Source organism: Ruegeria sp. SAZD013, from assembly GCF_059612525.1.
In genome coordinates this window covers 1,012,998-1,067,819 of record NZ_JBXWQT010000020.1, presented here as the reverse complement: position 1 = coordinate 1,067,819, position 54,822 = coordinate 1,012,998, and the positions used below count along the sequence as shown (strand labels likewise).

Below are 54,822 nucleotides of genomic sequence, written 5' to 3'. Positions count from 1 at the left end.
ATCACATCCGCTGCCTGCCGCAACGGGTCATCTGCGAGGTGCGCGTAGCGTTGCGTGGTAGACGGGTTCGTGTGTCCAAGCAATCGACCGACTATAGGCAGACTCAGACCGCTGGAAACGAGATGCGACGCATGCGTATGCCGATTGTCGTGGATACGGTAGTCTTGAAGACCTGCTGATGTGGTGACCGAGCTCCAAAATTTCTTCAGATCTTTGTACGGTTGGTCCGGAGAGCGTCCCGGAAACAACCAACGACTTTCAGGAGATGCCCCTGCTTTCATTGCCGCAAGCAAATCACAGGTTGCTGTCGAAATCGGCAGGTGCTCTCGTCGCTTTTGCTTTGTGTGGTGCGACGGCTTTGTCCATACCGCGCGGTCCAAATCGAAGTCTTCCCATTTTGCCTTCAGCACTTCGCCGATCCGTGCGCCTGTTAGGAGCTGCAGGCGAATAGCGTTCGCTGCAACCTGATTTGGATGCTCTGACAGAGCTACCAAAAGTCTTTGCAGCTCATCGTCTGACAGCCAGCGGTCCCGCTTTTCCTCGGGGAATTTTTCTATGCCGCTTGCCGGATTGTCAGAACGCTGACCCCAGCGCACAGACAGTTCAAAAATTTTCGACATGAGCGCCAGAGTGCGATTGGCTTGATACGGCGTATCGCGCAGTTGGTTGTGAAGCTTCTGAACATGCTGATGCGTCACTTCGATGACTTTTAGCTCCCCAAGCTTGGGGAGAATGTGTCTGTCCAGCATCGACCGATCGTTCCGAACACTACCGGGGCGTTTCTTTGGCTCCGCGTGTTCGGTCATGTATTGCGCGGCAAGTGAGTTCACCGTTGGTGAGTGCCTGAGCGTTTGAGCGTCCGCGACAGGATCTCCGCCACGGACCACGTCAGCAAGAAGCGCGCGTGCCATTTCGCGGGCGGCGCCCAAAGACAAGGTCGGCCCATATCGCCCAAGTGTCTTGCGTTTCGACCGACCGGTTTGTTTGTTGCGATATTGAACTAAGAAGCTTTTGACGCCGGTCGTTTTCACGCGGAGTCCAAAACCCGGCAAACCGTCGTCCCAATAGATCGTGTCCCGGTTTGTTGCTAAAAGGCGATCGACACTTGATTTTGTTAATCTGACGTTGGGCATATTGGTCTCCGACGGAGTGGGTAAGCGAAAGGTAAGCAAAGTGCGGAGAGTTGGGAAGGGTCTTATAGAAACTTCAACACGCAAAAACTACTGCTATTTAAAGAAATATACTGCCCAATCGAATTGGCTATTATGCTATCGAAAATAGGATGATAAGATTTGTAATCAGTAGGTCCCCAGTTCGAGTCCGTGTGGGGGCACCACCAAATCATTGAAATTTATAACGTCCCGATCTGACACTGAGGCTTTACCTGCCTCCGTCCGAGTTGGGCGGAACCGTCCTTTACCGTTGTTCCCCGGAGTAGCCATGTATATGGGCATTTCAATCGGGAAATAGGGGAACTCAGGTCTAACTCGCTGGACAGTAACAAAAAACAAGTCCGAAACAGGGTTGGGACATGAAAGTGGCTCTGGTACAGAAATGAGAGACTCAGGTTTTGGGTAATCAGATTCATACAATATGGTAATGTCGGGAGCTATGTACGCTTGCGCCGCGACAAATTTTGTTCCCCGATAGAACGGGAAAAGGATTGGTATTGAAAACACGTTCCCCGGAAGGGGCACCGTCAGTCGATCCGATGCATCGGACCTGGGGATGTGTCGGACCACGCCAAAGCCTGAGGATGTGATCGGGGTGCCGTTGCGCGCAGGTGACTTCCTTCGGGGCTGCCCGCTAATTTTCCTGATCTGGCAGGTCAAAGCACATTGTTATCATCTCGTTGTGCTTGTAAGGACGTTGCACTGTCCGAAAGGGCCGCGCCATGCGGGCGTGATGGAATGGTAGACATATCAGACTTAAAATCTGAAGGGCGTATGCCCGTGTGGGTTCGAGTCCCACCGCCCGCACCAGGCACTTTCGAAAGGAACATTCCGCTGCCCGGGTTGCGCGCCTTCGGGACCGAAAATGCTGTGAAGCGCAGCCTACGTCGTCATGGCGTCATATTCATGACCAGGACTATACCGGATACCCCAATTCCCGGATCAGCCTCCAGATGTCCTTGTTCGCGGCTGACAACTGATTGACGACTGTCTCGATTTCGCGAAGCGCATCATCATCTACCGTGTCCGAGCGCCCCAGTCTGATATCGGTCTTACGGTCAGAAATCCGCATCAGAATTGTTTTCGGGTTTCCGCTTTCCTGATCGAATGAATAGATGCAGTGGTTATACTTGTTTCGAATGCCTGAAAGCTTGCTGAGCCGTTGCGTGCGTTCGAGGATCGGGTCACGAACCTGCGCGGGTCTTCCCTCCATCTTGGCAAGCCGTTCGACCAGATCAATACGCGCGCGGGTTGTGTTCAAGGTCAGGAAAATAATGACGGCCACGTCTTTCGACGTTCCGGAAAGGCCCGCGATCAGGTGGATCAGCAGGCTTTCGGTGTTGGTCCACATATAGTTCAGCCTGCCAACCAGAAGGATCAGGCGATCGAACCGGGCTTCGAACGTGTCAGTCAAGGGCGGATTGCTGCGCCTCGTGCGGCGCAACCTCGTAGTAGAAATGCGCGGCAGCGGTGCGGTTGCTGACGCCGATCTTACCAACCACGTTGTGCATATGCAGTTTGACTGTGTGTTCTGTAATTCCCAGCTTGGCCGCGATTAACTTGTTGCTTTTGCCCTGCGAGACAAGTTGCAGGACCTGCTTTTCGCGACGCGTCAGCTTCAGATACCGCGATTGCTGGTCGACACCATTTGGGACATTTGTCACTGGACGGGTTGGGATGTCCCGCGTGCGCTGGCTTGGGAATGTGGCGCAATCGGCAAGGAAGCTGGGTAGGTACAGTTCTTCATGCATCAGCAGCCTGAGTATGGCGCGCCAAGCATCGGGCGCCACATTCATGGGTAGAAACCCAATTTCGCCGAACTGCGCGCGATCCCAGGATTCAAACATATGCCGGGCCGATTCTTCTTTGCGATAGGCAAAGGCCAGACAGCCGGACCCGGTACTTTTGGTATAGGCCATTGGTCGCGCCAACAGGTCTTCAAGCATCATCTGGTCAACAACAATAATCTTGCTGCAGCCGGGTGTGTGGCCGTTCATCGCTTCGAGGGTTTCGAACCGCCGGGCACGAACCCCGAATTCAGTTTGAACGCTTCTTAGGGTCTGATTGGAGTAGAATAATTCTTTTCCAATAAAGACAACCGAAAAATCTTCTGAATAAAGATCCTGATTGGCAGTTTCATCTATCAATGACGCACTCATCACATTCCCTCGCAAACAGGGTCAACCAAAAATTGCTTATTTGAATTCTGGTGGTCTGAAATAGTTAACTAATCAAATAGGTAATTAAATATTATTATACTCGAAAGCATGGTTTTCCACAACCGGGAGGAGTGTTTCCATAGCCCGTACCATAGAACTTTCGGTTAGGTTTCCGCTTGGATTTTTGTGCAACCAGCGGAAACAATTGAATTATTTTGTTGCGACTTTTTATGGGTAGGTCATGCGGGGCAGGTGTACGCAGATTTAGGCGCGTTCTAAAAGAAAGTAATAAAAACAATGATGTAACTACCTCAAAACTTTCGACTAGCTAGGCGTGGGCGTGCGTCGCTGCGAACATGGCTGGGCTTCAATTGTCGAAGCGCCTGTCCCTGTCGCGCCGGTCATTGCGTATTTTAGCAAGCTTCATGAACCGCCGCGCTTTCGGCTTAGCCGGGAAAGGAGGTGGCCATTTAGAAACTTCCACTGACCGCATTCAGCGCGTTTTTGCGCTGCGCGGGTATTTTTTTGTTTCAACCTCGCCTGATGCCGCTTTTTAGATGAATGGCGGTCTGGCGTTCCAAGAATAGGAATTTGTCATGAGACGTAATGTGAATAATACAAACGTAACGACCGTCGACGAAATTAATGTCGAGAACCTGGAAGCTCCGGTTAATGTCGAAATCCCGATTGATGAGGCGTTTGTCGAAGCTGACCTGACTGCACAACAGCAGCAGCAGGACCAGACTGTCGAAAACTCCAACGATCAGGGTCAGGACCAAAATCAAGGCCAGGATCAGGGTCAGGAACAAGGCCAGGACCAAGGTCAAGATCAGGGCCAGGATCAGGATCAAGGTCAGGATCAGGACCAGACGCTCAATGCCGGAGATAACACCAACGACAATTCGAACAGCAATGCGATCAATATCGACTTTGGTGGCGGAGAGTGGATTCCGCGTGATGACGATCAGGTTGATCTGGACTTCGGAGATAACGCGTCGGTTGGCGACGTAATAACTGCAGGCCGTGATCTGAACTATGATCCTGGCGATGACATGAATGTCGATATCTCAATGGATGGTGCGGGAACCGCGATGGCGGCCGTCAACAGTCAGGTGGCCAGCCTGAGCGATGACGACACGCTGGAATCGGCGTCAGTTTCGAACAATTCCGGTTTCTATCAGAATGGTAGCGCCTATGGCGGTACCGCCAACGCTGAAGAAGGTATCGGCGTCAAGTCCAGCGGTGGAGATTCGGGCGACGGTGGTACCAGCTATGGTGGTTCCGCAGACTCGACCACGCTGGGCAGCCATGCGTTTGGTGCCGGTGGCGATACCGGCAGCGCCGACGCGGATTCGAGTGGCGGCGCAGGCGGTGATACCGGTGACGCAAATAACGCCAGCATTGGTGTCGGCCTGTCCGGCGCAGGGGCTGACGGTGACAGCACTGGCGGCGACGGCGGCGACGCTGACAGTTCGTCTTCTGCTGACAACGACGGCAGCTCAAGCGTTGACGGTGACGGAACCGGTGGTAACGGCGGAAGCGCAGATTCGTTTGGTCTGGGACTGGGCCTTGGTCTGTCTGGCTCGAATGCCTCGGGTAGCGCCGATGGCGGCGACAGCGATACCGACTCGAGCGGCACAGGCTTTGGTCTGGCCGGCAATGACGTAGACGCCGAAGGATCAGACGGCGGTGACGGCAGCGCTTCGACGGACGGTTCGTCGTCGAATTCCAGTGACAGCACTACCGAAGCCAATGATGCGACCGCGGGCAGCAACGCTGCAGAGGGCAGCGCTGACAGTGGCGCGGACAGCTCGGCCGACGGCACTGGCGGACCTGGTACCGGCGGTGAAGGCACGGGCGGCGAAGGAACCGGTGGTGAAGGATCCGGTGGCGACGGCACGGGCGGTGACGGAACCGGCGGTGACGGCGAAGGCGGATTTGCTGCGATGGTCGAAGCTGCAATCATGGCCCTGCAGGAAGAGCTTGGCATGATTGATGCCGAAGCGGGCGAAGGTGGTGACGGAACTGGCGGTGACGGAACCGGTGGCGACGGTTCGGGCGGCGATGGCTCTGGTGGCGATGGCTCAGGCGGTGACGGTTCGGGCGGCGATGGTTCCGGTGGAACCGCTGACGCGGATTCAGATGCGCAGGGTGTTGGCGACCAGTCCGCAAGCGGGCCTGACATCAACCAAAGCCCAGGTGACGTGAACGGTGCGTCCAGCAATTCGCAGAACACGGATGGCAGCGGTGGTAATGGCGGATCCAATTCGGCCAACGGCACAGCGGACGCAGCGGGCTCCGGTACGTCTGCAGCAGACGGTGACGGCGGAGCAGGCGGCACAACGACGCCCACATCCACGTCTTCGGGCAACGGTGCCGGATCTGCCGATGCAGCCAATACCGCCGGTGATGGCGGAGCGGCGGATGTATTCGGTGATGCCGATACAAACGGAGCCGCCGACAGCCTTGCTGAAGCAATCGCCGGATACGGTGGTTCGGGCATGTCCGATAACGATGCCACATCGACCGGGTCGGGCGATGCGACCGGTGCGGCCAGCTCGGGTGCCGGTGGTGCCGGCGGCGCGTCCGCCGCAAATGGCGGAGCCAGCGGATACTCGACCGGCACAGCCATGTCCGGTGACACCATGGGTGGAACCATCACGGGCGGCAGCGCGGCCGGTGCCTATTCAGGTGACGGTGGCGCAGGTGGCAACGGTGGCAGCTGGGGCTCGAACAACGGTGGTGATGGCATCGTGAGCGGTGAGTCCTATGCCTCGGCAGCGGCTGTTGTCGACACCTCGGCCTTTAACCAGTCGATCGTCATGGGGGCCAACGTGCTTGGCAACTCGGTCGATACGACCATGGTCGGTGGCTCGATGACCTCGTCCTACGCAAGCGACGACAACGACGCATAAGTCATAAGGCGAGGCCCGCATTATCGGGCCTCGCTATTTTCGAAATTGCCGGGGCCGCGTGCAGTGGCCCCGGCCCAACTGAACCCAAAGCGGAAATTCTGGCCGGTGTGGGTAAAAAAGGATGACCGACATGGCCCTTGACGCAATTACGGAAACGATAGCGCATTTTGTTGGAACATTTGAACTTACGATCGAACAGGCCCGGCTGCGGGACCAGTATGACGAATTCACCGCCCTGAGGCGAAAAGCCGAAATTGACGGGCTGGACGATCCTGCCGCAATCCACATCAGGGCCGATCTTGATATCCCTGTGGGCGAATACAAACTCCTCCCATACAATTTTGCCCCACCTCAACCTAACCTGCCGCTACCAGACGCGCCGAAGGGGCCTGTACATGAATCGGTGATTATCCTTGGGGGAGATGGGCCGGTTTCCGAGCGTTTTGTCCCGGACGACACGATTGGACCGTCATCCGTTCCTACACTTGTCATTCTGCAGCCGGAAAACGTGCCGTTGGGGTCGGCGGTAAGTTACACCATGCAAAAGGTTTTCCTGCGTGACAACGATACGGTGGGCGAGGGTGAATTTCGCGACACGGATGCTCTGATCGCGAAAGGTGAGCAGATGCTGGACATGGCGTTGTCACTTCATGCCGTAGCAAGCCCGTCATTTTCACTCGCGGATTACCAGTCAATCGAGATGGTCGAGGCACTGGCCGAACAGATGTTGAACCCGATGAACGGGGATGTGGATGGCGTCACCGTGTATCAGTTCCATGGCGATGATGCCTTGGGTGTGATCGTCAATGGCGAGCACATGGCCGAAGCACCTGAATGGACCGACCTGCTGCCCGCTTTCCATCAGCCGGATGAGGCGACTGGCGATGAAGCGGAAACGCCGTGGCCTGCCGAATGGGATCAGTCCAAGGATCCCGATTTTGACGACGGGCATCTGGTGGTGACCGGTGGCAATCTGGCGATCAATGCAGTGTCTGCGACAATTGGTTGGGTGGATGCTCCGTACATTGTTGTAGGCGGACAGGCCATCAATCTGACGGTCATCAGTCAGGTCGCGCTTGTTTCCGACTGGGACGTGGGTGCCATGAATGCCGGAAGCGGTACCAACCTGGTTCAGTCTTCGGTGATCGAAGTCGAAGGCAAAGAGGCCGCCTGGCTGGACGATGCCGACGGAGCAGGCGGCCAGCCCGCATATGTTGTTGTGGACTGGGTTCACGGCGATCTGGTGGTCGCGAATTTCATCAGCCAGAGTATTGATGCCACCGATATCGATCACATTCAGACCGAAATTTCAGCCACATCCACGCTTTACGTGCTGGGCGACAACGAAATGTACAATGTCGCCGACATTGTGCAGTTGGGCAGCTATTACGATCTCATCATGATCGGCGGAAACATGATTTCAGTCGATGTGCTGATTCAGTCCATGGCCCTTATGGATGACGATATCATCAGCGGTGGAGTGCCCGCGTCGATAATGGACGGTGATGAAAACCTGCTCATGAACGACGCGTCGGTCAAAACGATCGGCAAGGACATTCACCAGGATATGCAACAGAATATGGCGGACGCGCTGGCCATACAGGAAATGGACATGGAGGCGTTGGAAGACGCGCTTCTGAATGATCCGATGTTCGCCGGGATGGAACAGTTGCGCGTCCTCAAGATCGACGGCGATCTTATGCAGGTGAACATCGTCAACCAGGTCACGATGATGCTGGATCAGGATGACATTGACCTGTCGGGCCCGAATGCTGCCGGGGCCGAAGTTGTCGCGGGCAGCAATGCCATGCTGAACACTGCCCATCTGACCAAGATGGGTGTGGACTCGACAGTCATGGCAGCTGACGGGTCGTACTCCGATCTGTTGCTGCATCAGGCCAGCCTGATCGACATGCCGGACAACGACGAGATTACCGCGATGACCAATGAGGCAATTGCCGCCATCATGGGTGACATGACCGTCGCGCAACCGGATGCGGCCCTGGCACTGAATACCCCAGCTGTTGATGCAACTACACCTGACGACGGCGTGCAAACCATGCTGGCCTGATCCCCCAAGATTTTTACCGAGTGACCAAAAGGTTTCTACATGTCGTTTGTTTTTTCGTCGCACCGCCATCCTTTATCCAGCCCGCTGGACAGGCAAGGCGGGTTGGGTCTGAAGCGTCAGGATCCCGAACCAGGGGCAGATCCTGCAAAACGGGCAACAGGTGCCAAAACCCGACTGCATCTGACGCAGGAGTTCCGAGTGCCTGAACCAGATCAAAACCGGCCGGTTGAAAACGATGTGTTGAAACAGGCCAAAGACCAGAAACACTCATGTGAACTACCGCGCGCTGAACCTCCCCATCGGTGCGCGGCGCCGCAGCCCGTGCAAGACAAGGACATTGCGGGCGGTGGTGACGGGGTGGCTGATGCTGACGGCCCGGATCATGCAACCGCAGACGAAACGACAGCGCGCAAGACCCCCTCTGCGCGCGCGTCCGGCGCGGATCACATGGGCGCAACGATCGAGGCCAAGGCAAACCAGCCACTGTTGCGGACAAAAGCCGGCGGCGGTGACGGGAACGGGCCACCCCAAACCTTTCACAAGCGCACCCCGCCCGAGGATTTCCAGCGCACATTGCGGGATTCGATCCGGGCGATCCGGCGTAACCTGGCATTTGTTCTGGTGCTGACCTGCGCCACCAATATTCTGATCCTGTCGATCCCGATCTACCTGTTTCAGATCAGTGACAGGGTTCTGACCAGCCGATCCTTGGATACGCTGATCATGTTGACGGCGATCGTCGCCGGGGCCGTGATTTTTCAGTCTGCTTTTGATGCGGTGCGGCGGTTTACGCTGATGCGAACCGGCGTCGAGGTTGCCGTTCGTTTGGGTGCACCGGTGCTTAGTGCTGCTGCGCACGCGTCGTTGCATGGAAACGGGCGCGAATATCAGACGCTCGGCGATTTGCAGCAGCTGCGCGGTTTTCTGGTCTCGGGAACTTTGATTTCGTTTCTGGACGTGCCATTCGCGCCTCTGTTCATTCTGATGATCTTTCTCGTGCACCCGCAACTGGGCCTGATCGTCGTGGTGACGGCGCTGATCCTGATGACGATTGCGCTGGTCAACCAGAAAATGACAGCCAAACCCTTTGCCGAGGCAAACAGGGCGCAATCCATGGCAAACCTGCATCTGGATTCCATGTCGCGCAACAGCCAGATTATCAACGCCTTGGCCATGATCCCCGAAGCAGTGCGGATCTGGGGGCGGGACACCGCCCAATCCCTAACCTGGCAGGTACGCGCGCAGGATCGAAACGTGATCTTCGCGGCGATTTCACGCGCAGTTCGCCTGCTGACACAGATTGGCATTCTCGGATGGGGCGCATTTCTGGCACTGCAGGGAGAGATTACCGGCGGCATGGTGATTGCGGCCTCGATCATTGCCGGGCGCGCCTTTGCGCCCATCGAAGGTTCGATTGAAGGGTGGAACAGTTACCTTCTGACGCGCGCGGCCTATGGGCGGATCAAGGCGCTGCTGTCAACCTCGGCTCTGCAACACGAGAAATTGCGCCTGCCGCGACCCGAAGGCCGGTTGGATGTAGAGCGGTTGCTTTATGTCCCCGGCGGAACCAAACGTGTGGTTCTGAACGGGATTACTTTCTCACTCACCCCCGGCGAAACACTGGCGATTATCGGCAATTCCGGTGCGGGCAAAACCACCTTGGGCAAAACCCTTGTCGGGTCCGTTCTGCCCACGTCGGGAAGTGTGCGGCTGGACCTGATGGATATCCGCAACTGGGACCCACGCCAGTTTGGCGAAAGCATTGGTTATCTGCCACAGGATGTGCAGTTGTTCCCCGGAACCATCAAGGACAATATCGGCCGGATGCGGGCCGACGCCACGGACGAACAGATCCACGATGCCGCTGTTCTGGCTGATGTACACAACATGATCGCAACCCTGCCGCAGGGGTATGAGACCGTGGTGGCCGCTGATGGATCGCCTTTATCGGGCGGACAGAAACAACGCATTGCGCTGGCGCGGGCGTTTTTTGGAAACCCGCGAATGGTGGTATTGGACGAGCCGAACTCGAACCTTGACGTCGCCGGGGACAAAGCCTTGGGGCGCGCCATTGAACAGGCGCGTGAAAGCAAGATCACCGTGGTCGTCATTACGCAGAAACCGACGCTGCTGAACGTGGTCGACAAGATCATGTTGCTGACCGATGGGCGCGTCGCATTGTTTGGGCAGCGGGAGCAGGTTCTTAAGCAGATCAACGGGCCGCGCAAACGGACTGGAATTGAAGGGCAACAGGGGGGCTGACCATGAATGACCTCGTACCCGTAAGGCACTCTGCCGGTGAACCAGACGTCTGGTATGCGGAAGTTCCGCGCTCGATCAACCGTTTTATTGTCATCGGTACTATTATGCTGGTCGTCTGTTTCGGCGGTTTTGGCGTATGGTCTTTCAGCGCCCCGCTGGCGGCGGCGGTCATTGCGCAGGGCAGTTTTGTCGCCACTGGACGCAACAAGATCGTCCAGCACCTTGAGGGCGGGATCATCGAAGACATCAAGGTTGTTGAGGGGCAATCGGTTCAGGCAGGTCAGGTGCTGATGACGCTGGATCAGACCTCGGCCCAGGCCAATGAGCGCGAGCTGTTCATCCGCAAACTGCGCTTGCAGGCGATGACCGAGCGGTTGCTGGCGGAATATGGGGAACGGGATCGTCTGGTCTTTACACCAGATCTGGTCGAGGCCTCCAAAGACGTGGAAGTCATGGCCATTCTCGACGGTCAAATGCTCAGCTTTGATGTGTCGCGCAAGACCTTGCTGAATGATGTGGCGCTATTGGAACGCAACATGGAAGCGTTGAAGATCCGGGCAAGTGGCTTTGAGGCCCAATTGGACAGCATGGCCACACGTGCCGAAATCTTGCAGGAGGAATACGAGTCCAAGAACCAGCTTTTCCAGAAAGGGCTGGTTCGAAAGGGCGAATTGAACACGATCCGGCGTGTGCAGGCCGAAGCCGAGGGACAGCAGGCCCGGTTGCGGGCGGAGGCCGCTGAAATCAATCAGATGCTTTTAAAGTACCAGGAACAGATTACACGCACCCGATCCGCCTATCGCGAGGCAGCACTGGATGAATTGGGCGTGGTCGAGGCCGATCTGGAAAGCGTGCGCGAAAAATCCCGTCAGGCCCGTAATGTCCTGGACCGGGCCGTGGTACGGGCTCCTGTGACCGGGACAGTGGTTCGCCTGCATTATCATACTCCGGGTGGTGTGATCGAAACGGGCGAACCCATTGCCGAAATCCTGCCTGCCGATGCGCCGTTGATTATTGAGGCGCAAATCCCACGCACCGAGATTGATAGTGTGGTAACCGGGCAGACCGCCTCGGTGCGACTGATCGCGCTCAATCAGCGCACAACGCCGGTTTTGTACGGAGAAGTCTTTTATGTCTCTGCCGACGCGCTGCTTGAAGAGGCGGCAGGCGTTCCAAAAGAGGTATATCTGGCGCGTATCTCACTTACCCCAGACGAGCTGCACCGGGTCAGCGGCTTTGTTCCGACCCCCGGCATGCCTGCGGAAATTATGATCCAAACCGAGGAACGAACTTTTGCAGCTTATATCGCCAAACCTGTGTCGGACAGCATGTCGCGCGCGTTTCGCGAGCAATAACCTAGGTGCCTAAGGCCGTTGGTTCATCTACCTCGAGTCGCGTTCTGATCCTTTTGGGAAAAGCGTGAAAGTGAGGGTGTGTACCTTTGACGGTGCAAGACTTGGGTTTTCACACGCTCCACATCCTTGGCGGGTTGGCGGATCGGCTCAACGGTGGTTGCGAAATCACAGGTTCATGAAGCGCCAGATTTCCGCATCTGATGCAAATCAATGCAAAACACATTCGAATCGAGACATGTTTGGCCGGAAGTCATCATAAGGAACACCCGACCATGTTTCGCCTTGCCGCCATGCTGTATTCACTGATCGCCACTGCCATTTCTGGTTCTGCCGTAATCGCTGTGCTGTCTGCGGGATTGGTTTCCGTCAGCGCAATTGTCGGTGCCGCAGTTGCCGGGGCAGTGATCGCTGCTCCGGCGTCGTGGATGGTGGCCCGGCGCTTGTACCGGGGCGCCTGATCAGGCGTTCAGGAACGTCCGAATCGCCGCTTCGAATTCACGTGGTTTTTCGGCGTGCAGCCAATGCCCGGCTCCGGGTATTTTGGCAAAACGCGCGCCGGAAAACAGCGAGCGGATTTCAGGGCGGTGTTCCGGCAGGACATAATCCGATGCCGCGCCCGACAGGAACAGGGCGGGGCCATTCCATGTGGCGTCCAACTTGGGGAAGCCCATGATCTTTGGCATCTCGGCTGCAAGAACATCCAGATTAAGCAGCCACCGTTTTCCCTTGATATCCAGCGATTGGGTGAAAAAGCTTTGCAACGCTTTCTCAACGCCTTGATCGGCCAATTGCATCTCCGCATCCGACCGGCGGGTGATGCGCGAAAAATCAACAGCCCGCATGGCCTCGATGAACCGGATTTGGCTGTGCGCGTATTGAACCGGCGCGATGTCGGCGACCACCAGCTTGTTCACCAACCCATTGTGCCGCAGGGCCAGGGTCATGGCAGCCTTTCCGCCCATGGAATGTCCAAGAACATCCGCCACGCCGCCGATCTGTTCTATGACTTCGGCGATATCCTGTGCCAGATGGGGATAATCATGGCTCGGGTCCCACATGCTGTAAGCATGGTTGCGCATGTCCACCGCCACAACCTGCCGTTCGTCTGAAAGCCTTTTGGCAATGACGCCCCAATTCCGAGCAGATCCGTAAAGGCCGTGTGCTATTACCAGCGGTGGGCGGGCGGTCGGTTCGCCATGTACAATCGTGTTCAGCATAGCTTGCGTGATACAAGCGCCTACAGCGGATCACCAGCCCCATTGTAGGTCTTTGTGGTGCAGGCTAGATTGCGGCGGCAGGAGAGAGCCAATGCCTCAGGACCCAGACATTCAGACCCGGATCGCCGAGACGGTGGCCTTGCTGCGTGCAAAGCTTGGCGTGCGCGACAAGACGCTAGAGGCATCCATTCGCAAGGCAAAACGACGCCTGCCGCGCCGGGTGTACCGGCAGGCCATGGTGCTTGCCCGGTCCGAGGCGATGGCGTCGCACCCGAAGATGCGGTTGATTCTGGATACTCCCAAGCTCGTCAGGGCGTCGGACGTAGTGCAGGATCATCTGGGAAGCATCAATCTTGCGGATCGCAGGTGGGGCTGGTTCCTTGGTTTGCTGGGGGGGCTGGCTTTCAATCTGTTGGCTCTGACAGCGCTACTGCTTGTCTTTCTGTGGTGGCGCGATTTGATCTGACTTTCAGACGGCTGCCAAGCTGACGCTTAGCCTGATCTCCTTTTGTCGAGGTGGTCGCTCAAACAACAAAAAACGGCGCCTCAAGAGCGCCGTTTTCTTTTCTTTTTAAACGTTTACAGGTTCGGGTATATTGGGAAGCGGTTGCAGAGGTCTGCGACCTGGGCACGGACGCGGGCTTCGACTTCGGCGTTGCCGTCTTCGCCGTTGGCGGCCAGGCCGTCGACCACTTCGATGATCCAGTCGGCGATCTGGCGGAACTCGGCCTCGCCAAAGCCGCGGGTGGTGCCGGCGGGGCTGCCAAGGCGAATGCCCGACGTGATGGTCGGCTTTTCCGGGTCAAACGGCACGCCGTTCTTGTTGCAGGTGATATGCGCCCGGCCCAGGGCCTTTTCGGTGGCGTTGCCCTTGACGCCCTTGGGGCGCAGGTCGACCAGCACCACATGGGTGTCGGTGCCGTGGGTCACGGTGTCGAGCCCGCCCTTGATCAACTGATCGCTGAGCGCCTGCGCATTGGTCACGACCTGCTGGATATAGCTTTTGAACTCGGGGCGCAGCGCCTCGCCAAAGGCCACGGCCTTGGCCGCGATCACATGCATCAGCGGGCCGCCCTGAATGCCGGGGAAGATCGCCGAATTCACTTTCTTAGCGATATCTTCATCATTGGTCAGGATCATGCCCCCACGTGGGCCGCGCAGGGTCTTGTGTGTGGTGGTGGTCGCCACATGCGCGTAGGGGAACGGGCTGGGGTGCTCGCCCGCCGCAACCAGACCGGCGAAATGCGCCATGTCCACGTGCAGATAGGCGCCGACCATGTCGGCGATCTCGCGCATGCGGGCAAAGTCGATCCGACGCGGGATGGCCGAACCGCCCGCGATGATCAGCTTGGGGTTATGCTCTTTCGCCAGCGCCTCGACCTGATCATAGTCCAGCATGTTGTCCTGCTGGCGCACGCCGTATTGCACGGCGTTGAACCACTTGCCCGACTGGTTGGGCCGCGCGCCGTGGGTCAGGTGGCCACCGGCATCCAGGCTCATGCCCAGAATGGTGTCGCCGGGCTGGATCAGCGCCTGGAACACGCCCTGGTTGGCCTGGCTGCCCGAGTTCGGCTGCACATTGGCAAAGCCACAGCCAAACAGCTGCTTGGCGCGGTCGATGGCCAGATTCTCGGCGATATCAACAAACTCGCAGCCCCCGTAATAGCGCCGGCCCGGGTAACCTTCGGCATATTTGTTGGTCATAACCGAACCCTGCGCCTCCATCACGGCGGCAGAGACGATGTTCTCGGACGCAATCAGCTCGATCTCGTCGCGCTGACGACCCAGCTCAGACCGGATCGAGCCAAAAAGCTCAGGATCGCGGTCCGACAAGGACTGGGTGAAAAATCCGGTGTCACGAAGATTGGCGTTCATTGGCGCTCCACATGGCTGGGTAAAATCTTGCGGATTTCCTATCGGAAACGCCACTTTCGCAAAAGGCTTAAAGCGACGATTTGGCCTGCTGCGGCGTCAAGACTGGCCTATTGGGGAAAGGTATGTTTGTTTCGGAACCAAATGTGCAACACCGGAAACCACAAAACATGAAAAAGAGAATCGCCTTTCTCGCCAGTGAGGTCAAAGTGGCGCAAACGGCGCGCGACATCCTGGTGGCCAAACATGGTAACGTGGCACCTCGGGACGCAGATATTGTGGTTGCATTAGGTGGGGACGGCTTCATGTTGCACACCCTGCACAACATGCAGCATCTTGATACTCCGGTCTACGGGATGAATCGCGGCACGATCGGCTTTCTGATGAATGAGTATCACGAAGACGACCTGATGGCGCGGCTGGAGGATGCCGAGGAAGAGGTTATCAACCCGTTGGCCATGCAGGCGATGGATCAATCTGGAAAACTGCACGAGGCGCTGGCGATCAACGAAGTGTCATTGCTGCGTGCCGGTCCTCAGGCAGCAAGGCTCAAGATCAGCGTAGACGGCCGGGTGCGCATGGCCGAACTGGTCTGTGACGGGGCGTTGCTTGCCACGCCTGCGGGATCGACCGCCTACAACTATTCCGCGCATGGGCCGATTGTTCCGATTGGCGCTGACGTTCTGGCCCTGACACCCATCGCGGCGTTTCGCCCACGGCGGTGGCGCGGTGCCTTATTGCCGAAAATGGCGAAAGTCAGGTTCGATGTGGTCGAAGCTGACAAGCGCCCGGTCATCGCGGCCGCCGATTCCGTTTCTTTCCCGGATATAGACTGGGTCGAGATCAGGTCGGAACCAGCCATTGCGCACCGTATCCTTTTCGATCCCGGCCATGGGTTGGAAGAACGCCTAATATCCGAACAATTCACATAAAATTAGGATTCCCCAAATTTTTCTCACGCCTGTGTGAAGCAGTTCACAGGAATTCCCTTAACGATTGGCTAATGTGAACTTGCCCGGAGAACGCGCCAAGGTGGGAGTGAGTGGCCACCTGAACGGTGTTTTCGAATGGTTGCGCAGATTTTGCGCTGGCGAGGGTGGGTGGTGCTACGCTCGTCATCAGAAATCCGGGCTTATTTTAGCAGCTGGACCCCGGGCACAATGACCCGGGGTCTATTTTTGCTACATATGATCCCAAAGCGGCAAACACATCTGTCCCACGCGGGCTTCTATCGCGGCGGCGGCATCCACGGCCAGATCCTCGCGCCAGCGCTGTGCCGCGATCTGTACGTTGATAGGTTGAGGCCCTTTGGGAAGATTGGCCAGCCGCGATGGAACGCAAGCTGCTGGCAGTCCTAGAAAGTTCATCGCATAGGAATAGACAGCGCATCCCAAAACATCATGCACGCCTTCCGCGCCTTCGGTGTCCCGGTCAGGTTTGAAAAATGGCTGTGGCAGGAAAGGGGACAAAACCAGCGGGTAGTCCTGCATAAACAGGGACCATTCGCGTGCATAATGGCTGCGCTTGGCCAGCATCCGAACCAATTCTGTTTCAACGATGGGCGGGAACTCCTGAAAGTAGACGTCAAAGATGTCGCGGATGGTTCTGGAACCAGCGGCTTCAATGTCAGATTTCATCAGGGTCAGCACTTCGCCCATCAAGGTCCGATACCCGATCCGGCCACATTCAAAGACATCGGGCGGATCGACCTCTTCAACGATGTACCCTGCATCGACCAGCGCATCGCGCGCAGTGTCGAGGGCTTTTTCGACCTCGGGGTGCAGAGCATAGCCGAAGGTGTTCTTGGTGAATGCCACCTTGATCGGCTGGTCAAAACTCTCGCCGTGCCAGGGCATTGGAACGTGGAATGGGTCCCGCGCATCGGTGGCGATCAGGCTGGGCATGGACAGGTGCAGATCCGCAGCCGACCGGGTGATCAGGCCCTGAACCGACATTGACTGCGCCAGCAATCCGCGTTCGGCCTTCTGACTTGGGTTCCACGCGGGAACGCGTCCCAACCCCGGTTTGACCGTCACGGCACCGATGGCGGCAGCCGGAAAGCGTAGGCTACCGCCAATATCGTTGCCATGGGCCAGAGCACCGACACCCGCCATCACGGCGGCAGCAGCGCCACCGGATGATCCCCCGGGTGAAATGTGCCGTCCCCACGGGTTGAACGTGCGCCCATGCAGGGGGTTGTCGGTGTCGGCCCTGAAGGAAAACTCGGGCGTATTCGTTCGCCCGATCACAATGGCCCCCGCTTTTTGCAAGTTGCTGACCACCGGCGCGTCATCCGGTGCAATCACATCCTTCAGCGCAATGACACCGTTGGTGGTCGCGTGGCCTTTTTGATCGACATTCACCTTGATTGTTACCGGAACTCCATGCAGCGGGCCGGTCGGCTGACCACGCTCCCGTGCAGCATCTAGCGACTGCGCGCGTTCCAGGGCCTCGGTGCGCAAATCTTCGACGACTGCGTTCAGCGCGGGGTTCACCGCGTCCATGCGATCAATCGAGGCCTGAACCGCCTCGGTTGCACTCAGATCGCCGCGTCGGGTCAGGGTGGTCAGCTCTGTGGCGCTGAGACGCCAGATATTGGTATGTGTCATGGGCCCTCACTGTCTTACAGCGACAGTAGGGGCCCAGATTCAGGTTGCAAGGGCGGACATGGTATGGGCGGCCGATGCCGCCCGATGGTTACTTTGCGTAACCAATTGTCTGCAACGCCACCTTGATCTCATCAAGGATGGCAGGATCGTCAATTGTTGCAGGCATTTTGTAATCCTGACCGTCTGCAATCGACACCATCGTGCCGCGCAGGATCTTACCGGAACGGGTCTTGGGTAACCTGTCGACAACAACAGCCAGTTTGAAGGCGGCCACCGGCCCGATCTTTTCCCGAACCATTTTGACGACTTCCTGAACCACATCGCCATGATCCCGTGTGGCACCAGCATTCAGGCACAGGAAGCCGACCGGCATCTGCCCCTTCAGTTGGTCCGAAACACCGATTACCGCGCATTCTGCCACATCGGGGTGGGCGGCCAACACTTCTTCCATCCCACCCGTCGACAGGCGATGGCCCGCTACGTTGATGACGTCATCGGTGCGCGCCATGATGTAGAGGTACCCGTCTTCGTCAATCATCCCGGCATCGCCGGTTTCGTAATATCCGGGGAAGTGTTCAAGATAAGATTTCTTGAACCGTGCTTCGGCATTCCACAGTGTTGGCAAGGTGCCTGGGGGCAGGGGCAGTTTAACCGCGATGGCACCCAGTTCACCGGCCTTCATCGGGTGACCGCCTTCATCCAGAATTTGCACGTCATAACCCGGCATCGGTTTTGCGGGCGAGCCCAGCTTGACCGGAAGCTCTTCGATACCCAGCGGGTTTCCGGCAATGGCCCAGCCGGTTTCGGTTTGCCACCAATGGTCGATCACCGGAACCTTCAGCGCGTTTTGTGCCCAGATAATTGTGTCAGGGTCAGCCCGTTCGCCTGCCAGATAGAGGGCCTGTAGATGAGACAGATCGTATTTGGCGATCAATTCGCCTTTTGGGTCTTCTCGTTTGACGGCGCGGATGGCTGTAGGTGCGGTGAAGAAGCTTTTGACCTTATGTTCCGAGATCACGCGCCAGAAGGTGCCCGCGTCCGGGGTGCCGACTGGCTTGCCCTCGAACACAATTGTGGTGTTTCCATGGATCAGGGGCGCGTAGCAGATATAGGAGTGTCCCACGACCCAGCCCACGTCGGAGGCTGCCCAGAATACGTCACCCGGATCGACGTTATAGATATTCTTCATCGTCCAGTTCAGTGCCACAAGGTGTCCGGCAGTGGGGCGCACGACCCCTTTGGGTGCACCCGTAGTGCCAGAGGTGTACAGGATATAAGCCGGGTCATTGCCATCGACCGGTACGCATTCAGCCGGTTCGACACCGTATTGGAAGCCATGCCAGTTGAAGTCGCGCCCTTCAATCAACTGAGCGACTTCTTGTTCCCGCTGGAAGATCACACAAAAATCAGGCTTGTGGTTAGCCAGGTCGATCGCGCCGTCAAGCAGGGGCTTATAATGAACCACGCGGCCCGGCTCCATCCCGCAGGACGCGGCGATGATTGCTTTGGGTTTGGCGTCGTCGATGCGCACAGCCAGTTCGTTGCTGGCAAACCCGCCGAACACGACTGAATGCACGGCGCCGAGGCGGGCGCAGGCCAGCATTGCCTCAAGCGCTTCGGGGATCATAGGCATGTAGATAATGACACGGTCACCTTTCTCGACACCCTTTGCGCGAAGCGCGCCGGCCAGAGTGGCCACGCGGTTGCGAAGCTCAACATAGGATATCTCGCGCTTGGTGTGGGTGATGGGGCTGTCATAGATGATGGCGGTTTGTTCACCGCGCCCGTTTTCCACATGACGGTCTACGGCATTCCAACAGGTATTGACCCGCGCGTCGCTGAACCATTCGTACAAGGGCGCATTGTCGTCGAACAGTGCCTTGCTGGGGGCCTTGACCCAATCGATCCCTTTTGCGGCGTTCATCCAGAACGCTTCGGGGTCAGTCTTCCAGCTGTCATAAACGTCCTGATACGCCATCTCGTCCTCCTCACAACGGCCTGGACATTGTGTTAGGTTGCAGAAAACATCAGGGCAAGCGCGACGCATGACGACGCGTCAGTTTATCGCAAAAAATTTGCAGATCAGCGGAATATGACTTGCAAATTTTTGCAAAATCGCAGGTGTAGCAGAGTTTTCATCGCCGCAGTGCGAAGATTTGCAAAGTTGCAAACTTTTACATGCAAATCTTGGGCTCCTCCGGGAATCATCTCAACCAGCCGTTTTGGCGTAACGTGGCAGCTTGTCCTGAAGGTTCAGCCAGGGCAGGTGATCGGCGTGGAACACGTGAAACTGTGGTGGCAGGGTTTCCGGTTCGTCCAGCGTTGCGGTGTAAAGATGTATGTTCACCCTATCGCGCGCTGTGCGATAGGCCATCTGGGTTCCGCAATTGCCACAAAAAAGACGTTCGACCCCTTCAGATGAACGATAGATCTTTGGTGCCTGACCCAGCCATCTGACTGCTTCATGCGGCAGTCCGAAAAAAGCCGTGACCGGCGCGGCGCAGTTTCGCCTGCAATCTGAACAGTGGCAATAACAGCTCCATGCGGCTTGGGCATCGCTTTCCCAATGCACGGCGTTGCAGTGGCAATGTCCTTTCATGCGCTTCCCCCCTGTTGACAGGGGCGCCAGCCAGGCCGCCCCAGGTTAACCGTAATGCGCCACGGGTGTTCCTGCAATCGCCGCCATGTTCAGCAGACCGCGCGCGGTGATGGATGGAGTAACAATATGGGCCTTGTTGCCCATTCCCATCAGGATCGGGCCAACTTCAATCCCGTCCGCCTTCATCTTCAGAATATTGCGCACGCCGCTGGCCGCATCTGCGTGGGCGAATATCAGAACGTTGGCCGCTCCCTCCAATCGCGACGCCGGGAAGATGCGCGCCCGCAGGTCTGCATCCAAAGCCGCATCTACGTTCATTTCGCCTTCGTAGACAAAATCGCGCGGCTGCCGATCAAGGATTTCCAGCGCCGCCCGCAGCCGTTTGCCTGATCCTTCAGCCTGATTGCCAAATTGCGATTGCGAACAGAAGGCGATCTTGGGCTCGATCCCGAACCGGCGAACATGTCGCGCAGCACCAATGGTGGTTTCTGCCAGTTCTTCCGGCGACGGCAATTGCCGGACATGCGTGTCGGCGATGAACAGGGGGCCATCTTCCAGGATCATCAGGGACAAGGCACCATGCGGGCGCAGGTTGCCCTCATCAAGCACCTGCTCAACATAGTTCAGATGCCAGCGATATTCGCCGAACGTGCCGCAGATCATGCTGTCCGCTTCGCCACGATGCACCATGATCGCGCCAATGGCCGTTGTGTTGGTGCGCATGATCGCTTTGGCCAGATCCGGTGTAACACCGCGGCGCTGCATGATCTGGTGGTAGGAAGTCCAATAATCGTAATAGCGCGGGTCGTTTTCCGGGTTGACGATCTGACAGTCCTTGCCCGGACGAATGGTCAGCCCCAGCTTTTCACACCGGGTTTCGATCACATCGGGTCGCCCGATCAGAATTGGCGTTTCCGTCGTCTCTTCGAGAATGGCCTGCGCGGCTCTCAGAACCCTTTCATCTTCACCCTCTGCAAAAACGATGCGACGGGATGCGACGGCCGCAGCCTCGAACACAGGACGCATCAGAAGGGCAGACTTGAAGACAGTCTGGTTGAGCTTTTCCTTATAGGCGTCAAAGTCGTCGATAGGGCGTTTTGCAACACCGCTTTCCATGGCGGCTTTGGCGACCGCAGATGACACCACGCCCACAAGACGCGGGTCAAATGGTTTCGGGATCAGGTAATCCGGGCCAAAGGTCAGTTGCTCGCCCTTATAGGCAGCCGCGGCTTCGGCGCTTGTGGTTGCGCGCGCCATCTCAGCGATACCATCCACGCAGGCAATCTGCATCGCGTCGTTGATCTCTGTCGCTCCGACGTCCAATGCACCCCTGAAGATAAACGGAAAACACAACACGTTGTTGACTTGATTGGGAAAATCGCTGCGACCCGTGGCGATGATTGCGTCTGGTGCAACCGCGCGGGCATCCTCTGGCAGGATTTCCGGCGTCGGGTTGGCCAGGGCGAAGATGATCGGGCGGCTTGCCATTTTCCGGACCATGTCAGGCTTCAGAACATTTGGTCCGCTGAGACCTAAAAACAGGTCAGCCCCACCGATCACATCGTCCAGCGTCCGCAAGTCCGACTTCTGCTCGAACTGTGACTTGTGCGGGTTCATGTCCTCGGCCCGTCCTTCGTAGACAAGCCCGTGAATGTCGCACAGCCAAATGTTTTCACGTTTCACGCCCAGCTTGACCAGCATGGTCAGGCACGCGATCCCGGCGGCCCCGCCACCGGTTGACACGACCTTGATGTCCTCAAAAGACTTTCCGGCCACATGTAGCGCATTCTTGGCCGCAGCCCCGACCACAATGGCAGTTCCGTGCTGGTCATCATGGAAAACCGGGATGTTCATACGTTCACGGCAGAGCTTTTCGACGATAAAGCAATCGGGGGCCTTGATGTCTTCAAGGTTAATGGCGCCAAATGTCGGTTCAAGGGCACAGACGATATCCGCCAGCTTTTCGGGATCGGGCTGATCTACCTCGATATCAAAACAGTCGATGCCCGCGAACTTTTTGAACAGAACAGCCTTGCCTTCCATGACCGGCTTCGAGGCGAGTGCCCCGATATTCCCCAGGCCGAGCACGGCGGTGCCGTTTGACACCACAGCAACAAGGTTACCGCGCGCGGTGTACCGCTCGGCATTGGCTGCATCGGCCTTGATTTCAAGGCTGGCCTCCGCCACGCCGGGCGAATAGGCGCGGGCCAGATCGCGACCGTTGGCCATCGGTTTGGTGGCCTTGATCTCAAGCTTTCCGGGTTTGGGGAATTCATGATATTCGAGCGCAGCTTGTCGCAGGCTGGGGGTGTCAGACATCGGCGATTCAGCTCCCATTGAGAATTTGATTTAGCCTTAAACTATTTATTTGAACTTGGCTACGCTACGTAACTCTGCCGTGATGTCGCAACCAGAATCCGGATTGGTATTGTCTGAGTTCTTTTGCATCTTTTCACATTGCGACGTCCAAGATCACTCTGGCAAGGCCGTCGTGACATTCAGGACTGATGACGTGGCTGGTAACCAACGAGGGATCAGTAGGTTGGATGTTGGTTGCAGCGATGCTGGGCAGTTGTTGTCGCCCAGATTTTGGTCGAGTTCACCGCGCTGAACGGCGGCGCTTTATCCGTGATCATTGAAATGCGGTTCTTCGCTGTGGAAGAAATGCCAGGGATGTTCTTTTCGGTTGGCATTTTGGCGTCTGTTCTGATCGGATGGCCAAAGTTGCAATTCGAAGAGAATACTGATGACCAAGACATCCGATCTGGCGAAAACGCACGCTGAGATTCGCCTGCCCACGCGGGAAATTCGCGACGACATCCCCTTTTACACGAAAAAACTGGGGATGAAGATGGACATGATCTATCCCGCTGACGATCCGCGCGTCGCGGTGTTTTCGGGGCATGGCGTGCGGTTGCGCATTGAAAAAGACGCACCGGAAAGCCCTGGTACCTTGCGTATTCTGACGGATAATCCGTCTGATTTCGCGGGTGGTGAACGCGTTCTGGTGGCCCCAAATGGCACCCGGATCGAAATTGAAGAACGAAATCCGCCACTGGTGATGCCAGAGACCGTGCATTCCTTTGTCGTGCGCAGGCTCAAGGATCAGGCCCCTTGGATCATCGGTCGGGCCGGGATGCACTATCGCGATCTGGTGCCGGATCGGCTGGGCGGGTCGATCATCGCCAGTCATATCCGCATTCCCGATGGCGGACCGGTCCCGGACATGGTGCATTTTCACAAGGTCGGGTTTCAGCTGATCTTTTGCATCCATGGCTGGGTGGATGTGGTCTATGAGGATCAGGGCGAGAAAATGCGCCTGACAGCGGGGGACTGCTTTATTCAACCACCGGAAATCCGGCACCGTGTTCTCGAAGCCTCTGATAATGTTCAGGTCATCGAGATTGGAGTGCCGGCTGAGCATGTCACGGAAATCGACCATGACATGATACTTCCCACTCCGCACATCCGCCCGGACCGCGAATGGCAGGGGCAACGTTTTGTCTATAATCAGGCCAAGGGTGCCGAGTGGATGCCCTTCCGTCTTCCGGGTTACATCTGCCGCGACACCACGATTGCCGAGAACACCAAGGGCGTCGCTGGGGTGCAGGTTGTGCGCAAAGGATCGGGTGATCCGGAATGGGCCACCCATGACACCGACATTCACTTTATCTTTGTAATGGACGGAGAGGTCACCCTGGAAGGAGAGGGGCGCGATCCCTACCGGCTGGAGCAAGGGGATGCGTTCGTCATCCCACCTGGGATGCGCACACGGCTGTCCGACCCAACAGACAATATCGAATTGTTGGAAGTCACCTTACCCGGTACCTTCAACACAACGCTGGGCTAAGCGAAAAACACGGGTCGGGGGCTTCAATTTCCCCGCCTTAATACGTTAGCGTGCAAATTTCTGACCAGATGATCAAAAATAGGGAATCGCCATGTCGCTGAAAGACGCTGCCTTGTCTGTCCGGGAAAACGCCTACGCGCCATATTCGAACTTCAAAGTTGGCGCAGCGCTCCGGTCTTCTTCGGGCCAAGTCTTTTCCGGGTGCAACGTCGAAAATGTGGCCTATCCCGAGGGCACCTGCGCGGAAGCAGGTGCAATTGCCGCAATGGTGGCCTCGGGTGAGCAGGAACTGACCGAAGTCTACGTGGTTGCCTCCAGCCCTCAGCCTGTGCCGCCTTGCGGTGGATGCCGTCAGAAGCTGGCCGAGTTTGGCAAGCGCGATGTAAAAGTTACTCTGGCAACCGTCGATGGTGCGGAGTTTGAGACAACCATCGGAGATTTGCTGCCGGGTGCGTTTGACGCGTCGCACATGGAGGATGTCTGAACGCATGGACGCCCGTTCAATCATAGCCAAACTGCGCAGGCATGACGTACCGGGCCGCGACGAGCTGATCTGGTTCGCGCAGGGATTGGCGGACGGCAGCGTCAGCGATGCGCAGGCCGGGGCGTTTGCCATGGCCGTCTGTATGGGCGGGCTGGGCCCTCAGGGGCGTGCGGACTTGACGATTGCGATGCGCGATAGCGGCGATGTTGTCAGTTGGGATGTGGACGGGCCGGTGATCGACAAGCACTCGACCGGTGGGGTCGGGGACTGTGTCAGCCTTGTGCTTGCTCCGGCGCTGGCGGAATGCGGTGCGTTTGTTCCGATGATCTCGGGCCGGGGTTTGGGGCACACGGGTGGAACGCTTGACAAGCTCGAGGCGATTCCGGGTGTCAGCACTCAGATCAGTCAGGACCGACTTGCGCAGATATTGCGCGAAACGGGCGCTGCTATCGTCGGCGCGACGGGCCAGATTGCACCGGCGGACAAGCGGCTTTATGCGGTTCGGGACGTGACGGCGACGGTTGAAAGTCTGGATCTGATCACAGCATCGATCCTGTCCAAAAAGCTGGCGGCCAGCCCGGATGCGTTGGTTCTTGACGTCAAGGTCGGCAGCGGTGCCTTTATGAAAACAATTGAGGATGCCCGTAAGCTGGCCACAGCATTGACCGAGACCGCAAACGCGGCCGGGTGCCGGACTTCGGCGGTGATCACCGACATGAACCAGCCTTTGGCATCGGCGCTGGGCAATGCACTGGAGGTCGCGGAAGTGATGAAGGTTCTGACCGGTCCGGATGCTTCGCCTCTGGTGGATATTTCTGCCGAGTTGGGCGGCGTCCTGTTGGCCGATGCAGGCATGTGCAAATCGGTCGAGGAGGGGCGCGAGCAGATCGCCGAGATTATCCGTGACGGTCGCGCCGCCGAACGGTTTGGTCGCATGTTGGCTGCGGTTGGTGGTCCTGTGAAATTTGTCGATACCTGGACCCGTTTCCTGCCTGAGGCGAGCGTTATTCAGGAGGTTCCTGCCTCCGAAGACGGTTACATCTCCTCCATCAACGGAGAGGCTCTGGGCCTTGCGGTCGTCGCGCTGGGTGGCGGCCGTCAGGTCGAAAGCGATGAGATCGATCCGGCAGTAGGAATATCCAACATCCTCAGGCTGGGGGATCGTGTGTCCAAAGGTTCAGCGATTGCCGTGGTCCACGCTGCGCGGGAAGACGCCGCACGGCGCGCGGCGGAAACTGTGCTAAGCGCGATGACGATCAGCGATACAGCTCCCAAGCGTCCCGATCTGATCCACGAAAGGATCAGCGTATGAGCCGTGCATTCCTTGTGGTTATGGATTCCGTCGGAATAGGCGGGGCACCCGACGCAGATCAGTTTTTCAACGGTGAAGTCCCGGATACCGGGGCAAACACGCTGGCCCATATCGCCCAAGCCTGCGCGGAAGGCCGTGCAGAAGAGGGGCGCACCGGCCCTTTGCACCTGCCCAATCTGGACGCGCTGGGTTTGGGCGCGGCTGTGCGGCTGGCGTCTGGAGAGGCCACTCCGGGCCTCGATGCCGAACCCGCTGGACTATGGGGCTGCGCGCGTGAGCATTCGCCCGGTAAGGACACGCCCTCAGGCCACTGGGAACTGGCGGGCCTGCCGGTGCCCTGGGATTGGCATTACTTTCCGAACACGGTTCCGGCTTTTCCAACGGAACTGAGCCGCGCGGCAGCCGAAGCCGTCGGGACCGAAGGCATTCTTGGCGACTGCCACGCGTCCGGAACAGCGATCATTGCCGAGCTGGGCGCCGAGCATATGCGCACCGGCTGGCCGATCTGCTACACATCCGCTGACAGTGTATTTCAGATCGCGGCTCATGAGGAAAGCTTTGGGCTGGAACGGTTGCTGGACATGTGCCGCGCGCTTGCTCCGCGTTTGCATCAGATGAAAGTCGGGCGTGTCATTGCGCGCCCCTTTGTCGGAACGCCTGAGACGGGGTTTGATCGGACGACCAATCGCAAGGATTTCGCCATTCTGCCCCCGGCACCGGTGCTGACCAATTGGGTGCAGGATGCAGGGCGGCGGGTTCATGCTGTAGGTAAGATCGGCGACATCTTTTCGATGCAGGGGATCAACACGCTGCGCAAAGGGTCGGATGCCCAGCTAATGCAGCACCTGTCTGACCTTGTAGACGAGGCGGAAGAGGGCAGTCTGACCTTCGCCAACTTTGTCGAGTTCGACAGCCTGTACGGACATCGCCGGGACATCAGCGGATATGCGCGTGCGTTGGAATGGTTCGACCGCGAGATCGGAGAAGTCCTTAAGAAGCTTCACCCGGGCGACCTGTTGCTGTTGACTGCCGATCATGGCAATGACCCAAGCTGGACCGGAACAGATCACACCCGTGAACAGGTTCCGGTTCTGATTGCGGGGAAGGGTGCTGGACAGATCGGGCAAGTGGATTTTGCCGATATCGCGGCCAGCATTGCCCATCATCTGAACATTCCGGCGCAAGGGCCGGGAAGGAACTTTTTATGAGCGTCGCAGACCTGCCCAAAATCGAACTGCATCTTCACCACGAAGGCGCGGCACCTCCGGCCTTCATCCGTCAGCTTGCGCATGAAAAACGTGTGGATCTGAGCGGTATCTTCAAACCGGACGGATCTTATGATTTTCGTGATTTCGCGCATTTCCTGAGCGTGTACGAAGCCGCTTGCGAAGTTCTGAAAACGCCCGAAGACTTCCGGCGGCTGACATTGGCCATTCTTGAGGAAAGCGCTGAAAATGGCGTGGTTTATTCCGAGACCTTCCTCAGCCCTGATTTTTGCGGCGGTGGCGACCTGCATGCGTGGCGGGATTATCTGAACGCCATTCAGGATGCGGCAGACGAGGCCGAGCGTAAATTTGGTATCACCTTGCGCGGTGTCGTTACCTGTGTCCGCCATTTTGGCGCCGAACAAGCCAGGCGAAGTGCCCATTGTGCGGCCGAGACCGCCGGATACTGGATCACCGGTTTCGGCATGGGCGGCAACGAATCCATTGGCACGCAGGGCGATTTCAAATGGTCTTTCGATTGTGCCCGCGAAGCCGGGCTGCGCCTGACCACGCATGCGGGTGAGTTTGGCGGTCCTGACAGTGTGCGCGACGCTGTGCGCGATCTGGGGGTTGAGCGTATCGGGCACGGCGTCCGCGCCATCGAAGACCTTGATCTTGTACGTGAACTGGTTGACCGGGATATCACGCTTGAAGTGTGTCCGGGTTCGAATGTGGTTCTGGGCCTTTTCCCAGATTTTGCTGCCCACCCCATCGCGAAACTGCGCGATGCGGGCGTAAAGGTTACGGTTTCCACCGACGATCCTCCGTTTTTTCACACGACCATGCGGCGGGAATATGAGATGTTGAACGCGGCTTTCGGTTGGGAGGCCGGGGATTTTGCGGCATTGAATGAGATGGCCCTGAATGCGGCCTTCTGCGATGAAGACACCCGCGCGCGGGTCAAGAAAAGACTGGAGAACACATGAGCGAACATCTGACCGTCGTCGATCACCCGCTGGTGCAACACAAGCTGACGCTCATGCGGGACAAGGGCACCTCGACCGCCGGGTTCCGGCAGTTGTTGCGCGAAATCACATTGCTGCTGGCCTACGAGGTCACGCGCGACATTCCCTTGACCACGCGCAATATCGAAACGCCGATGGAAGAGATGGACGCCCCCATTCTGGCAGGTAAGAAAATGGCGCTGGTGTCAATCCTGCGCGCCGGAAACGGGATGCTGGATGGGGTGCTTGAACTTGTGCCTTCAGCACGCGTCGGTTTCGTGGGGCTGTATCGCGACGAAGAAACGCTGAAACCCGTACAGTATTATTTCAAGGCCCCCGAAAGCCTGAAGGACCGTTTGGTCATTGCGGTGGATCCAATGCTGGCCACCGGCAACAGCTCGGCCGCGGCCATTGACCTACTGAAAGAGGCCGGGGCGACGGATATTCGCTTTCTGTGCCTGTTGGCGGCACCCGAAGGTGTCGCGCGGATGAAAGAAGCGCACCCTGACGTGCGTATCGTCACAGCAGCGCTGGACCGCGAGTTGAACTCGAAAGGCTACATCATGCCCGGTCTGGGGGATGCCGGTGACCGGATGTTCGGAACCAAGTAACCCGGTTTATTCGCCGCAAATATTCTGTAGCCGGACCCAGTCGCGGTCCGGCAGCACCTGTTCCAGCGCCCTTCCCGCCATTGGATCCGCTTCGATCAGGCCAAGAACGGTTTCGCCGGTCACATCACGGGCATAGGCGTAGGGGGTTGAGGGAAGCGCGCTTTGCGAGAACATCGCCAGCAAATCGTCATCAGAAATGGCCGGGCGGGGCTGTGACAGGACCTGCTCGGTATATTTGTCGATAATCTCGGACGTCAGTCCGCCGGTTGTCAGCAGTCTAAAGGCAGAGGTTGCGCCGGTTCTGTCCAGCAAGTCATCCAGCGGGTCTTTGTGCGCGGTCCGCGCCCGTTCAGCAATCACATAGCCCGCTGCGACCGCAGGGTCTTCGTTATCCTCTACCAAAGCACGGCTTAGCAGGACTGTGCCGCCAGGCAGGCTGAGGCTGTCCTGAACGCCTGCGGGCAGAATGATGATCTGCCGTACGCCGGTGCGCCGGGCCAATTGTTCCAGTGAATCCCGAGCATCCCGCGACGTACAGGCCCGGCCCGAGACGCGCTCGATCCGATGCAAGATCATATCGCCGATTTCTTGCCGTTTAACTTGGGGCACGACCGAGACAACATGGTTTTGCAGCGCACCGGGCAGCCAGAACAGCAACAGCGCCAGCACAGCGGCCACGACGCCTCCGACACTCAGCCAGCGCAAACGCCCCGGGTGGGGGCGGGACCGATCTATAGCGCGCTGCAATCGGTCGATCGCTTCAAGCATCGTGGTTTCGGATTCGGCCAGCTCAAGCGTTTCATCCGGATCACCGTCCGGGTTGAATATGGCCGGAAAGGAACCGGGGTTCTGGCGTTCAAGTGCTGCCAGCGACCAGTGGGTCAGTGCCCTGTCATTGAAATCGGAAATGGTCAGGGTGGCTTCGCCGATAGACACCACAACCTCGCGCCGCTGTTCATCGGGCGAGGGGCGCCACAGACCGGTGGCTTCGATCCGCTGGTACTGTTTCAGGGCCGTCATCTGGGTGGGTCTGCTCGAATTTGTTTTGCCGCAGCTTAGCATGGTGAAATCGCAGGGCGCAAACCTGTTGCGCAGTCATTGCGAATTGTGCTGGATACCCGAAAGGATCGAGACTGTCGGCCCACGATCACAATCAGGACACGACTTCATGCAGGCGCATTCCTCATCTTCTGCTGTGCTGGCTTCGGCCCTGATGGTCAGTGCCATGGCAATTATCGGCGTCATCGACAATGTTGTGATCCTTTTGGCCGAAACCGTCGGGCTGTGGCAGTTCCATCTGACCCGTGCACTGTTGATGCTGCCGCTGATAGTTGGCCTGTCGTTTCTGGGGCTGGGCGGGTTGAGGCCCGTGCGGTGGGGTCCCGTCATTTTGCGCAGCGTTCTGATTACCACGGCAATGCTGTTCTATTTTGCATCCCTTGCCATGATGCCTATTGCACAGGCGCTGGCAGGGTTGTTCACCTCACCGATTTTTGTGCTGTTGATCTCCGCTCTGGTGCTCAGGCAACCAATAGGGCCGTGGCGCATACTGGCAGTACTGATTGGATTTACTGGCATCCTTCTGGTGCTTCAGCCAAACCCCGGCGATTTTGACCTGCGCACGTTGGTGCCCGTGGCGGCCGGGTTTTTCTATGCCCTCAGTTCGATCCTCACACGTACACATTGTTCTCAGGAAAGCACTGTGGCCATGCTGGCCGTCATGGTCATTACGCTGGGTTTGGCCGGTGCGATGGGGCTCACGTTTCTGACAATCTCGCCGGTCGTTACGGCAGACGGTGCCGAGGGGTTTGTTACGCGTGGATGGGTCTGGGATATGGGGCCTGCCATACCGTGGCTGGTTACTCAGGCTATCGGTTCTACAATCGCGGTTTTCATGCTGATCAAGGCGTATCAGGTGGGCGAGCCGTCTTATGTGGCGGTGTTCGAGTATTCTGTCATGATTTTCGGCCCGCTTTTCGCTTTTGTGGCCTTTGGACAAACCATTGGCGTCTTTCAGATTTCGGGCATCCTTATGATTGCGTCAGCGGGTCTGTTGCTGGGGTGGCGCGCCAGCCGATCATCTGACCAGCAAAAAGTTGCCTGACGCGATTGGGTCGTATGTACGTCTAAGCCAGACCGTTTTGTTATTTCCGTATCCAGTGAAACGCCGTGGATTCGGAGGATCGACAAATGGCATTCGTTTCAGAAATGGCAAAAATGCTCGGTGAGCTTTCTGGAGTGTTCACGAAAACCCTCGGTAATTACGCGGAATTGGTCAAAAATGGGCGCAAATATGTCTGAAATGTGACGGGCAGAATTTTTGGTGTTAGCTCATTGGCATAACCGTTTTGTGCCAAAAGGGGGTAAGGCACGTGTCCGAAGTAACAAGTATTTCTGTTTATCTGGATCAGCTGCCAGAAGTTGATCGAACCAACAAAAAACAGGCGGTAAATGCGCGCCGTGGCGGGTTTTTGCACGGCACCAAGATCGCCACGACTGCAGGGTGGAAGCCGGTCGAACGGATCGCGGTAGGTGATCTGGTTCGAACCCTCGATCATGGGTTTAAAGAGGTTCGGCGCATCTCAATAAGCGTTGTGGTCATTCCGGCCGATGAGCGCCGGGTCGAGTACCTGCCGATCCTCGTGCCTGCCCACGCCGCATATAACGGGCGAGCTGTCTGGTTGATGCCCGAACAGGGCATGGCGCTGAACCTGTCCCGGATCAACGCCAAGGCCGATGGACCTTCGGTGTTGCCCGCGCGTTTGCTGAACGGAGCCGGTCGCCTGACGTCACAGGCACCGGGGTCGTCTTTTGAAGTGTTTTCCTTGTTCTTTGATGATGATCAGGTGATCTTTGTCGAAGGCGGATTGCAGGCCTATTGCCCGTCCGGTCGCTTCAACATGCGCGGCGCAACTACGGGAACACGGTATGAAGTCGCGACCGAAGAGGTTGCCTCCGACCTGATCCATTCGCTTATAAGCAGAGGCGATATGTCGGCTCTTGCTAACCCATTGGGTGCGCTGCCTGCACCCATTCCCCAGGAACCGATATTTCCGATCCGCCCGCCATTTGGGGTCAGGCGACCGGGTCGACCGGGACGCCCAAGCGCGCCGGTTCTGTTCCTGCGGCCCGAATGGCAGATCTAACCAAACACTGACAAGAACGATGCGGGCGCATGATGACATGCGCCCGCGTCATTGGATTAAGCGGCTTTTGCTTCGGGGTTGAAGCGACCGTAGAAGCTCTGACCTTTTTCTGCCATCTCGCGCAGCAGCGGCGGGCAGGCAAAGCGTTCGCCGTATGTCTCGGCCAATTGATCACAACGCTCGGCCGCATAGGGCGTGCCGATGATGTCCAGCCAGCTGAACGGACCACCCGACCACGGGGCAAACCCCCAGCCCAGAATTGCACCGACATCGCCCTCGCGGATGTCTTCCAGAACACCTTCTTCCAGTGCGCGGACCGCTTCCAGAACCTGAGCAAACATCAGACGTTCCTGCACTTCGATCAGGTCAGGCTGGTCATCGGCAAGCGGATACTTCTCTTGCAGGCCCTTCCAGTATTCGACGCGCTTGCCCTTTTCGTCATAGTCGAAGAAACCCGCGTTCGCCTTGCGACCCAGACGGCCCTGTTCCTCCATCCAGAAGATCAAATCGTCCGAGGGGCTTTCCGGATAGGCATCGCCCATCGCCGCCTTTGTCGCGCGGGCGATCTTGGCACCCAGATCAATCGAGGTTTCGTCGGTCAACTGGATCGGACCGACCGGGAAACCCAACTGCCGCGCGGCGTTGTCGATCAAAATGGGGCTGACGCCTTCAGTGACCATGCGCGCGCCTTCGTTGATATATGGAATGATGCAGCGGTTTGCGTAGAAGAAACGCGCATCGTTGACCACGATCGGGGTCTTGCGGATCTGGCGCACATAGTCCAGCGCCTTGGCCACCGCACGATCCCCGGTTTCCTTGCCCTTGATAATCTCGACCAGGAACATCTTCTCGACCGGTGAGAAGAAGTGGATGCCGATGAACTGGTCTGCCCGCACCGAGGCTTTGGCCAGATCGCTGATCGGCAGGGTCGAGGTGTTCGATGCAAAGATGCAGTCCTCGGGGATAATCGCCTCGACCTTCTTGGTCATCTCAGCCTTGACGCCCATGTCTTCAAAGACGGCTTCGATAATCAGGTCACACCCTTTCAGGTTGTCCAGATCCGGCGTCGCGGTGATGCGACCCAGCATGGCCTCTTTTTTCTCAGCCGTGACCTTGCCGCGCTTCATGCCTTTGTCGAGATAGGTATCGGTATAGGCTTTGCCTTTGTCCGCAGCCTCCTGGTCGCGGTCGATCAGAACCACTTCCATACCGGCCTGCGCCGAAACCAGGGCGATACCAGCCCCCATCATGCCCGCGCCCAGAACACCGATCTTCTTGACCGACTGATCCGGGACACCGGCGGGGCGCACGGCGCCTTTTTCCAGCGCTTCCTTGTTCAGGAACAGCGACCGGATCATCGCACCTGACGAAGGGTTCATCAGCACGGACGTGAACCAGCGCGCTTCGATTTTCAGCGCGGTGTCGAAATCCACCAGAGCGCCTTCGTAAACCGCGCTCAGCAGAGCCTTGGCTGCCGGGAAAGCCCCTTGGGTCTTGCCGTTCACCATCGCCGACGCGCCAACGAAGTTCATGAAGCCTGCAGGATGATAGGGGGCGCCACCGGGCATCTTATAACCCTTCGCGTCCCATGGCTTGACCAGATCGGCGTCCTTGGCGTTCAGCACCCATTCCTTGGCTGCTGCCATTGGATCGGCTGCAATCTCGTCGATATAGCCTGCGCCCTTGGCTTTCTTGACGTCCAGCATCTTGCCTTCCAGCAACAGCGGAGCCGCGGCAATGGCGCCAACTTTGCGGACCATGCGGGTGGTGCCGCCCGCACCGGGGAAGATGCCGACCATGATCTCGGGCAGGCCGTACTTCGCCTTTGGGTTTTCAGCCGCAAAGATACGATGGGTGGACAGCGGCAGTTCCATACCGATGCCCGCAGCGGTCCCCGGCAGAACTGTAGCAATCGGCTTGCCACCTTTCTTGTTCTTGGGGTCCATGCCAGCCAGTTCGATCTTGCGCAACAGGGCGTGCATTTTCATCGTTCCCTCGAACAGACCCTTGGCCGGATTGTCGCCCGCCTGTTCTTTCATCACCGCCAGCAGGTTCAGATCCATGCCGCCCGCAAATGACCCTTCCTTGCCCGAAGTAACGATGATGCCTTTCACCTCATCGTCGGCCAGCGCCTGATCGATGCAATCGCTCAATTCTGCTAGCCCATCAAAGGACATCACGTTCATGGTCTTCCCGGGCACGTCCCAGGTGATCGTGGCGACGCCGTCTGCGTCTTTGCTCAGAGTGAAATCAGTCATTGTCATCTCCAATCTGGTCAGCCGTCAGCGGGCTGCCATCCTTGCGGGTGAAGGAGAATCCGTTCTCATCAACCTTCACCATCATGTCCATGTCGCTGTAATAGCCGGTCTCGGTCGGGGTCCGTGTGCCCACCACCAGAAAGGTCATGGGCGCATCGGTTTTGTTGACAAGGTGATGGCCATTGGCCTCACCAGCGGGCCAGGCGGCGCAATCGCCGGGCAGCATCTCGTGCTCGCCATCATCATCGACCAGCGTGCACGAGCCGGTGAGGATGATGGCAAACTCGTCCTGCTTCATGTGGTAATGGCGCAGCGAGGACAGGCCCTGCGGTTCCAGCCGCACGATGTTGACCCCGTATTGGGTCAGCCCGCCTGCATCGCCCACCCGCTGCGCGAAGCGACCTGCGGTCGCTTCGGCCAGCTTGCCGGGATAGGCCGAGCCGCCCTGAAACGGGATCTGAGAAAGATCCAGCTTGGGCATCAGACGCGCTCGATAATGGTTGCCGCACCCATGCCGGATGCAATGCAAAGCGTGGCAAGACCGGTTTCCTTGTCCTGACGCTCAAGCTCATCCAGCAGCGTACCGATGATCATCGCACCCGTGGCACCCAGCGGGTGACCCATCGCGATCGAACCGCCGTTGACGTTGACCAGTGCAGGGTCGACATCAAATGCCTGCTGGAAACGCAGCACGACCGAGGCAAAGGCCTCGTTCACTTCAAACAGGTCCAGATCGCTGATCTTCATGCCATTGTCGGCCAAAATCTTCTCGGTCACCGGAACCGGACCAGTCAGCATGATGGTCGGATCTGTGCCGATCTTGGCGGTCGCTTTGATGCGGGCACGCGGCTTGAGGCCGTATTTCTCGCCAAATTCCTTGTTGCCGATCAGAACAGCAGCGGCTCCGTCGACGATGCCCGAGCTGTTGCCGGCATGGTGGATGTGGTTCACGCGCTCAAGATGCGGGTATTTCAACATGGCCACCTTGTCGAAGCCCGGCATCTGTTCGCCCATCATCTGGAAGGACGGGTTCAGTGCGCCGAGGCTCTGCATATCGGTACTGGGGCGCATGTATTCGTCGCGGTCCAGAATGGTCAGCCCGTTCTGATCCTTGACGGTGATCACGGATTTTTCAAACCGGTTGTCGGCCCATGCTTCCGCAGCACGCCTTTGCGATTCAACCGCCAGCGCATCCGCGTCATCACGGGTAAACCCATATTCGGTCGCGATGATGTCGGCCGAGATGCCCTGAGGTACGAAATAGGTCTCCATCGCCAGCGAGGGGTCAACAGCGATTGCTGCACCGTCGCTGCCCATGGCCACGCGACCCATCATCTCGACACCGCCTGCAATATAGGCATCGCCCGCGCCACCTTTCACCTGGTTAGCGGCCAAGTTCACGGCTTCCATGCCCGAGGCGCAGAAACGGTTGATCGCCAGACCTGGGATCGACTGGTCGAGGTCGGACGCCAGAACGGCCGAGCGCGCCAGACAGCCGCCTTGCTCCATCACTTGCGTGACGTTTCCCCAGATCACGTCTTCGACGGCGTGGCCTTCCAGGTTGTTGCGCTCTTTCATCGCGTTCAGGGTCAGGGCGGACAGGCGCACCGAGGTTACCTCGTGCAGGCTGCCATCCTTGCGGCCCTTGCCGCGCGGCGTGCGCAGGGCGTCATAGATATAGGCTTCGGTCATGGGTCTTCTCCTCAAGCTCGATCCGACGGGTTGCCGGGCATCAGGTCATAGGGGTGTTTCCAGCCGGGCTGTTCGGACAAGCGGGTCAGCCAGGCGTCGATATGGGGCCAGTCGGCACGGTCAAAACCGAATGGTTCAGGGTAATACAGATAGCCGCAGCAGCTAAGGTCGGCGTTGGTCACGCCGTCGCCGACGATCCAGTCGCGGCCTTCCAGATGCGCGTTCAGGATCTCATAAGCTGCTTTCAAACGTCCTTTATTGAATGCAATGACGTCAGGGTTGCGGTGCTGCTCGGGTAGGAAATTGATCAGGAACCGCGTCAAACCAGCCATTGAGCTGAGTTTGTGATTGTCCCACAAAACCCAACGCAGAATATCGTAGTTTTCTTCCCGGTCCTTGCCACCGAACTTGCCGGATTTCTCTGTGACATAGGCCTGAATCGCGCCGGATTGGCTGGTGCGAAAATCTCCATCGACAAGAACAGGTGCCTCACCCAACTCGTTTACATCAGCACGATATTCCGGCGTGCGGGTTACACCTTTGAAGAAATCGACAAAGACCGGTTCCCACTCCAATCCGGACATTTCCAGAGCCAAAGCAGCTTTGTAGCTGTTTCCACTTTCTCCGAAGCAATGAAGTTTGATGGTCATGTGCTCGCCCCTCCCAAGGCGCATTTGGCTAGGCCGGATTTGAGTATTTTTGAAAAGCTGAAGGGCAGTAGGTAACCTTTCATCAACCATCTTCGTATTCAGTGGTCGTGCAGTACAGGCTGGAGAGCCGATGACCGCAAAAGGTGAAGTCGTTCCTGTCCTGATGGCGAGTGCGCCCGGTGGCAGGGACGCATCGCCGCTTCATCTTTTCACAAATACTCCCGCCGGAGGCGTCCGGCATTCAAATTAAAGGCGCCGTTGAGTTTTCTCCGCAGCAGTTCACCTCTTCCGTGCCTCAAGTTCGGAATTGAAGATGCGTAGGCGGTGGGTCAGGTTCTCCTCATCAATCACGCTGTTGAAATTCTCGAACAAGAAAGACAGCGCCTCGCCTTCGTCCAGACCAGCATCCCGCGCGAACGCTTTGAGTTTGCGATACCCATCTTCAGTCATCGCAACCGGAAAGCGGCGGGTCAGGCGAAAACGTTTTGGCATTTGGTCTCCTCCGGTAAGCTGGGTCCGGGCGGTGTTGCCCGGACCCAGACTGAGTTCAGAAGTTCGCCGCGTCTAGTGCCATTACCGTGTCCGCACCGGTCTGAATGCGCGCAAGATGCATCGCTGTCGCTGGCAGGCGGCGCGCCATGTAGAAGCGACCGGTGTTGATCTTGGTCTCGTAGAACTCTTTGTCCGACGCATTACTGTCCAGAGCGTTCTGCGCGGCCTTGGCCATCTGCGCCCACATCAGACCCAGGCAAACATGGCCGAACATGTGCATGAAGTCATAGGACCCGGACAGTGCGTTATTCGGGTTCTTCATGCCTTCCTGCATGAAATACATGCCTGCGGCCTGAAGATCCTTGGACGCGGCCTTCAGCGGTTCGATGAAGGCTTTATCGTAAGCTTCGTCCTTGCCGCCGTTTTCTTTGCAGAAGCTTTTGACCATCTCGAAGAAGGCCATGACGTGTTTGCCGCCATCCTGCGCCAGTTTGCGACCCACAAGGTCAAGCGCCTGAACGCCATTTGCGCCTTCGTAGATCATCGCGATGCGGGCGTCGCGGGTGTATTGTGACATACCCCATTCTTCGATGTAGCCATGGCCACCATAGACCTGCTGCGCCTGAACGGTCATGTCGTAACCTTCGTCGGTCAGGAAGCCTTTGATGACCGGAGTCAGCAACGAGATCAGCCCGTCTGCATCCTTGTCTCCCGCGCGGTGCGCCTTGTCGATCATTGTCGCGCCCCAAAGGATGAACGCGCGTGCGCCTTCGGTAAAGCTTTTCTGATCCATCAGGTTGCGACGGATGTCAGGATGCACGATCAGAGGATCGGCCGGACCATCCGGATTTTTGACACCGGTCACATCGCGACCCTGCAAACGGTCTTTGGCGTATTCCAGAGCGTTCTGATAGGCCGCTTCGGCTTGCGACAGGCCCTGCATGCCCACACCCAGACGCGCTTCGTTCATCATGGTGAACATGGCGCGCATGCCCTTGTGCTCTTCGCCCAGCAGCCAGCCGGTGGCTTCGTCATAGTTCATGACGCAGGTCGAGTTGCCGTGGATGCCCATTTTCTCTTCGATCTTTCCGACCGATACGCCGTTGCGTTCGCCCAGGCTGCCGTCTTCGTTCACAATGAATTTGGGCACAATAAACAGCGACACGCCTTTGATGCCCTCGGGGCCACCTGGGATCTTGGCCAGCACCAGGTGGATGATGTTGTTTGCCATGTCGTGGTCGCCGGCCGAGATAAAGATCTTCTGGCCGGAAATCTTATAGCTGCCATCACCCTGCGGTTCTGCCTTGGTACGCATCAGGCCCAGATCGGTGCCACAATGCGGTTCGGTCAGGTTCATGGTGCCGGTCCATTCACAGCTGACCATGTTGGGCAGGTATTTGTTCTTCTGCTCGTCTGTCCCGTGCGCCAGAATGGCCGAGGCTGCGCCATGGGTCAGGCCCTGATACATGGTGAAAGCCTGGTTGGAGCCCGAGAACATCTCTCCTACGGCTGTGCCGATCACGTAGGGCATGTTCTGGCCACCATACTCTTCCGGCATGTCGAGGCCAGTCCAGCCACCTTCCTTCATCTGCTCGAACGCGTCTTTGAACCCGGTAGGTGTGTACACAATGCCGTTTTCCAACCGGCACCCTTCGGTGTCACCAACAACGTTCAAAGGATGCAGGACGTTGGCGGCAACCTTGCCTGCTTCTTCCAGAACTGCGCCGGTGAATTCGGCCTCCAGTTCATCATAGCCGGGGATGTCCGACTGCGAGACTTTCAGAACATCGTGCAGAATGAACTGCATGTCTTTGGTTGGCGCGTTGTAAACGGGCATGTGAAGCTCCCTTAATTCATATGTCCGGAAAGCAGGGCGAGGTTACTCGGCCGCCTTCTTTTCCTGTTTCATTGAGGCGATGACTTTCTCGCCCCAGCGCAACTGCTCTTTCAGATCGTCGATGGCCTGCGTCAGCTCTTCGCGGCGCGATTCCATGTCAGCCAGACGTTCGCACGCGATTTCATAAGTGCGATTCATCTGGGTGACCTGTTGATCGCCCACATGGTAGAGATCCAGCAACTGTCGAATTTCCTCGAGGCTGAACCCAAATCTTTTTCCGCGCAGGATCAGCTTCAGCCGCGCCCGGTCACGTTTGGTGAACAGACGTTTTTGGCCTTCGCGGATCGGGAACAGTAGTTCCTTTGCCTCATAGAACCGCAAGGTGCGTGGTGTGACATCATAGGTCTCGCACATCTCGCGAATGGTCATCACATCTTCGGTCATTCGTCATACTCTCGTCACTGGCGTCATGAGACATGAGTTGCGCAGTTGGTGGGTGCTTTACAACATGTGAGTGACGTTTACGTAATCCAGACGCTGCGTCACTTTTTAGTTGACGTAACATCCGTGCACGTAAGCGGTTTCCGACGTAATTTTGTTACCGTCGCGTCAACTGATTTCCGGCATGAACAAACGGGTGCGGGGAAGGGGATGCGCACCGGCTTTGACAGGTTCTGCCACCTGCAATGCTTGGCTATGAAATATCGGAAAAGGTTATTCCAGCGACTTGGCCGTTTGGTCGCGCAGGCTTTTGAGTTCGTCCATTGCTTCATCCAGCTGCTGTCGCTGCTGCTGAAGCTCACTCATCTGGCGGTCCGCCATTTCGACAAAGGTGGCCATCTGGGCCTCGTTTCCCTGATCTTCATAGATCAGTAGCCATTGGCGAATCTCTTCTAGAGGAAAACCAAACTTTCGGCCGCGCATGATAAGTTTCATCCGCGCGCATTCCCGGGCCCCATAAAAGCGCGAACGCCCTTCGCGGTCCGGTTGCAAAAGCTCGATATATTCGTAGTAGCGCAGGGTGCGCGGTGTCACGTCGAACTTGGCGCACATTTCTTTGAATGACAAACGGTTGTTGGACATTCCCGGTCTCCTCGTCAGCAACCTAGGCGGTCCCGATCCCAAGCGCAACAGGCAGGCTTGCTCTTTTCCGGAACACCGGCTCATAAAGGCGGTGCAGAGAACAGGACGCATACCCATGGTCGATAAGACAGTTTTAGCCCGCCAGTTTATCGAGGCGATCCCCCATGCGCGGGCATTGAACCTTACGCTCACGCAGATCGGCGAAGGTGAGGCTGAGATAACCTTGCCCTACAACGAAGACCTGATCGGGGATCCGCGTACAGGGGTGATTCATGGGGGGGCGATATCCACGATCCTGGACACCTGTTGTGGTGCTGCGGTGATGAGCCACCCGTCGGCCCCCGGAGGAACCGCAACAATCGATCTGCGGATAGACTATATGCGCGCGGCGACGCCAGGTCAGACGATTACTGCGCATGCCGTCTGTCATCATATCACGCGAAACGTTGCCTTCGTGCGGGCCACCGCAATGGACAACGACACGGATCTGCCTGTGGCGACTGCCTCGGGCTCTTTTACGGTTGAAGGGAAGTAATATGCCAAGACCTCGTCCCGAGCCGATGCAGGTGGTCAAGCAGCGCCGCGATGCAGCCCTACGCGCGCTTGTTGACGGCGTACCGTATATCCGTTTTCTGAACATCAGTTTCGACAGGCGCGGGGATGAGCTGACCGGCGTTTTGAATTTCGATGACAAGCTGATCGGCAATCCGTTTCTGCCTGCAATTCATGGCGGCGTAACCGCTGCCTTTTTGGAGGTGACAGCCGTTATCACTCTGAGCTGGGAACACATATTCCCAAGTATAGAAAACGGTGAGATCGATGCAGATGCCATCGTGTCAGACGAAAGCATCCGGTTTCCGAAGACGATCGACTTTACCGTTGACTATCTGCGTTCCGGCTTGCCGCGAGACGCCTATGCGAGGGCGTTTATCAGCCGGTCCGGGCGGCGTTACGCCTCGGTACGGGTTGAAGCCTGGCAGGACAATCATGCGAAACTGTTTGCGCAGGCCTCCGGGCATTTCTTGATGCCGCAACCTGCCAGAGACAAGAGCTGACCATGCAGGACGCCTCGGCGCCCATCACGCATGGACGGGTGCTGAAGATCGCGGTGCCGATTGTCCTGTCGAACGCCACGGTCCCGATTCTGGGGGCAGTGGATACCGGCGTTGTCGGTCAGTTAGGGCAGGCTGCGCCTATCGGGGCGGTCGGGATCGGCGCAGTTATCCTGTCAACGATCTACTGGATCTTCGGCTTCTTGCGGATGGGAACCACCGGGATGGCGGCGCAGGCACGCGGGGCAGGCGACGCTGTTGAAACCCGCGCTTTGCTGATGCGTGGTCTGATGCTTGGCGGCGCGGCCGGGTTGTTCTTTATCCTCACCCAAGTGGCTGTGTTCGCGGGTGCGTTCGCTTTATCTCCGGCAAGTCCCGAGGTCGAAACGCTGGCCCACGCCTATCTTGAGATTCGAATTTGGGGCGCGCCTGCCACTATCGCGCTTTATGCGGTTACCGGATGGTTGATTGCGGTTGAACGCACGCGCGGGGTTTTTGTTCTTCAGGTCTGGATGAACGGATTGAACATCGTTCTGGATCTATGGTTCGTGCTTGGTCTCGGCTGGGGTGTCGAAGGGGTTGCCATTGCCACTTTGATTGCGGAATGGACAGGTCTGGCGCTGGGCCTTTGGCTGTGTCGGGATGGGTTCGAAGACGGAACCTGGCGTGACTGGGCCCGCATATTTGATGCCGTTCGGCTGCAACGGATGTTGCAGGTCAACGGCGATATCATGATCCGGTCGGTTTTGCTAACCGGATCCTTCACGACCTTTCTTTTCGTCGGTTCCGATCTGGGTGATGTCAATCTGGCGGCCAATCAGGTCTTGCTTCAGTTTCTAGAAATCACAGCTTTTGCGCTGGACGGGTTTGCCTTTTCCGCCGAGGCGCTAGTCGGAAGCGCGGTGGGTGCCAGAGACAGGTATCAGGTGCGCCGCGCGTCTGTCATGACATCGCAATGGGGTGTTGGCGGTGCCCTGTTACTGGGTGTGGTTTTCTTTGTCGCCGGACCGGCGTTGATCGACCTCATGTCAACATCGCCGCAGGTGCGCGAGGCCGGGCGCGAGTTTCTTATCTGGGCCGCGTTGGCACCCGTTATAGGCGTGGCAAGCTGGATGTTTGACGGCATCTACATAGGTGCTACATGGACCCGCGCCATGCGTAGCGCGATGTTCCAATCGGTCGCTATCTATCTGGTTGCGCTGTTCATTCTGGTGCCAAGTTTCGAAAACCACGGCCTGTGGGCCGCGTTGATGGTGCTTAATATAGCACGTGGCGTGACTTTGGGATGGCGCTATCCCAAGCTCGAGGCGCAGGTGGCCTAGAGCAGCGCAAGAAGGTTTTCCGGCGGACGCCCTATGGCGGCCTTATCCCCCGCAATTGCAAGCGGACGCTCAATCAGGATCGGGTTTTCAGCCATGGCCCGGATCAGGGCGTCGTCTGGCGAAGCCTTTGTCAGCCCCAGTTCCTTGAACCGAGATTCTCCGGTACGAATCATCTCAACGGGCGAAAGCCCCAAGGCGGATTGTGCCGCTCGCAGCTCATCGATTGATGGTGCATCCTCAAGATATTTGCGCACCGTGACCCGTGCGCCATTCTCTTCCAGTAATGCAAGACCCGCGCGGGATTTTGAACAGCGCGGGTTGTGCCAATATTCGATCATAGCCAGTCCTCTCGTTTGCTGCCGACGGCTTGGGCTACATTCTCAAAGCCGTCGCGGGCCAGTAGTTCATCCAGCCCGTTCGCAATGTCCGCCGCCAGAGAAATGCCGCCATACACCATCGCCGTATAGAACTGCACAGCAGATGCCCCGGCGCAGATCTTGGCATAGGCCTGTTCTGCATTGCTGATGCCACCGACGCCGATCAGGGGAATGTCACCCCCGGTCAACTGGCTGAGCCGCGCCAGAACACGTGTTGATTTCTCGAACAGCGGTGCGCCGGACAGCCCGCCGGTTTCACCTTTGTGCGAACTGCGCAGCCCGTCGCGTGACAGGGTGGTGTTGGTGGCGATCACGGCATCCACACGGGTCTCTCGCGCAACCTCGGCAATGTTCTGCAACTCGGCATCGGTCAGGTCCGGCGCGATTTTCAGGAAGATGGGCAGCGGGCGAGGCAGCGCATCCCGGGTTTCAATCACACCGTTCAAAAGTGCGCTCAGCGCTGCTTTGCCCTGCAAATCCCGCAGCTTTTCCGTATTCGGGGATGACACGTTGACCGTGGCAAAATCCAGATGCGCGGCACAATGCGCCAGCACCTTGACGAAATCACCTGCGCGATCCTCGCTGTCCTTGTTGGCGCCCAGATTCAGGCCGATCACCCCATTCTTGGGGCGATCAGCAAGCCGTTTTGCCATCACCTCCATGCCTTCGTTGTTGAAGCCAAAACGGTTGATCGCCGCTTTGTCCTCGGTCAGGCGAAACAGGCGGGGTTTGGGGTTTCCCGGTTGGGGGCGCGGTGTGACGGCACCGACTTCGATGAAGCCGAATCCTGCGCGTGACAGCGGCGTCAGAACCTCACCGTTCTTGTCGAAGCCCGCGGCCAATCCTACCGGGTTAGGCAGGTCCAAACCTGCAAGGCTGGTTTTCAGGCGCGGCGTTGCCACCGGCCCCGGCGCAGGCGCAAGCCCCGCCTTCAAAGCCCTGATCGACATTCCGTGGGCGGTCTCGGGGTCCATGCAATGCAGGGCCGCAAGCCCGAACTTCTCGGTCAGTTTCATCCAAACGCTTTCCCGCTTTTGCTTGATCCGCACCGGATCAGGCGCGAGGTTTCTACCGCAGCCTGCCGATGGACCACCGCTGCCCGGTACACCGGGTCAGTCACCATTTCCAGAAACGCATATGCAGTCGGATAGCGTGCGATAAAGACGGCATCCCATACCTCATCAGCCGGTCCGATCAGAGTCGTTTCAAATACACCCCGCCACAGGATGCTTGCCCCGATACGGCCAATGATTGCGGCGGTTTCAGTCCCGTATTTCTGATAGGCCTGCGCCCCGGTCAGCCCTGCGCCGGCCAATTCATGCGAACTGGGATACTGCGCCTCGGCGCGGAACTTCACTAGATTGAGCATCTCGATCGGCTGGTCGCGGTCCAGGGCCTTGAACGCCTCGAACTGGGCGCGATCCGGATCGACATAGGATGTCATGCCATGTCCTCGGGAAACCGATGTGCCGTACCGACAAAAGGCAGCGGACGCGCCCAGACAACATCGCTTAACCTGATCTGACGATACAGATGCGGAAACAGGGCGTTTCCTCGCGACACTTCCCATTTCAGGTCATCGCCCATGGCGTCGGCATCACATGCCAACAGTGTAAGCCCTTCAACGCCGGCAAAATGCTTGGCGGCGGTTTCAGCCGCTTGTTCAGCGGTGGAAAAGTGAACAAACCCGTCTGACACGTCAATGGGTGCTCCGTCTGTGGCGCCCAGACTTTGCAGTTCAGCCCATTCGTCGGTTCGGAAAATCTTGTAGATCAGCATGATGACCTGATGCCCCGCACGGCGCTTGGAATCAAGCTGGATTTCTCCTTTGACTCTCAGTCGACATAAGCGCACGATCCCCGGCAATAATAATAGGGAGTTCCAAGATGTTGACCCGATTTTTAACTTCGGTTGCGGTGGTGGGCCTGACTGCGGGCGTCGCAGCAGCCGACTACAAGCTGACAATTCTGCACACCAACGATTTCCATTCGCGCTTTGAGCCGATCAACAAATACGACAGCGGATGCGGTGCGGAAGACAATGCGGAAGGTAAGTGCTTTGGCGGCTCGGCGCGCCTTGTTACGGCAGTTGCCGATGCGCGCGAGCGCGCAGAAAACTCGATTCTGGTGGATGGAGGTGACCAGTTCCAGGGGTCCCTTTTCTATACCTACTACAAGGGCAAGGTCGCGGCCGAGTTCATGAACAAGCTGGGCTATAACGCCATGACCGTTGGCAACCACGAGTTTGATGACGGCCCCGAAGTGTTGCGGGGGTTCATCGACTCGGTCGACTTCCCGGTCCTGATGTCCAACGCTGATATTCGCGACGAAGAGCTTTTGACGGACAGGATCAAGAAATCGACTGTTATCGAGGTGGGCGGCGAAAAGATCGGCCTGATCGGTCTGACCCCAATCGACACGGATGAGCTTGCCTCGCCCGGCCCCAACGTCACGTTCTCGGACCCGGTGCCAGCCGTGCAGGCCGAAGTCGATAAACTGACGGGTGAGGGCGTTAACAAGATCATCGTTCTCAGCCACTCCGGCTATGGCGTCGATCAGCGCGTCGCGCAAGAAACGACCGGCGTTGATGTGATCGTCGGCGGACATTCAAATACGTATCTTTCGAATGTGTCGGATAAGGCGGCAGGTCCGTACCCAACGGTGGTAAACGGCGTACAGATCGTTCAGGCCTATGCCTATGGCAAGTTTCTGGGCGAGTTGAACGTCACTTTCGATGACGACGGCAAAGTGGTCGAGGCAGTTGGCGAGCCTTTGATCATGGACAACGCAGTAACCGAGGATCAGGCCGCGCTGGACAGGATTGCGGAACTGGCGGTGCCTTTGGATGAAATCCGTAACAAGGTCGTTGCAAGCGCTGCGGAAGCTGTTGAAGGGGATCGCTCTATTTGCCGTGTGCAGGAATGCCAGATGGGCAACCTGGTCGCCGATGCGATGCTGGCGCGCGTGGCGGATCAGGGCGTTCAGATCGCCATTGCCAACTCGGGTGGGTTGCGGGCGTCCATCGACCCTGGCGATGTAACCATGGGCGAAGTTCTGGCTGTACTACCTTTCCAGAACACATTGTCGACCTTCGAAATCAGCGGACAGGGTGTCATTGACGCGCTGGAGAATGGCGTTAGTCAGGTGGAAGAAGTGAAAGGTCGTTTCCCGCAGGTCGCTGGTCTTAGCTTTACCTGGGACCCAAGCGTTGCACCGAACGAAGGACGCGTCAGCGAGGTGATGGTTGCCGACGGTGACGGTTTTATACCGATCGACCCGAACAAGACTTACCTTGTCGTCACCAACAACTTTGTTCGCAACGGCGGTGACGGGTACAAGATGTTCGAAGGCGACGACAAGAACGCCTATGACTTCGGCCCGGACCTTGCGGATGTAACCGCAGAATACCTGGCGGAAAATGCGCCCTATCAGCCCTATGTCGACGGGCGTATCAAGCAGAAATAACTGGGTTTACGACAAAGAAAAAAGCCGCATCCTCGTGATGCGGCTTTTTGGGGAACCGATCAGCTGAAAGCGTATTCCGGCCAGAGTTCGGGGTCGATCCCGTCGAGCATCGGCTTGATATGCTCGACAACCCCGCGCCAACCTCCGATAGACTTGGTCGAGATCTTGCTGCGCACCTGATCAATGCTGGCCGTGCGCACCTGTTTCGTGTTCTTTTCAGGGTGCATCATCGTTTCGTTCCACTCCAAATCGCAGAACGCGGCGACCTGCTGGCTGTAAGTTTTCGGGTCTGCCACCAGTTCTTCGTAAGGCACCGTCAGAATACGATTGCCGAACACGGCATCCCAATGTGCCATGTAGCGACGATACATATTTGCCGAATGGGCGATGGCCTGCATATTCGAGGCATAGCGCATTCCACCGGCAGGAAAACACCTGATCCATTTGGACAATCCAACATCACGCGGATCGCGCAGCATATTAATAATCTTTGCCTTTGGGAAGGCAGACAGCAGGAAGCCGATACGTTGATAATTGTGCGGCATCTTGTCGACAAAGGCGACAGAGTCGCCTGGAATTGGCGGCATCAATTCGAGGAATTCCCGCGCGAGTTCAGACGCTTTGGCAACGTCGTACTTCATGCTTTTTTTCTCATATTCACGCGACAGGTCGGCCCCCAAAGTCAGTTCACCGCAACCGGATATTCCGGGGGCTGAACTCAACATCATTTCCATCAATGTCGTGCCCGAGCGGGGCTGACCCAGTACAAAGATTGGTGTTGGCCCCTCGGCAAAGCCGGACTCTGGTGCATCTGAATCGACGGGGAACAAGCTGGTGATCCGGAACAGTTTTTCCTCTTCATCGGCCGAGACATAAGGGTTGCCTTGGTGCTGAATATCATTGGCCCGCGCGTAATACGGCATGGCGGCATTCAAACCGTCTAACTTTGAAATCAAATGCGCCTTGGCGAACTGGAGTTCCAGCTTATCATCTCCCTTTTCGGAGATGGCTTTATTTACGGCTTCCAGCAGCTCCGGAGCTTCCTCTGTAGTTGCCATTGCCGATAATTGCAGCAAAGCCGACATATGCTCGGGTTCGTTTTGAAGAATGCGCCTCAGTATTGCTTTGGACTCGTTCTTTTCGCCGGTTTGGTGAAGGTCTACAGATTTTATAAGGGCAATTTTTGTGTTCTCGGGGTCCAGCTCGTAGGCGCGGGCGACATCCCGCGAGTTTTCATCGTCAAAGCCGATATTGGCGTAAGCTCTGGCACGTTTAGCAAGAAGGTCCACATTGTCTGGATCGCTCTCCAGCTTCCTGCTCGCATGTTCGATCATCATGCGCCAGTTGGTGCCTTTGAGGTGAATTTCATCCAGCACGCGGTTCAATTCCTGGTTGTTGGGGAATTGCTCCAGCTTTTGTTCGGTATATTCCAGAGCCTTGGGAATTTGCCCGGTCTGCATCAATGCATTCGCCAGGTTTTCGACAAACTGCAGGTCGTCCGGTTTCATCCGCGAGGCTTCAACAAAATGCGGAATTGATTTCTTGTATTGCTTCATCTCGGTCAAGACAAAGCCGGCGATGGCATGATAATCCGAGTCTTTTGGGAATTTCTTGACACCCAACTGGGCCTTTTTCAAAGCTTGCGGCAGCTTGCCTGCTTCCAGAAGGGCCAGTGCTTTGCTCTTAAGGGATTGCGTTGTCTGGTTTTCCATGTGACCCCGTGAAATCCTGTGCCTGTATCAAGAATGTATCGGTGGTTCATTACCCATGTGCGGACGGTTTGCAATAACTCTTCCCAACGACGCAATGGCGCAGCTGTTTTCGGCTCGCCCGGCAAACGCTCTGCCTGCGGTGCCGAATTTCAATGTTTGTCCGACAAATCAGGTACATGTCGTGCGTAGTGGCGAAACAGGGCGCCATCTGGACGCGCTGCGGTGGGGATTCCTGCCGCATTGGTACAAGACCGAAACAGCGGGGCCGTTGCTGATCAACGCCCGGGCCGAGACCCTGGCGGACAAGCCCGCCTTTCGCGATGCTTGCCGGACACGCCGCTGTCTGATCATAGCGACCGGGTTCTATGAATGGACAAAAACGAAACAGGGAACGCGCCTGCCCTGGTATATCCACCGTCAGGACAAAGCTCCGATTGCTTTTGCCGGGGTCTGGCAGGACTGGGGTCCTGAAGGTGAACGGCAGGGCACCTGTGCAATCGTGACGACGGCTGCCAACAAAAGGCTTGAGGTCATTCATCAGCGAATGCCCTTGATCGTAGAACCCGAAGACTGGCCATTGTGGTTGGGTGAAGCCGGAAAAGGGGCCGCGCGGCTGATGCAGCCGGGGCACGAGGATGTGCTGACCTTCCACCGGGTCAGTCCTGTGGTGAACTCGAACCGGGCCAGCGGGCCAGAGCTGATCGAACCTTATGACGCGTGACCTTTTCTTTAGAAACGCAGCAAGCTAAACCTTCGGCATGGCTCTGAAATTTCCTGACCTGACCCAACTTTACGCGCACGGGTATGATACCGTGATCGACGTTCGCAGCCCTGCCGAGTTTGCCGAAGATCATCTACCGGGTGCAATAAACCTGCCTGTGCTGAACAACGAGGAACGCGCCCGGGTCGGAACCATTTATGTACAGGACAGCCCCTTTCCGGCGCGCAAGCTGGGCGCTGCTTTGGTGTTCCGCAATGCAGCCAATCACATCGAACACCACCTCAGCCATCATGACGGAGCGTGGCGCCCCTTGGTCTATTGCTGGCGCGGTGGACAGCGTTCCGGATCATTCACATGGATGTTGCAGCAAATCGGTTGGCGCGCGGAAGTTGTTGAGGGCGGCTATCGTACCTACCGTCGATTGGTGAACGCTTATTTGTACGATGATCCCTTGCCACATCGGCTGATCGCGCTGGACGGCTACACCGGCACCGCAAAAACCGATCTTTTGGCTCTGTTGCACGCACGAGGTGTACAGGTTCTGGACCTTGAAGCGCTGGCCAACCATCGCGGGTCCTTGCTGGGCGAAAGGCCTGGGGGGCAGCCCAGTCAGAAGGGGTTTGAATCTGCTCTATCCGCTGCGCTGTGCGCAATGGACCCGGCGCGTCCAGTCGTGGTCGAAGCGGAATCCTCCAAAATTGGCAGCTTGATTCTGCCACCCAGCCTTTGGAACGCGTTGTGTAAGGCTCCGCGCGTGAGCATTACGGCTTCGATTGAAGCACGTTCGGCCTATCTGGTGCGGGCTTATGACGACATTCTGTCTGACAGTGACCGATTGCGGGACCGGTTATCACCGCTGCGGTTCCATCGCGGGCATGAGGTCGTGGACGGGTGGCTGCGCTTGATTGATGCGGATAAAAAACAAGCGCTGACACAGGCGTTGATGGAACAGCATTATGATCCCGCATACACCAAATCCCGACAATCCCGCCCGGTACAGGTGTTGGCCAATCTCGATATCGCAACTTTGGACAATGCGGGGCTGAGCGACGCGGCCGCGCAAATTGAAAGCCTGCTGGATCAGCTGTGAATGCGCAAGCCGGGTGTGCTGGTCAGTTGGCCAATGATCATTGCCGGATATCCTGCGTCCAGAAGATCTTGCAGAAGAGTTTCGGCGTCCTTCGCATTCACGGCGGCCAGCAGGCCCCCGGCTGATTGCGGATCAAAAAGCAGCGCCGCCTTGCCCCCGGACGGAAGATTGGGCGCAATCGCGCTGTTGTCAGCAAAAATCGTTGACCGGACCCCCTGATCCGTCAGCGCAAGAGCACCGTCCATCACCTTTACAGCGTTCAGATCAAGCATGGCGCCGCAATGCGATGCGTCGCAGATGCCTTGCAGATGCCCGGCCAGACCAAACCCGGTCACGTCGGTCATCGCATGGGCGTTGGCCAAAATGCGGGCTGCATCGCCCTGCGGCTGTGTCATATGTTTGTAGGCTGCCGCGACCCAGGCCCCTTCGGCAAGACCGGCCATTTCCGCTGCCATCAGAACTCCGCTTCCCAAGGGTTTGGTCAGGATCAGGCGATCTCCCGGCTGCCCGCCCGCCAATGTAATCGGGGTAGCCTCACACAGGCCAGTCAGCGTGAAACCAACAGTCATCTCATCGCCCATTGAACTGTGTCCGCCCACGATTTCTGCGCCCGCAGCGCGCATGACGTCACTCGCGACTGACATGACTTCGGACATTGTGCGGCTTTGCAGGGGGGCGGACATGCGCGGCAGGATGATCGTTGCCGTGGCCGCCTGAGGCGCGGCCCCCATGGCCCAGATATCCCCTAGGGCGTGAACCGCGGCAACACGCGTCATCAGTGCGGGATCGTTGGTGAAAGCCCGCAGATGGTCGGACGTCATGACTTGCTGCGCCCCGCCCGTTTGCAATAGCGCGGCATCGTCGCCGGGCAAGGTAGTGACGTCGGTACGAGTAGGGGCGGGGAGGGATTTCAGGGCGATTTGCAATGCGTCGCGCCCGATCTTTGCTCCACATCCTCCGCACATGGGCTTTTCACCCAAAACCCCATCAAGCCCAGCGGCCCGGTCGCGTGGCAGGGCGGGCGGTGTCATTCGCGGCAGGTCGCGAAACTTTTTCATGAAACTCTGGTCGATATGGTTCTTCCAGGCCCACATCAACGGGCCGCTGAACGATGTTCCCAAACGCTCGGCCAGTGCAGACTTGCCACCTAGTGAGATCAGTTTGAGATAGTCTTTTTGCGGTGTGTATTTTCGCATCCGTCCCGCGCCGAGCGCTGCTCGCAGATTATCGAACAAAACCGGCGCTTCGCGCACCGCATAGACGCCAGCCTTCGGTCTGGGGTTTTCCGAAAGATGGGCGCAATCCCCGGCGGCAAACACAGCCGGATCACTGGATTGCAGGTAGCTGTTCACGCGGATGTATCCGTCCTGAAGGTCAAGCCCTGTATTTGCGATCCAGTCATAGGCGCGGGCTCCGGCGGCACCGGTCACGAAACCAGCCGGAATTGTGCGCCCGTCCTGTAGTTCCACGTGATCCTGCCCGATCCGGGTGATCACCGTGTTTTCGATCACCTCCACGCCAAGATCATGCATTGCAATCCGGATTGTTGCCGCCGCCTTGGGTTTGGTTGCAGTCAGGGCCGAGGCACTATCGATCAGGGTAATCTGTGCCGCCCGCCCCCTGGCCTTTAACGCGTGCGCCATCGCCATGACCAGTTCGACGCCCGCGACGCCACCGCCGATCACAGCGACCGAGGCCGGCCCTTGACCCTTTAGATACTCGGCCCATTTTGCGGCAAAGGGTCCCAACGGTTTGGCTGGCACTGCATGTTCCGCAAAGCCCGGCAGGGCGGGCATGTCCGATGTGATCCCTACATTGATCGAAGCCACATCGAAGCCTACCGGAGGATGCCCGGGGACGTGCACTTCATGTGTTTCGGTGTCGATGCTACTGACCGCACCCAAGATCACACGTGCACCTGCGAAACGGGCCAGTCTGACAAGATCGATATCCAGCTCCCACCGGTCGTAATGACCGGCGACATATCCGGGCAACATTCCTGAGTAGGGGGCAGTGGGGCCGGGGTTGATCACGGTTACCCGCGCGCCGGGCAACGGGTTCATTCCCCATTTGCGCAGCAGCAGGGCATGGGTGTGGCCGCCGCCAATAAAAACCAGATCACGGGTCAGGGGCAGCGGAGATGTGTGCATTTGTGTTAATTCGCGCTGTGGTCCGGAACATCCTCGACCTGCTCGACCGCGTGGGTGGCCCAGAGCTCATCCTCGCCAGCATCGGGCAGGTCGCTGGGCAGTTCATGACGGTGAATGTGCCATTTTGCAATGAACAGGGCCGTGATCGGAGCCGTCAGGAATAGAAACAGCGTGATCAGAAGCTCGTGTAGCGACAGTTTGCCTTCCAGCAGAACGGAATGGGTGATCGAAGCAAGCAACACCCCGCCCACACCCAAAGTTGTCGCTTTGGTCGGCGCGTGAAGGCGCGACATAGGGTCATTCAACTTGATCATGCCGAAGGACCCGACAAACCCGAAGATACCCGAGACTATCAGGAAAACGGCGATCAGCAGCTCTGCAAGGAATGTCATATCGCCCTCATTCGATGATGTTGCCGCGCAGCATGAAGCGCGCATAAGCCACGGTTGAGACAAAACCCAGCATCGCGATGATCATCGCCGCTTCGAAGAAAATCTCGGTCCCTTTCGACAGGCCATAAAGGATCATCAGGGCAATCGTATTGATGACCATCGTATCCAGAGCCAGAACCCGTGTCCCAACGCCGTCCGCGGTAATGATCCGCCACAGACACATCATGATCGCCGCGCCGAAACAGGCAAATGCAAAGTAGATTGCGTATTCGATCATTCGAAAATCTCCTTCAGGCGACGTTCATAGCGTTGCTTGATTTCGTCGCGCACCTGATCCGGGTTCGGCGCGTCCAGGCAATGAACCAGCAGATTGTGCCCCTGTGCCGACAGGTCGCAACTGACGGTGCCGGGCGTCATCGTGATGGTTCCGGCCAGCACGGTTATGGCCTCGGGTGTCCGAAGCTCCAGCGGAATGCTAACCCAGTTGGGCCGCCGGTCTTCATTGCGTTTGAAGAGGACGATCCGGGCCACCGTCATATTTGCAACGACAATATCCCACAGCACCACGATCATGTATTCGGCGACCATGGGCCAGTTGCGCAGCTTGGGCCTGTCGGGCCAGTAAGGTTGTGTGACGAAGGGAATGATGATTCCAAGGATCAGGCCAAAGACCAGAGAATTCAGTGACGGGCTGTTGGCCAGCAGAATCCAGACGATCGTCAACAAAATGGTCAGGTGCGGGTGCGGAAAAATCCGGTGTAGCAGTTTCATCACTCGGCCCCTCCCAATACGGCAGAGATGTAGTTTTCAGGCATAAACAGCTGCCCTGCGGTTTGGCTTGTATATTCCAGCGCAGGACCCGCGAACAATGTCAGCAGGATCAGGCCGGCTACGGCGCCAAACACGGCAGTAAAGGCCAGACCGGGTTGCGGTTCAGGTGCGACCGGTGCAGGGGCAGCTTCATTTTCCGCTGGCTCAGCTATCGGAACAGCCTGAGTGTCGTAACTTTTCCAGAAAATCAAAGTTCCGGCTCGGGCCAACCCGATTATTGTGACGAACGAGCCGATCAGAATCACGGCCCAGACCGTCGTGGCATCCGAAGCATCGCGCGAGGCGTCCAGCACAAGCAGCTTGCCAATAAAGCCGGACAAGGGCGGCATCCCCGCCATCGCAATCGCCCCCACGAAGAACAGCGCGGACACCAGCCCGCTTTGCGGCATGGGTGGCGTTGGTGCGATGGCCCCGCCGCGCCGCGCCATCACCAGATCGGCAACCAGGAATAGCAGGGCTGTCGCCAGTGTCGAATGGAACACATAGTACAGTGCCGCGGCTGTTGCATCAGGCGTGAATTGCGAGATTGCGATCAAAAGGGTGCCCATGGATGCAATCGCGCAGAACGCCACCATGCGGGCGATGTGTTTTGACCCCAGAATGCCGATAGCCCCGACAGCCAAAGTGACAAGTGCAGCAGGTTGCAACCACGCACCCACCAGTCCCTGTGTTGCGGCGACATCGGGGCCAAAGGCCAGTGTGAACATCCGCAGAATCGAATAAGCCCCGACCTTGGTCATGATTGCAAACAGGGCCGCGACGGGCATTGGCGCATTGGCGTAGCTGGCAGGTAGCCAGAAATGCAGGGGCAGAACGGCGGCCTTGATGCAAAAGACCAGCAGCAAAAGAACCGCGCCAACCCGCAGCAATGCCGTATCCTCGGCCGGGATTTCTGCTACCCGTAAGGCGATATCTGCCATGTTCAGTGTCCCAGTCACGCCATAGATCGTGCCCAAAGCAAACAGGAACAAAGTCGATCCCAACAGGTTGTAAGCGACATATTGCACACCCGCCTTCAACCGCACCGCACCGCCACCATGGGTCATCAGGCCATAAGAGGCGATCAGCAGAACTTCGAAAAACACGAAAAGGTTAAAGGCATCTCCGGTCAGGAAAGCGCCGCAGACACCCATAAGCTGAAAATGGAACAGGGCGTGGAAATGCTTGCCCCGGTTGTCCCAGCCTGTTGCAATGGCGTAAAGCACAATCGGCAGGGCAAGCAGAGCTGTCAGCAAAACCATCATGGCTGACATTCGATCCAGCACCATGACAATGCCAAACGGGGCAGGCCAGTTGCCAAGCTCGTATACCTGAATATCTCCGCCCGAGGCCTGTGCCGTGATCGTCAAGGCGATACCCAACAGGGCTACAACACCGGCAACCGAAAAGATGCGCTGCAAATCCAGATGGTATCGCAGGACCATGATGTTAAACGGAGCCAGGATCGCGGGCAGGACGATCGGCGCAACGATCCAGTGGTTCATGCGTCTTCTCCTGCTGCATCTACGCTGTCCTGCGCTGTCATGTCGATATGGTCATCCTTGGAGGACAGGTACGCGCTGAGCGAGATCATCACGATCACCGCGGTCATCCCAAAGGAAATCACAATTGCGGTCAGCACCAGCGCCTGTGGCAGAGGATCGGTATAAGCGACGTCCTTGTATTTGTTCAGAACCGGGGGGGCGTTCAGCGCAAGGCGCCCGGTCGCGAACAGGAACACGTTGACCGCGTAAGTAATCAGCGACAGGCCCAGAATAACAGGGAACGTCCGGCGGCGCAGGATCAGGAATATTCCGGCAGCGGTCAAGATACCGACGGCAGAGGCTACGAGCGCTTCCATCAGGCCTGCTCCTTCT

52 protein-coding genes and 1 tRNA gene (1 of these 53 cut by a window edge) are annotated in these 54,822 nt (G+C 57.6%); 23 read left to right on the top strand and 30 right to left on the bottom strand.

Going from position 1 to position 54,822, the window contains the following annotated elements; all coding sequences use genetic code 11:
- The coding region (locus AC2FLU_RS11550; RefSeq protein WP_496808626.1) for a tyrosine-type recombinase/integrase at positions 1–1,133 on the bottom strand (1,133 nt) is incomplete at its 3' end.
- A gap of 763 nt (positions 1,134–1,896) precedes the next feature.
- Here AC2FLU_RS11550 and AC2FLU_RS11545 point away from each other — a divergent pair.
- Positions 1,897–1,982 (top strand) — tRNA-Leu (locus AC2FLU_RS11545).
- Positions 1,983–2,088: 106 nt separating this feature from the next.
- Here the strand turns inward: AC2FLU_RS11545 and AC2FLU_RS11540 are convergent.
- A complete protein-coding gene (locus tag AC2FLU_RS11540) occupies positions 2,089–2,586 on the bottom strand; it encodes a hypothetical protein (RefSeq protein ID WP_480473566.1) in 498 nt (165 codons plus the stop codon).
- On the bottom strand, positions 2,579–3,331 hold the full coding sequence (locus AC2FLU_RS11535) for a helix-turn-helix transcriptional regulator (protein WP_496808627.1): 753 nt from the start codon (positions 3,329–3,331) through the stop codon (positions 2,579–2,581). The genes AC2FLU_RS11540 and AC2FLU_RS11535 overlap by 8 nt, the downstream gene beginning before the upstream one ends.
- 608 nt (positions 3,332–3,939) lie before the next feature.
- On the opposite strand from AC2FLU_RS11535, the gene AC2FLU_RS11530 reads away from it, so the two are divergent.
- The 5 genes from AC2FLU_RS11530 to AC2FLU_RS11510 all read left to right on the top strand — a co-directional run bounded on the left by AC2FLU_RS11530 (position 3,940) and on the right by AC2FLU_RS11510 (position 12,392).
- Positions 3,940–6,246 (top strand): hypothetical protein, encoded by a 2,307-nt coding sequence (locus tag AC2FLU_RS11530; protein ID WP_496808628.1) that lies wholly within the window; start codon positions 3,940–3,942, stop codon positions 6,244–6,246.
- A 130-nt stretch (positions 6,247–6,376) separates the two neighbouring features.
- Positions 6,377–8,317: a type I secretion protein gene (locus tag AC2FLU_RS11525; RefSeq protein WP_496808629.1), complete on the top strand. Its 1,941-nt coding sequence runs from the start codon at positions 6,377–6,379 to the stop codon at positions 8,315–8,317.
- Between the two features lie 39 nt (positions 8,318–8,356).
- The gene (locus AC2FLU_RS11520; protein WP_496808630.1) at positions 8,357–10,579 is read left to right on the top strand and encodes a type I secretion system permease/ATPase; all 2,223 of its coding nucleotides are present in this window, start codon (positions 8,357–8,359) and stop codon (positions 10,577–10,579) included.
- Positions 10,580–10,581: 2 nt separating this feature from the next.
- On the top strand, positions 10,582–11,934 hold the full coding sequence (locus AC2FLU_RS11515; protein WP_480473560.1) for an HlyD family type I secretion periplasmic adaptor subunit: 1,353 nt from the start codon (positions 10,582–10,584) through the stop codon (positions 11,932–11,934).
- A 272-nt stretch (positions 11,935–12,206) separates the two neighbouring features.
- Positions 12,207–12,392 (top strand): hypothetical protein, encoded by a 186-nt coding sequence (locus AC2FLU_RS11510; protein WP_480588769.1) that lies wholly within the window; start codon positions 12,207–12,209, stop codon positions 12,390–12,392.
- Here AC2FLU_RS11510 and AC2FLU_RS11505 read toward each other — a convergent pair whose 3' ends face one another.
- The gene (locus AC2FLU_RS11505; RefSeq protein ID WP_496811983.1) at positions 12,393–13,151 is read right to left on the bottom strand and encodes an alpha/beta fold hydrolase; all 759 of its coding nucleotides are present in this window, start codon (positions 13,149–13,151) and stop codon (positions 12,393–12,395) included.
- Positions 13,152–13,242: 91 nt separating this feature from the next.
- On the opposite strand from AC2FLU_RS11505, the gene AC2FLU_RS11500 reads away from it, so the two are divergent.
- Positions 13,243–13,617 (top strand): hypothetical protein, encoded by a 375-nt coding sequence (locus AC2FLU_RS11500; RefSeq protein WP_209507997.1) that lies wholly within the window; start codon positions 13,243–13,245, stop codon positions 13,615–13,617.
- A gap of 113 nt (positions 13,618–13,730) precedes the next feature.
- On the opposite strand, the gene glyA is transcribed toward AC2FLU_RS11500, so the two are convergent.
- Positions 13,731–15,026: a serine hydroxymethyltransferase gene (gene glyA / locus AC2FLU_RS11495; protein WP_496811982.1), complete on the bottom strand. Its 1,296-nt coding sequence runs from the start codon at positions 15,024–15,026 to the stop codon at positions 13,731–13,733.
- Between the two features lie 122 nt (positions 15,027–15,148).
- Between glyA and AC2FLU_RS11490 the strand changes: the two genes are divergently transcribed.
- Positions 15,149–15,955 carry an NAD kinase gene (locus tag AC2FLU_RS11490; RefSeq protein ID WP_480553876.1) on the top strand — a complete coding sequence of 269 codons (807 nt, stop codon included), beginning with the start codon at positions 15,149–15,151 and terminating at the stop codon, positions 15,953–15,955.
- Positions 15,956–16,204: 249 nt separating this feature from the next.
- Here AC2FLU_RS11490 and AC2FLU_RS11485 read toward each other — a convergent pair whose 3' ends face one another.
- From AC2FLU_RS11485 to AC2FLU_RS11470, 4 genes are all read right to left on the bottom strand, one after another.
- The gene (locus AC2FLU_RS11485; RefSeq protein ID WP_480473555.1) at positions 16,205–17,632 is read right to left on the bottom strand and encodes an amidase family protein; all 1,428 of its coding nucleotides are present in this window, start codon (positions 17,630–17,632) and stop codon (positions 16,205–16,207) included.
- An 88-nt stretch (positions 17,633–17,720) separates the two neighbouring features.
- Positions 17,721–19,610, bottom strand: coding sequence for a propionate-CoA ligase PrpE (gene prpE / locus AC2FLU_RS11480; protein ID WP_480622069.1), 1,890 nt, complete (start codon positions 19,608–19,610; stop codon positions 17,721–17,723).
- 231 nt (positions 19,611–19,841) lie between these two features.
- Entirely contained in the window at positions 19,842–20,231 is a 390-nt protein-coding gene (locus AC2FLU_RS11475) for a GFA family protein (RefSeq protein ID WP_480504505.1), read from the bottom strand.
- 45 nt (positions 20,232–20,276) lie between these two features.
- The gene (locus AC2FLU_RS11470) at positions 20,277–22,550 is read right to left on the bottom strand and encodes an NADP-dependent malic enzyme (RefSeq protein WP_480504506.1); all 2,274 of its coding nucleotides are present in this window, start codon (positions 22,548–22,550) and stop codon (positions 20,277–20,279) included.
- Positions 22,551–22,784: 234 nt separating this feature from the next.
- On the opposite strand from AC2FLU_RS11470, the gene AC2FLU_RS11465 reads away from it, so the two are divergent.
- From AC2FLU_RS11465 to upp, 7 genes are all read left to right on the top strand, one after another.
- Positions 22,785–23,015, top strand: coding sequence for a hypothetical protein (locus AC2FLU_RS11465; protein WP_480517703.1), 231 nt, complete (start codon positions 22,785–22,787; stop codon positions 23,013–23,015).
- Entirely contained in the window at positions 22,978–24,081 is a 1,104-nt protein-coding gene (locus tag AC2FLU_RS11460; protein ID WP_496808632.1) for a cupin domain-containing protein, read from the top strand. The genes AC2FLU_RS11465 and AC2FLU_RS11460 overlap by 38 nt, the downstream gene beginning before the upstream one ends.
- Positions 24,082–24,172: 91 nt before the next feature.
- Positions 24,173–24,565: a cytidine deaminase gene (locus AC2FLU_RS11455; protein ID WP_480517699.1), complete on the top strand. Its 393-nt coding sequence runs from the start codon at positions 24,173–24,175 to the stop codon at positions 24,563–24,565.
- A 4-nt stretch (positions 24,566–24,569) separates the two neighbouring features.
- Positions 24,570–25,877, top strand: coding sequence for a thymidine phosphorylase (locus AC2FLU_RS11450; RefSeq protein WP_496808633.1), 1,308 nt, complete (start codon positions 24,570–24,572; stop codon positions 25,875–25,877).
- Positions 25,874–27,085 (top strand): phosphopentomutase, encoded by a 1,212-nt coding sequence (locus AC2FLU_RS11445; protein WP_496808634.1) that lies wholly within the window; start codon positions 25,874–25,876, stop codon positions 27,083–27,085. The genes AC2FLU_RS11450 and AC2FLU_RS11445 overlap by 4 nt, the downstream gene beginning before the upstream one ends.
- A complete protein-coding gene (locus AC2FLU_RS11440) occupies positions 27,082–28,068 on the top strand; it encodes an adenosine deaminase (protein WP_496715684.1) in 987 nt (328 codons plus the stop codon). Before AC2FLU_RS11445 ends, AC2FLU_RS11440 begins: the two co-directional genes overlap by 4 nt.
- Positions 28,065–28,697 carry a uracil phosphoribosyltransferase gene (gene upp, locus AC2FLU_RS11435; protein ID WP_480473547.1) on the top strand — a complete coding sequence of 211 codons (633 nt, stop codon included), beginning with the start codon at positions 28,065–28,067 and terminating at the stop codon, positions 28,695–28,697. Before AC2FLU_RS11440 ends, upp begins: the two co-directional genes overlap by 4 nt.
- A 6-nt stretch (positions 28,698–28,703) precedes the next feature.
- On the opposite strand, the gene AC2FLU_RS11430 is transcribed toward upp, so the two are convergent.
- Positions 28,704–29,717, bottom strand: a complete 1,014-nt coding sequence (locus tag AC2FLU_RS11430) for a hypothetical protein (protein ID WP_496808635.1) — start codon at positions 29,715–29,717, stop codon at positions 28,704–28,706.
- Positions 29,718–29,865: 148 nt separating this feature from the next.
- Here AC2FLU_RS11430 and AC2FLU_RS11425 point away from each other — a divergent pair, with 148 nt between their 5' ends.
- Both AC2FLU_RS11425 and AC2FLU_RS11420 read left to right on the top strand, forming a co-directional pair.
- Positions 29,866–30,801 carry a DMT family transporter gene (locus AC2FLU_RS11425; protein ID WP_480473545.1) on the top strand — a complete coding sequence of 312 codons (936 nt, stop codon included), beginning with the start codon at positions 29,866–29,868 and terminating at the stop codon, positions 30,799–30,801.
- A 268-nt stretch (positions 30,802–31,069) separates the two neighbouring features.
- Positions 31,070–31,843 (top strand): Hint domain-containing protein, encoded by a 774-nt coding sequence (locus AC2FLU_RS11420; RefSeq protein ID WP_496715687.1) that lies wholly within the window; start codon positions 31,070–31,072, stop codon positions 31,841–31,843.
- A gap of 56 nt (positions 31,844–31,899) precedes the next feature.
- On the opposite strand, the gene AC2FLU_RS11415 is transcribed toward AC2FLU_RS11420, so the two are convergent.
- The 8 genes from AC2FLU_RS11415 to AC2FLU_RS11380 form a co-directional block, all read right to left on the bottom strand.
- Complete coding sequence (locus AC2FLU_RS11415) at positions 31,900–34,101, bottom strand: 3-hydroxyacyl-CoA dehydrogenase NAD-binding domain-containing protein (protein WP_480625054.1); 2,202 nt, start codon at positions 34,099–34,101, stop codon at positions 31,900–31,902.
- On the bottom strand, positions 34,094–34,582 hold the full coding sequence (locus tag AC2FLU_RS11410; RefSeq protein ID WP_496808637.1) for a cupin domain-containing protein: 489 nt from the start codon (positions 34,580–34,582) through the stop codon (positions 34,094–34,096). Before AC2FLU_RS11410 ends, AC2FLU_RS11415 begins: the two co-directional genes overlap by 8 nt.
- On the bottom strand, positions 34,582–35,793 hold the full coding sequence (locus AC2FLU_RS11405; protein ID WP_480553868.1) for an acetyl-CoA C-acetyltransferase: 1,212 nt from the start codon (positions 35,791–35,793) through the stop codon (positions 34,582–34,584). The genes AC2FLU_RS11410 and AC2FLU_RS11405 overlap by 1 nt, the downstream gene beginning before the upstream one ends.
- Positions 35,794–35,804: 11 nt before the next feature.
- A complete protein-coding gene (locus AC2FLU_RS11400) occupies positions 35,805–36,443 on the bottom strand; it encodes a glutathione S-transferase family protein (RefSeq protein ID WP_480603068.1) in 639 nt (212 codons plus the stop codon).
- A 279-nt stretch (positions 36,444–36,722) separates the two neighbouring features.
- Entirely contained in the window at positions 36,723–36,935 is a 213-nt protein-coding gene (locus AC2FLU_RS11395; RefSeq protein WP_209503252.1) for a hypothetical protein, read from the bottom strand.
- A gap of 55 nt (positions 36,936–36,990) precedes the next feature.
- A complete protein-coding gene (locus AC2FLU_RS11390; RefSeq protein ID WP_480517685.1) occupies positions 36,991–38,772 on the bottom strand; it encodes an acyl-CoA dehydrogenase C-terminal domain-containing protein in 1,782 nt (593 codons plus the stop codon).
- 42 nt (positions 38,773–38,814) lie between these two features.
- Positions 38,815–39,216 carry a MerR family transcriptional regulator gene (locus AC2FLU_RS11385; protein WP_209503256.1) on the bottom strand — a complete coding sequence of 134 codons (402 nt, stop codon included), beginning with the start codon at positions 39,214–39,216 and terminating at the stop codon, positions 38,815–38,817.
- A 270-nt stretch (positions 39,217–39,486) separates the two neighbouring features.
- Positions 39,487–39,855, bottom strand: coding sequence for a MerR family transcriptional regulator (locus tag AC2FLU_RS11380; protein WP_480553865.1), 369 nt, complete (start codon positions 39,853–39,855; stop codon positions 39,487–39,489).
- 115 nt (positions 39,856–39,970) lie between these two features.
- On the opposite strand from AC2FLU_RS11380, the gene AC2FLU_RS11375 reads away from it, so the two are divergent.
- Genes AC2FLU_RS11375 through AC2FLU_RS11365 form a run of 3 tightly spaced genes read left to right on the top strand, consistent with a single transcriptional unit; the run spans position 39,971 to position 42,229 of the window.
- Positions 39,971–40,390, top strand: a complete 420-nt coding sequence (locus AC2FLU_RS11375; RefSeq protein WP_480473537.1) for a PaaI family thioesterase — start codon at positions 39,971–39,973, stop codon at positions 40,388–40,390.
- A gap of 1 nt (position 40,391) precedes the next feature.
- A complete protein-coding gene (locus AC2FLU_RS11370; RefSeq protein ID WP_480473536.1) occupies positions 40,392–40,910 on the top strand; it encodes a PaaI family thioesterase in 519 nt (172 codons plus the stop codon).
- Between the two features lie 2 nt (positions 40,911–40,912).
- Positions 40,913–42,229 carry an MATE family efflux transporter gene (locus AC2FLU_RS11365; protein WP_480553864.1) on the top strand — a complete coding sequence of 439 codons (1,317 nt, stop codon included), beginning with the start codon at positions 40,913–40,915 and terminating at the stop codon, positions 42,227–42,229.
- Here AC2FLU_RS11365 and arsC read toward each other — a convergent pair.
- The 4 genes from arsC to AC2FLU_RS11345 are packed head-to-tail and all read right to left on the bottom strand — an operon-like array spanning position 42,226 to position 44,385.
- Positions 42,226–42,567: an arsenate reductase (glutaredoxin) gene (gene arsC / locus AC2FLU_RS11360; protein ID WP_480473534.1), complete on the bottom strand. Its 342-nt coding sequence runs from the start codon at positions 42,565–42,567 to the stop codon at positions 42,226–42,228. The two genes, AC2FLU_RS11365 and arsC, sit on opposite strands and share 4 nt — an antisense overlap.
- Complete coding sequence (locus tag AC2FLU_RS11355) at positions 42,564–43,622, bottom strand: quinone-dependent dihydroorotate dehydrogenase (protein WP_496715691.1); 1,059 nt, start codon at positions 43,620–43,622, stop codon at positions 42,564–42,566. The genes arsC and AC2FLU_RS11355 overlap by 4 nt, the downstream gene beginning before the upstream one ends.
- On the bottom strand, positions 43,619–44,050 hold the full coding sequence (locus AC2FLU_RS11350) for a DUF1330 domain-containing protein (protein ID WP_480492875.1): 432 nt from the start codon (positions 44,048–44,050) through the stop codon (positions 43,619–43,621). The genes AC2FLU_RS11355 and AC2FLU_RS11350 overlap by 4 nt, the downstream gene beginning before the upstream one ends.
- Positions 44,047–44,385: a DUF952 domain-containing protein gene (locus AC2FLU_RS11345; RefSeq protein WP_480473530.1), complete on the bottom strand. Its 339-nt coding sequence runs from the start codon at positions 44,383–44,385 to the stop codon at positions 44,047–44,049. The genes AC2FLU_RS11350 and AC2FLU_RS11345 overlap by 4 nt, the downstream gene beginning before the upstream one ends.
- A 107-nt stretch (positions 44,386–44,492) precedes the next feature.
- Between AC2FLU_RS11345 and AC2FLU_RS11340 the strand changes: the two genes are divergently transcribed.
- Positions 44,493–46,070: a bifunctional metallophosphatase/5'-nucleotidase gene (locus tag AC2FLU_RS11340; protein WP_480517669.1), complete on the top strand. Its 1,578-nt coding sequence runs from the start codon at positions 44,493–44,495 to the stop codon at positions 46,068–46,070.
- Positions 46,071–46,129: 59 nt separating this feature from the next.
- Here the strand turns inward: AC2FLU_RS11340 and AC2FLU_RS11335 are convergent, their stop codons facing one another.
- A complete protein-coding gene (locus AC2FLU_RS11335; protein ID WP_496811981.1) occupies positions 46,130–47,692 on the bottom strand; it encodes a tetratricopeptide repeat-containing sulfotransferase family protein in 1,563 nt (520 codons plus the stop codon).
- Positions 47,693–47,837: 145 nt separating this feature from the next.
- Between AC2FLU_RS11335 and AC2FLU_RS11330 the strand changes: the two genes are divergently transcribed.
- Positions 47,838–48,503: an SOS response-associated peptidase gene (locus tag AC2FLU_RS11330; protein ID WP_496715694.1), complete on the top strand. Its 666-nt coding sequence runs from the start codon at positions 47,838–47,840 to the stop codon at positions 48,501–48,503.
- Positions 48,504–48,540: 37 nt separating this feature from the next.
- Positions 48,541–49,593, top strand: a complete 1,053-nt coding sequence (gene mnmH, locus AC2FLU_RS11325; RefSeq protein ID WP_496811980.1) for a tRNA 2-selenouridine(34) synthase MnmH — start codon at positions 48,541–48,543, stop codon at positions 49,591–49,593.
- Here the strand turns inward: mnmH and selD are convergent.
- The 7 genes in view from selD to AC2FLU_RS11290 are tightly spaced (at most 7 nt apart) and all read right to left on the bottom strand, a layout consistent with a single transcriptional unit that may run on beyond the window.
- The gene (gene selD, locus AC2FLU_RS11320) at positions 49,584–51,743 is read right to left on the bottom strand and encodes a selenide, water dikinase SelD (protein WP_496811979.1); all 2,160 of its coding nucleotides are present in this window, start codon (positions 51,741–51,743) and stop codon (positions 49,584–49,586) included. The genes mnmH and selD overlap by 10 nt on opposite strands.
- A 5-nt stretch (positions 51,744–51,748) precedes the next feature.
- Positions 51,749–52,135 carry a Na+/H+ antiporter subunit G gene (locus tag AC2FLU_RS11315; protein WP_480473524.1) on the bottom strand — a complete coding sequence of 129 codons (387 nt, stop codon included), beginning with the start codon at positions 52,133–52,135 and terminating at the stop codon, positions 51,749–51,751.
- 7 nt (positions 52,136–52,142) lie between these two features.
- Positions 52,143–52,412, bottom strand: coding sequence for a K+/H+ antiporter subunit F (locus AC2FLU_RS11310; protein WP_209503286.1), 270 nt, complete (start codon positions 52,410–52,412; stop codon positions 52,143–52,145).
- The gene (locus AC2FLU_RS11305) at positions 52,409–52,906 is read right to left on the bottom strand and encodes a Na+/H+ antiporter subunit E (RefSeq protein WP_480473523.1); all 498 of its coding nucleotides are present in this window, start codon (positions 52,904–52,906) and stop codon (positions 52,409–52,411) included. The genes AC2FLU_RS11310 and AC2FLU_RS11305 overlap by 4 nt, the downstream gene beginning before the upstream one ends.
- Positions 52,906–54,450: a monovalent cation/H+ antiporter subunit D gene (locus AC2FLU_RS11300; protein ID WP_480473522.1), complete on the bottom strand. Its 1,545-nt coding sequence runs from the start codon at positions 54,448–54,450 to the stop codon at positions 52,906–52,908. The genes AC2FLU_RS11305 and AC2FLU_RS11300 overlap by 1 nt, the downstream gene beginning before the upstream one ends.
- Positions 54,447–54,806: a Na+/H+ antiporter subunit C gene (locus AC2FLU_RS11295; protein ID WP_209503290.1), complete on the bottom strand. Its 360-nt coding sequence runs from the start codon at positions 54,804–54,806 to the stop codon at positions 54,447–54,449. Before AC2FLU_RS11295 ends, AC2FLU_RS11300 begins: the two co-directional genes overlap by 4 nt.
- Positions 54,806–54,822, bottom strand: the 3' portion of a protein-coding gene (locus tag AC2FLU_RS11290) for a monovalent cation/H+ antiporter subunit A (protein WP_480473520.1). It continues 2,854 nt past the right edge of the window; only the last 17 of its 2,871 coding nucleotides appear in the window; its start codon lies beyond the right edge, outside the window; it ends in the stop codon at positions 54,806–54,808. The genes AC2FLU_RS11295 and AC2FLU_RS11290 overlap by 1 nt, the downstream gene beginning before the upstream one ends.

Coding starts and splice junctions, on each gene's coding strand:
- AC2FLU_RS11535 (WP_496808627.1), bottom strand. CDS start 3,331: ATGAGTGCGTCATTGATAGATGAAACTGCCAATCAGGATCTTTATTCA.
- AC2FLU_RS11525 (WP_496808629.1), top strand. CDS start 6,377: ATGGCCCTTGACGCAATTACGGAAACGATAGCGCATTTTGTTGGAACA.
- AC2FLU_RS11520 (WP_496808630.1), top strand. CDS start 8,357: ATGTCGTTTGTTTTTTCGTCGCACCGCCATCCTTTATCCAGCCCGCTG.
- AC2FLU_RS11515 (WP_480473560.1), top strand. CDS start 10,582: ATGAATGACCTCGTACCCGTAAGGCACTCTGCCGGTGAACCAGACGTC.
- AC2FLU_RS11510 (WP_480588769.1), top strand. CDS start 12,207: ATGTTTCGCCTTGCCGCCATGCTGTATTCACTGATCGCCACTGCCATT.
- AC2FLU_RS11505 (WP_496811983.1), bottom strand. CDS start 13,151: ATGCTGAACACGATTGTACATGGCGAACCGACCGCCCGCCCACCGCTG.
- AC2FLU_RS11500 (WP_209507997.1), top strand. CDS start 13,243: ATGCCTCAGGACCCAGACATTCAGACCCGGATCGCCGAGACGGTGGCC.
- glyA (WP_496811982.1), bottom strand. CDS start 15,026: ATGAACGCCAATCTTCGTGACACCGGATTTTTCACCCAGTCCTTGTCG.
- AC2FLU_RS11490 (WP_480553876.1), top strand. CDS start 15,149: ATGTTTGTTTCGGAACCAAATGTGCAACACCGGAAACCACAAAACATG.
- AC2FLU_RS11485 (WP_480473555.1), bottom strand. CDS start 17,632: ATGACACATACCAATATCTGGCGTCTCAGCGCCACAGAGCTGACCACC.
- prpE (WP_480622069.1), bottom strand. CDS start 19,610: ATGGCGTATCAGGACGTTTATGACAGCTGGAAGACTGACCCCGAAGCG.
- AC2FLU_RS11475 (WP_480504505.1), bottom strand. CDS start 20,231: ATGAAAGGACATTGCCACTGCAACGCCGTGCATTGGGAAAGCGATGCC.
- AC2FLU_RS11470 (WP_480504506.1), bottom strand. CDS start 22,550: ATGTCTGACACCCCCAGCCTGCGACAAGCTGCGCTCGAATATCATGAA.
- AC2FLU_RS11460 (WP_496808632.1), top strand. CDS start 22,978: ATGACCAAGACATCCGATCTGGCGAAAACGCACGCTGAGATTCGCCTG.
- AC2FLU_RS11455 (WP_480517699.1), top strand. CDS start 24,173: ATGTCGCTGAAAGACGCTGCCTTGTCTGTCCGGGAAAACGCCTACGCG.
- AC2FLU_RS11450 (WP_496808633.1), top strand. CDS start 24,570: ATGGACGCCCGTTCAATCATAGCCAAACTGCGCAGGCATGACGTACCG.
- AC2FLU_RS11445 (WP_496808634.1), top strand. CDS start 25,874: ATGAGCCGTGCATTCCTTGTGGTTATGGATTCCGTCGGAATAGGCGGG.
- AC2FLU_RS11440 (WP_496715684.1), top strand. CDS start 27,082: ATGAGCGTCGCAGACCTGCCCAAAATCGAACTGCATCTTCACCACGAA.
- upp (WP_480473547.1), top strand. CDS start 28,065: ATGAGCGAACATCTGACCGTCGTCGATCACCCGCTGGTGCAACACAAG.
- AC2FLU_RS11430 (WP_496808635.1), bottom strand. CDS start 29,717: ATGACGGCCCTGAAACAGTACCAGCGGATCGAAGCCACCGGTCTGTGG.
- AC2FLU_RS11425 (WP_480473545.1), top strand. CDS start 29,866: ATGCAGGCGCATTCCTCATCTTCTGCTGTGCTGGCTTCGGCCCTGATG.
- AC2FLU_RS11415 (WP_480625054.1), bottom strand. CDS start 34,101: ATGACTGATTTCACTCTGAGCAAAGACGCAGACGGCGTCGCCACGATC.
- AC2FLU_RS11410 (WP_496808637.1), bottom strand. CDS start 34,582: ATGCCCAAGCTGGATCTTTCTCAGATCCCGTTTCAGGGCGGCTCGGCC.
- AC2FLU_RS11405 (WP_480553868.1), bottom strand. CDS start 35,793: ATGACCGAAGCCTATATCTATGACGCCCTGCGCACGCCGCGCGGCAAG.
- AC2FLU_RS11400 (WP_480603068.1), bottom strand. CDS start 36,443: ATGACCATCAAACTTCATTGCTTCGGAGAAAGTGGAAACAGCTACAAA.
- AC2FLU_RS11395 (WP_209503252.1), bottom strand. CDS start 36,935: ATGCCAAAACGTTTTCGCCTGACCCGCCGCTTTCCGGTTGCGATGACT.
- AC2FLU_RS11390 (WP_480517685.1), bottom strand. CDS start 38,772: ATGCCCGTTTACAACGCGCCAACCAAAGACATGCAGTTCATTCTGCAC.
- AC2FLU_RS11385 (WP_209503256.1), bottom strand. CDS start 39,216: ATGACCGAAGATGTGATGACCATTCGCGAGATGTGCGAGACCTATGAT.
- AC2FLU_RS11380 (WP_480553865.1), bottom strand. CDS start 39,855: ATGTCCAACAACCGTTTGTCATTCAAAGAAATGTGCGCCAAGTTCGAC.
- AC2FLU_RS11375 (WP_480473537.1), top strand. CDS start 39,971: ATGGTCGATAAGACAGTTTTAGCCCGCCAGTTTATCGAGGCGATCCCC.
- AC2FLU_RS11370 (WP_480473536.1), top strand. CDS start 40,392: ATGCCAAGACCTCGTCCCGAGCCGATGCAGGTGGTCAAGCAGCGCCGC.
- AC2FLU_RS11365 (WP_480553864.1), top strand. CDS start 40,913: ATGCAGGACGCCTCGGCGCCCATCACGCATGGACGGGTGCTGAAGATC.
- arsC (WP_480473534.1), bottom strand. CDS start 42,567: ATGATCGAATATTGGCACAACCCGCGCTGTTCAAAATCCCGCGCGGGT.
- AC2FLU_RS11355 (WP_496715691.1), bottom strand. CDS start 43,622: ATGAAACTGACCGAGAAGTTCGGGCTTGCGGCCCTGCATTGCATGGAC.
- AC2FLU_RS11350 (WP_480492875.1), bottom strand. CDS start 44,050: ATGACATCCTATGTCGATCCGGATCGCGCCCAGTTCGAGGCGTTCAAG.
- AC2FLU_RS11345 (WP_480473530.1), bottom strand. CDS start 44,385: ATGCTGATCTACAAGATTTTCCGAACCGACGAATGGGCTGAACTGCAA.
- AC2FLU_RS11340 (WP_480517669.1), top strand. CDS start 44,493: ATGTTGACCCGATTTTTAACTTCGGTTGCGGTGGTGGGCCTGACTGCG.
- AC2FLU_RS11330 (WP_496715694.1), top strand. CDS start 47,838: ATGTGCGGACGGTTTGCAATAACTCTTCCCAACGACGCAATGGCGCAG.
- mnmH (WP_496811980.1), top strand. CDS start 48,541: ATGGCTCTGAAATTTCCTGACCTGACCCAACTTTACGCGCACGGGTAT.
- selD (WP_496811979.1), bottom strand. CDS start 51,743: ATGCACACATCTCCGCTGCCCCTGACCCGTGATCTGGTTTTTATTGGC.
- AC2FLU_RS11315 (WP_480473524.1), bottom strand. CDS start 52,135: ATGACATTCCTTGCAGAGCTGCTGATCGCCGTTTTCCTGATAGTCTCG.
- AC2FLU_RS11310 (WP_209503286.1), bottom strand. CDS start 52,412: ATGATCGAATACGCAATCTACTTTGCATTTGCCTGTTTCGGCGCGGCG.
- AC2FLU_RS11305 (WP_480473523.1), bottom strand. CDS start 52,906: ATGAAACTGCTACACCGGATTTTTCCGCACCCGCACCTGACCATTTTG.
- AC2FLU_RS11300 (WP_480473522.1), bottom strand. CDS start 54,450: ATGAACCACTGGATCGTTGCGCCGATCGTCCTGCCCGCGATCCTGGCT.
- AC2FLU_RS11295 (WP_209503290.1), bottom strand. CDS start 54,806: ATGGAAGCGCTCGTAGCCTCTGCCGTCGGTATCTTGACCGCTGCCGGA.